General features: G+C 72.2%; 50 protein-coding genes and 1 pseudogene (1 of these 51 only partly in view). 21 read left to right on the top strand and 30 right to left on the bottom strand.

The annotated features are described in order from the left end of the window. Nucleotides 1-49: part of an SspB family protein coding region (locus ACTZWW_RS11400; protein WP_444781077.1), annotated on the bottom strand (this coding region is incomplete at its 3' end). Its footprint begins 429 nt before the window's first position; the window shows 49 of its 478 annotated nt. Nucleotides 50-367: 318 nt separating this feature from the next. On the opposite strand from ACTZWW_RS11400, the gene ACTZWW_RS11395 reads away from it, so the two are divergent. Together ACTZWW_RS11395 and ACTZWW_RS11390 are read left to right on the top strand one after the other, a co-directional pair. Further along, nucleotides 368-2,410 carry a multicopper oxidase family protein gene (locus ACTZWW_RS11395; protein ID WP_444781076.1) on the top strand — a complete coding sequence of 681 codons (2,043 nt, stop codon included), beginning with the start codon at nt 368-370 and terminating at the stop codon, nt 2,408-2,410. Nucleotides 2,411-2,522: 112 nt separating this feature from the next. After that, complete coding sequence (locus ACTZWW_RS11390; protein ID WP_444781075.1) at nt 2,523-3,524, top strand: MaoC/PaaZ C-terminal domain-containing protein; 1,002 nt, start codon at nt 2,523-2,525, stop codon at nt 3,522-3,524. A gap of 133 nt (nt 3,525-3,657) precedes the next feature. Here ACTZWW_RS11390 and cydB read toward each other — a convergent pair whose 3' ends face one another. The 3 genes from cydB to ACTZWW_RS11375 form a co-directional block, all read right to left on the bottom strand. Beyond that, entirely contained in the window at nt 3,658-4,701 is a 1,044-nt protein-coding gene (gene cydB, locus ACTZWW_RS11385) for a cytochrome d ubiquinol oxidase subunit II (RefSeq protein WP_444781074.1), read from the bottom strand. Nucleotides 4,702-4,725: 24 nt separating this feature from the next. Continuing rightward, a complete protein-coding gene (locus ACTZWW_RS11380; RefSeq protein ID WP_444781073.1) occupies nt 4,726-6,171 on the bottom strand; it encodes a cytochrome ubiquinol oxidase subunit I in 1,446 nt (481 codons plus the stop codon). Nucleotides 6,172-6,361: 190 nt separating this feature from the next. After that, nucleotides 6,362-7,957 carry a phospholipase D-like domain-containing protein gene (locus ACTZWW_RS11375; protein WP_444781072.1) on the bottom strand — a complete coding sequence of 532 codons (1,596 nt, stop codon included), beginning with the start codon at nt 7,955-7,957 and terminating at the stop codon, nt 6,362-6,364. Between the two features lie 137 nt (nt 7,958-8,094). Between ACTZWW_RS11375 and ACTZWW_RS11370 the strand changes: the two genes are divergently transcribed. The 3 genes from ACTZWW_RS11370 (at nt 8,095) to purQ (ending at nt 9,674) form a co-directional block, all read left to right on the top strand. Then, nucleotides 8,095-8,664 carry a hypothetical protein gene (locus tag ACTZWW_RS11370; RefSeq protein ID WP_444781071.1) on the top strand — a complete coding sequence of 190 codons (570 nt, stop codon included), beginning with the start codon at nt 8,095-8,097 and terminating at the stop codon, nt 8,662-8,664. 84 nt (nt 8,665-8,748) lie between these two features. Next, nucleotides 8,749-8,988, top strand: a complete 240-nt coding sequence (gene purS, locus ACTZWW_RS11365) for a phosphoribosylformylglycinamidine synthase subunit PurS (protein ID WP_444781079.1) — start codon at nt 8,749-8,751, stop codon at nt 8,986-8,988. Further along, the gene (gene purQ / locus ACTZWW_RS11360) at nt 8,988-9,674 is read left to right on the top strand and encodes a phosphoribosylformylglycinamidine synthase subunit PurQ (RefSeq protein WP_444781070.1); all 687 of its coding nucleotides are present in this window, start codon (nt 8,988-8,990) and stop codon (nt 9,672-9,674) included. The genes purS and purQ overlap by 1 nt, the downstream gene beginning before the upstream one ends. Before the next feature lie 2 nt (nt 9,675-9,676). Here the strand turns inward: purQ and ACTZWW_RS11355 are convergent, their stop codons facing one another. The 4 genes from ACTZWW_RS11355 to ftsE form a co-directional block, all read right to left on the bottom strand. Then, entirely contained in the window at nt 9,677-10,444 is a 768-nt protein-coding gene (locus ACTZWW_RS11355) for a lysophospholipid acyltransferase family protein (RefSeq protein ID WP_444781069.1), read from the bottom strand. A 66-nt stretch (nt 10,445-10,510) separates the two neighbouring features. Then, complete coding sequence (locus ACTZWW_RS11350) at nt 10,511-11,200, bottom strand: YdcF family protein (protein WP_444781068.1); 690 nt, start codon at nt 11,198-11,200, stop codon at nt 10,511-10,513. A gap of 139 nt (nt 11,201-11,339) precedes the next feature. Then, entirely contained in the window at nt 11,340-12,470 is a 1,131-nt protein-coding gene (locus tag ACTZWW_RS11345; RefSeq protein WP_444781067.1) for a cell division protein FtsX, read from the bottom strand. An 8-nt stretch (nt 12,471-12,478) separates the two neighbouring features. After that, on the bottom strand, nt 12,479-13,144 hold the full coding sequence (gene ftsE, locus ACTZWW_RS11340) for a cell division ATP-binding protein FtsE (protein ID WP_444781078.1): 666 nt from the start codon (nt 13,142-13,144) through the stop codon (nt 12,479-12,481). Between the two features lie 153 nt (nt 13,145-13,297). On the opposite strand from ftsE, the gene ACTZWW_RS11335 reads away from it, so the two are divergent. Genes ACTZWW_RS11335 through ACTZWW_RS11325 form a run of 3 tightly spaced genes read left to right on the top strand, consistent with a single transcriptional unit; the run spans nt 13,298 to nt 15,103 of the window. Continuing rightward, nucleotides 13,298-14,131 (top strand): zinc-ribbon domain-containing protein, encoded by an 834-nt coding sequence (locus ACTZWW_RS11335; protein ID WP_444781066.1) that lies wholly within the window; start codon nt 13,298-13,300, stop codon nt 14,129-14,131. Nucleotides 14,132-14,161: 30 nt separating this feature from the next. Beyond that, nucleotides 14,162-14,725 (top strand): hypoxanthine phosphoribosyltransferase, encoded by a 564-nt coding sequence (gene hpt / locus ACTZWW_RS11330; RefSeq protein ID WP_444781065.1) that lies wholly within the window; start codon nt 14,162-14,164, stop codon nt 14,723-14,725. A gap of 12 nt (nt 14,726-14,737) precedes the next feature. After that, nucleotides 14,738-15,103 carry a response regulator gene (locus tag ACTZWW_RS11325; protein ID WP_444781064.1) on the top strand — a complete coding sequence of 122 codons (366 nt, stop codon included), beginning with the start codon at nt 14,738-14,740 and terminating at the stop codon, nt 15,101-15,103. 79 nt (nt 15,104-15,182) lie between these two features. Here ACTZWW_RS11325 and ACTZWW_RS11320 read toward each other — a convergent pair whose 3' ends face one another. Next, nucleotides 15,183-15,395, bottom strand: coding sequence for a DUF3126 family protein (locus tag ACTZWW_RS11320; protein ID WP_444781063.1), 213 nt, complete (start codon nt 15,393-15,395; stop codon nt 15,183-15,185). An 87-nt stretch (nt 15,396-15,482) separates the two neighbouring features. Continuing rightward, nucleotides 15,483-16,322, bottom strand: coding sequence for a serine O-acetyltransferase (cysE, locus tag ACTZWW_RS11315; protein WP_444781062.1), 840 nt, complete (start codon nt 16,320-16,322; stop codon nt 15,483-15,485). A 221-nt stretch (nt 16,323-16,543) separates the two neighbouring features. Here cysE and ACTZWW_RS11310 point away from each other — a divergent pair, with 221 nt between their 5' ends. After that, entirely contained in the window at nt 16,544-19,216 is a 2,673-nt protein-coding gene (locus tag ACTZWW_RS11310; protein ID WP_444781061.1) for a tetratricopeptide repeat protein, read from the top strand. Continuing rightward, the gene (locus ACTZWW_RS11305; RefSeq protein WP_444781060.1) at nt 19,206-19,637 is read left to right on the top strand and encodes a hypothetical protein; all 432 of its coding nucleotides are present in this window, start codon (nt 19,206-19,208) and stop codon (nt 19,635-19,637) included. The genes ACTZWW_RS11310 and ACTZWW_RS11305 overlap by 11 nt, the downstream gene beginning before the upstream one ends. 14 nt (nt 19,638-19,651) lie before the next feature. On the opposite strand, the gene ACTZWW_RS11300 is transcribed toward ACTZWW_RS11305, so the two are convergent. Together ACTZWW_RS11300 and ACTZWW_RS11295 are read right to left on the bottom strand one after the other, a co-directional pair. Then, nucleotides 19,652-20,146 carry a ferritin-like domain-containing protein gene (locus ACTZWW_RS11300; protein ID WP_444781059.1) on the bottom strand — a complete coding sequence of 165 codons (495 nt, stop codon included), beginning with the start codon at nt 20,144-20,146 and terminating at the stop codon, nt 19,652-19,654. A 101-nt stretch (nt 20,147-20,247) separates the two neighbouring features. Further along, the gene (locus tag ACTZWW_RS11295) at nt 20,248-21,015 is read right to left on the bottom strand and encodes an SDR family NAD(P)-dependent oxidoreductase (RefSeq protein ID WP_444781058.1); all 768 of its coding nucleotides are present in this window, start codon (nt 21,013-21,015) and stop codon (nt 20,248-20,250) included. A 106-nt stretch (nt 21,016-21,121) separates the two neighbouring features. On the opposite strand from ACTZWW_RS11295, the gene ACTZWW_RS11290 reads away from it, so the two are divergent. The 3 genes from ACTZWW_RS11290 (at nt 21,122) to ACTZWW_RS11280 (ending at nt 24,254) form a co-directional block, all read left to right on the top strand. Further along, on the top strand, nt 21,122-22,024 hold the full coding sequence (locus ACTZWW_RS11290) for an SMP-30/gluconolactonase/LRE family protein (RefSeq protein WP_444781057.1): 903 nt from the start codon (nt 21,122-21,124) through the stop codon (nt 22,022-22,024). 71 nt (nt 22,025-22,095) lie between these two features. Then, nucleotides 22,096-23,148, top strand: a complete 1,053-nt coding sequence (locus ACTZWW_RS11285) for an ABC transporter ATP-binding protein (RefSeq protein WP_444781056.1) — start codon at nt 22,096-22,098, stop codon at nt 23,146-23,148. Beyond that, a complete protein-coding gene (locus ACTZWW_RS11280; protein ID WP_444781055.1) occupies nt 23,145-24,254 on the top strand; it encodes an MBL fold metallo-hydrolase in 1,110 nt (369 codons plus the stop codon). The genes ACTZWW_RS11285 and ACTZWW_RS11280 overlap by 4 nt, the downstream gene beginning before the upstream one ends. On the opposite strand, the gene ACTZWW_RS11275 is transcribed toward ACTZWW_RS11280, so the two are convergent. From ACTZWW_RS11275 to ACTZWW_RS11230, 10 genes are all read right to left on the bottom strand, one after another. Beyond that, on the bottom strand, nt 24,251-25,447 hold the full coding sequence (locus ACTZWW_RS11275; RefSeq protein WP_444781054.1) for an efflux RND transporter periplasmic adaptor subunit: 1,197 nt from the start codon (nt 25,445-25,447) through the stop codon (nt 24,251-24,253). The genes ACTZWW_RS11280 and ACTZWW_RS11275 overlap by 4 nt on opposite strands. Before the next feature lie 4 nt (nt 25,448-25,451). Continuing rightward, a complete protein-coding gene (locus ACTZWW_RS11270; RefSeq protein ID WP_444781053.1) occupies nt 25,452-27,815 on the bottom strand; it encodes an ABC transporter permease in 2,364 nt (787 codons plus the stop codon). Nucleotides 27,816-27,831: 16 nt separating this feature from the next. Then, a complete protein-coding gene (locus tag ACTZWW_RS11265; protein ID WP_444781052.1) occupies nt 27,832-28,554 on the bottom strand; it encodes an ABC transporter ATP-binding protein in 723 nt (240 codons plus the stop codon). Nucleotides 28,555-28,774: 220 nt separating this feature from the next. Continuing rightward, on the bottom strand, nt 28,775-29,728 hold the full coding sequence (locus ACTZWW_RS11260) for an NAD(P)H-binding protein (protein WP_444781051.1): 954 nt from the start codon (nt 29,726-29,728) through the stop codon (nt 28,775-28,777). 94 nt (nt 29,729-29,822) lie between these two features. Next, the gene (locus ACTZWW_RS11255) at nt 29,823-30,824 is read right to left on the bottom strand and encodes a lysylphosphatidylglycerol synthase domain-containing protein (RefSeq protein ID WP_444781050.1); all 1,002 of its coding nucleotides are present in this window, start codon (nt 30,822-30,824) and stop codon (nt 29,823-29,825) included. Between the two features lie 49 nt (nt 30,825-30,873). After that, nucleotides 30,874-31,770 (bottom strand): alpha/beta hydrolase, encoded by an 897-nt coding sequence (locus ACTZWW_RS11250; RefSeq protein WP_444781049.1) that lies wholly within the window; start codon nt 31,768-31,770, stop codon nt 30,874-30,876. A gap of 100 nt (nt 31,771-31,870) precedes the next feature. Continuing rightward, on the bottom strand, nt 31,871-32,650 hold the full coding sequence (locus ACTZWW_RS11245; protein ID WP_444781048.1) for a CPBP family glutamic-type intramembrane protease: 780 nt from the start codon (nt 32,648-32,650) through the stop codon (nt 31,871-31,873). 19 nt (nt 32,651-32,669) lie between these two features. Further along, on the bottom strand, nt 32,670-33,833 hold the full coding sequence (gene recF, locus ACTZWW_RS11240; RefSeq protein WP_444781047.1) for a DNA replication/repair protein RecF: 1,164 nt from the start codon (nt 33,831-33,833) through the stop codon (nt 32,670-32,672). Between the two features lie 49 nt (nt 33,834-33,882). After that, nucleotides 33,883-35,001 (bottom strand): DNA polymerase III subunit beta, encoded by a 1,119-nt coding sequence (gene dnaN, locus ACTZWW_RS11235; RefSeq protein WP_444781046.1) that lies wholly within the window; start codon nt 34,999-35,001, stop codon nt 33,883-33,885. Nucleotides 35,002-35,229: 228 nt separating this feature from the next. Continuing rightward, nucleotides 35,230-36,012, bottom strand: a complete 783-nt coding sequence (locus ACTZWW_RS11230; protein WP_444781045.1) for an HpcH/HpaI aldolase family protein — start codon at nt 36,010-36,012, stop codon at nt 35,230-35,232. 174 nt (nt 36,013-36,186) lie between these two features. On the opposite strand from ACTZWW_RS11230, the gene msrP reads away from it, so the two are divergent. Both msrP and ACTZWW_RS11220 read left to right on the top strand, forming a co-directional pair. Then, nucleotides 36,187-37,143, top strand: a complete 957-nt coding sequence (gene msrP, locus ACTZWW_RS11225) for a protein-methionine-sulfoxide reductase catalytic subunit MsrP (RefSeq protein ID WP_444781044.1) — start codon at nt 36,187-36,189, stop codon at nt 37,141-37,143. A gap of 77 nt (nt 37,144-37,220) precedes the next feature. Continuing rightward, nucleotides 37,221-37,370, top strand: a complete 150-nt coding sequence (locus ACTZWW_RS11220; protein WP_444781043.1) for a hypothetical protein — start codon at nt 37,221-37,223, stop codon at nt 37,368-37,370. Nucleotides 37,371-37,685: 315 nt separating this feature from the next. Here ACTZWW_RS11220 and ACTZWW_RS11215 read toward each other — a convergent pair whose 3' ends face one another. Then, on the bottom strand, nt 37,686-38,576 hold the full coding sequence (locus tag ACTZWW_RS11215; RefSeq protein WP_372422293.1) for a LysR family transcriptional regulator: 891 nt from the start codon (nt 38,574-38,576) through the stop codon (nt 37,686-37,688). A gap of 391 nt (nt 38,577-38,967) precedes the next feature. On the opposite strand from ACTZWW_RS11215, the gene ACTZWW_RS11210 reads away from it, so the two are divergent. Further along, nucleotides 38,968-40,026 carry an IS110 family RNA-guided transposase gene (locus ACTZWW_RS11210; protein ID WP_444781042.1) on the top strand — a complete coding sequence of 353 codons (1,059 nt, stop codon included), beginning with the start codon at nt 38,968-38,970 and terminating at the stop codon, nt 40,024-40,026. Nucleotides 40,027-40,298: 272 nt separating this feature from the next. Here ACTZWW_RS11210 and ACTZWW_RS11205 read toward each other — a convergent pair whose 3' ends face one another. The 4 genes from ACTZWW_RS11205 to ACTZWW_RS11190 form a co-directional block, all read right to left on the bottom strand. After that, complete coding sequence (locus ACTZWW_RS11205; RefSeq protein WP_444781041.1) at nt 40,299-41,027, bottom strand: TetR/AcrR family transcriptional regulator; 729 nt, start codon at nt 41,025-41,027, stop codon at nt 40,299-40,301. Nucleotides 41,028-41,115: 88 nt separating this feature from the next. Then, nucleotides 41,116-41,394: a DUF167 domain-containing protein gene (locus tag ACTZWW_RS11200; protein ID WP_444781040.1), complete on the bottom strand. Its 279-nt coding sequence runs from the start codon at nt 41,392-41,394 to the stop codon at nt 41,116-41,118. 51 nt (nt 41,395-41,445) lie between these two features. Beyond that, nucleotides 41,446-44,691, bottom strand: coding sequence for an efflux RND transporter permease subunit (locus ACTZWW_RS11195; RefSeq protein ID WP_444781039.1), 3,246 nt, complete (start codon nt 44,689-44,691; stop codon nt 41,446-41,448). Then, entirely contained in the window at nt 44,688-45,701 is a 1,014-nt protein-coding gene (locus ACTZWW_RS11190; RefSeq protein ID WP_444781038.1) for an efflux RND transporter periplasmic adaptor subunit, read from the bottom strand. The genes ACTZWW_RS11195 and ACTZWW_RS11190 overlap by 4 nt, the downstream gene beginning before the upstream one ends. A gap of 584 nt (nt 45,702-46,285) precedes the next feature. On the opposite strand from ACTZWW_RS11190, the gene pncB reads away from it, so the two are divergent. Then, entirely contained in the window at nt 46,286-47,584 is a 1,299-nt protein-coding gene (gene pncB / locus ACTZWW_RS11185; RefSeq protein ID WP_444781037.1) for a nicotinate phosphoribosyltransferase, read from the top strand. Nucleotides 47,585-47,597: 13 nt separating this feature from the next. On the opposite strand, the gene ACTZWW_RS11180 is transcribed toward pncB, so the two are convergent. Beyond that, a complete protein-coding gene (locus ACTZWW_RS11180) occupies nt 47,598-48,074 on the bottom strand; it encodes a hypothetical protein (protein ID WP_444781036.1) in 477 nt (158 codons plus the stop codon). A 196-nt stretch (nt 48,075-48,270) separates the two neighbouring features. Here ACTZWW_RS11180 and ACTZWW_RS11175 point away from each other — a divergent pair. Next, nucleotides 48,271-48,996, top strand: a pseudogene (locus ACTZWW_RS11175) (CDP-alcohol phosphatidyltransferase family protein); the annotation flags it as partial. 61 nt (nt 48,997-49,057) lie between these two features. On the opposite strand, the gene ACTZWW_RS11170 reads toward ACTZWW_RS11175, so the two are convergent. Next, the gene (locus ACTZWW_RS11170) at nt 49,058-50,086 is read right to left on the bottom strand and encodes a lysylphosphatidylglycerol synthase transmembrane domain-containing protein (RefSeq protein WP_444781035.1); all 1,029 of its coding nucleotides are present in this window, start codon (nt 50,084-50,086) and stop codon (nt 49,058-49,060) included. A gap of 135 nt (nt 50,087-50,221) precedes the next feature. On the opposite strand from ACTZWW_RS11170, the gene ACTZWW_RS11165 reads away from it, so the two are divergent. Next, nucleotides 50,222-51,574, top strand: coding sequence for an aspartate aminotransferase family protein (locus tag ACTZWW_RS11165; RefSeq protein ID WP_444781034.1), 1,353 nt, complete (start codon nt 50,222-50,224; stop codon nt 51,572-51,574). A 13-nt stretch (nt 51,575-51,587) separates the two neighbouring features. Here the strand turns inward: ACTZWW_RS11165 and ACTZWW_RS11160 are convergent, their stop codons facing one another. Beyond that, nucleotides 51,588-51,911 carry a hypothetical protein gene (locus ACTZWW_RS11160; RefSeq protein ID WP_444781033.1) on the bottom strand — a complete coding sequence of 108 codons (324 nt, stop codon included), beginning with the start codon at nt 51,909-51,911 and terminating at the stop codon, nt 51,588-51,590. A 198-nt stretch (nt 51,912-52,109) separates the two neighbouring features. On the opposite strand from ACTZWW_RS11160, the gene ACTZWW_RS11155 reads away from it, so the two are divergent. Together ACTZWW_RS11155 and ACTZWW_RS11150 are read left to right on the top strand one after the other, a co-directional pair. Next, nucleotides 52,110-53,540 (top strand): GGDEF domain-containing protein, encoded by a 1,431-nt coding sequence (locus tag ACTZWW_RS11155; RefSeq protein ID WP_444781032.1) that lies wholly within the window; start codon nt 52,110-52,112, stop codon nt 53,538-53,540. A 94-nt stretch (nt 53,541-53,634) separates the two neighbouring features. Beyond that, nucleotides 53,635-54,969, top strand: a 1,335-nt coding sequence (locus ACTZWW_RS11150) for a thiamine pyrophosphate-binding protein (protein ID WP_444781031.1), incomplete at its 3' end; no start/stop codon positions are given.

Raw genomic sequence — 54,969 nt, 5'->3', positions numbered from 1 at the left:
TGAGCGCGTCCTGCACCAGGAGGTCGTAGCGGATCAGGTCTTGTGTCATGGCGCGCTCGACGGGTCCCGCTCGTGCTGTCGTCGTCGGCTTATGCCGCGTCTTCGCCGGAAAGGGAAGGGGAGGGCGAGGTCGCCCGTCCCCGTGCGCGAGGCGCTTCCCCGATCCGGTGCTCTCGGAGAGATAAGGAGGCGGGGCGGGCTGTCGAGGGGGGGCGCCCACCCCGGGCATGGGGAGCTACCGCAGCCCTCTTCCCCGGCGTGCGAGCATCTCCCGATTGCCATCGCTCCCGCCCCGGCGCAAGCTCGGCCGCACGCATCCTCGGGTCGCGAGCGATTCGCACGCGCGGCCGGATACGGGAGGGGGCCCATGAGATACCGACCGACCATCGCCGACACGCGCCGCGGCACGGCGATCCGCACCGCGACCGTCACCACCACGCTCTCTCTGCTCGCCGCCCTCGGCCCCGCCGCGGCCCAGCCCGCCGAGCGCCTCGTCCCCGCGATCCCCGACGCCGTCCTCCAGCGCGCGGCGCCTCCCGCGGACGCGCTCGCGCCCTTCCTCCTCGCGCCGGCCTCGCCGACGCCGCGGGTCGCGCCGGGGGAGGCGGTGCTCGATCTCGCCATCCGCTACGTCGACGGCGCGATCTGGGACCCGGCGGAGGGGCGCGACGACGCCACGCGGCTGCGGGCCTATGTGGACCTCGCCGCGCCGGAGCCGGCGGCGGCGAACGCGCCGCCCTACGTCGGCCCCACCATCCAGGTGACCCCCGGCGAGACCGTGCGCGTGACGCTGCACAACGAGCTGCCGGTCGAGGACCAGTCCTGCCCCGGCGACCCCGACGACATCAACATCCCGCACTGCTTCAACCGGACGAACCTGCACTCGCACGGCCTGTGGATCTCGCCCGCCGGCAACAGCGACAACGTGCTCATCGCCATCGATCCGGGCGTGACCTTCCAGTACGAGTGGAACATCCCCGCCGACCATCCGTCCGGCACGTTCTGGTACCACCCGCACCTGCACGGCGGCGTCGCGCTGCAGGTGTCCTCCGGCATGGCCGGGTTCATTCTCATCCGCGGTGACCGGCTGCCGACGCCGGAGACCAACGGCGACGTCGACACGCTGCTGAAGCGGGCGGACGGCGCGCCGTACACGGAGCGGCTCGTGCTGCTCCAGCAGAACCAATATGCGTGCTACGATGTGCGGGGGAACCTCGAGACCAACCCGGACGGCACCTATCGCTGCGATCCGGGCCAGACCGGCATCATCGAGAGCTACGACAACTTCTCGCCGGGCGACTGGGCGGCGTCGGGCCGCTACACCTCGATCAACGGCGAGATCCTGCCGACCTTCCCGGGAGCGGAGGTCGGGCGCGTCGAGCGCTGGCGCATCGCGCATGCGGGCATCCGCGACACGGTGAAGCTCGAGTTCCGCAAGGCGGCCGACGATGCCGGCCCGCTCGACGCCTCCGCCGGCGACGAGGAGGATTGGATGGCGACGAACTGCCCGGGCGCGCCGCTCACCACCTTCGCCATGGCCGAGGACGGGCTCACCCGCGGCGCCATCGACCCGCGCACGACGAGCGTGCTCCAGCCGGGCTACCGCACCGATCTCCTCGTCGTCTTCCCCGAGCCCGGCCGCTATTGCGTGATCGACACGCAGGCGCCGGCGACCACGACCGTGAGCGGCGACGCGGAGAGCCGCCAGCTGCTCGGCGCCGTCGACGTCGCGCGCGGCGAGACGGGCGCGGACTCCGTGCCGGGCGACGCGGCGGGCCTCACGGCCTATCTCGAGGCCGCCCTGGTCGCGGCGGCCGAGCGCACCATGCCCGACGAGGTGCGCGAGGCGGTCATCGCCGATCTCGAGGACGGGCTGAAGCTGACGAAGTTCGTGCCGCATCCGACGATCGACGCGTCGGAGGTGACGGGCACGCAGGCACTCGCCTTCTCCATCGACACGAGCACGACGCCCACCGGCTTCCTGATCGACGGCGAGCCCTACGACCCGAACCGCATCGACCGGCTCCTGACGCTGGGCGGCGTCGACGAGTGGACGCTGACCTCCGGCACGAACCCCGCCGCCGGCCACCCCTTCCACATCCACGTGAACCCGTTCCAGGTCGTCGAGATACTGAACCCCGAAGGGGTCGACGTCAGCGTCGGCGGGGAGCCGGACGACCCGCAATACGCCGGCATGCAGGGGGTGTGGAAGGACACGCTCTTCGTCAAGCCGGGCTATCGCGTGGTGATGCGCACGCGCTACGAGCGCTATATCGGCGAGTTCGTGCTGCACTGCCACATCCTCGACCACGAGGACCAGGGCATGATGCAGAACGTCGTGATCGCGCTCCCCGGCTCCGACGGGATGGCCATGCGCGGCGGGCACGGGGGAGGGCACGGCGCGCATTGAGCGCGCCCGAGGACCGCGGCGCGGCGGGGAGCTGTTCGGCGCGGGCGCGGCGTGGCAGAAGGGGGCGGCTCAGCCGAGATCGCCCCGAGATCTCGCCACGCCGGATCCACTCATGCCGACGTCTCCGCCCGTCCACCTCGAGGACTTCCATCCCGGCGACACGATGGCGTACGCGCCCGTCGTGCTCGACGAGGCGGCGATCGTCGCCTTCGCCCGCGCGTGGGACCCACAGCCGTTCCATCTCGATGCCGCGGCGGCGCGGGAGACGTTCGCGGGGCGGCTGATCGCGTCGGGCTGGCACGGCTGCGCGCTGCTGATGCGGCTGATCGCCGACGCCTTCCTGCTCGAGGCCGCCTCGCTCGGCGCGCCGGGCATCGAGTCGGTCGCCTGGCGCGCGCCGATCCTGCCCGGGATGCGGCTCTTCGGCGGGCACGAGGTGCTCGAGACCCGCGCCTCGCGCACGAAGCCGGAAATGGGCCTCGTGCGCTTCCGCTTCCACCTCGCCGACGAGGGCGGTGCGCCGCTCGTCGAGCAGACGAACTGGATCCTCTTCGGTCGCCGGGGCGCGGCGGCGCCCACGCCGATGGCGCGTGCCGCCGCGCCGGAGGTCGAGCCGTCGCCGGTCGACCCGGCGGTGCCGCTGCCCGCCTTCGAGGACCTCGTGCCGGGCACGCGGGAGGTCGTCGGCGCGCGGTTCTTCCCGGCCGAGGAGATCGTCGCCTTCGCGCGCGCCTTCGACCCGCAGGCCTTCCACGTGGATGCCGGGGCTGCGGCCGCGAGCCGCTTCGGGGGCCTGTGCGCGTCGGGATGGCACACGACGGCGGCCTTCATGCGCGCGCTGGTCGATCACCGCCTGCGCCAGGAGCAGGCGGTGCGCGGCGCGGGGGCGGTACCGGTCGCGCTCGGCGCCTCGCCGGGCTTCCGCGACCTCTCCTGGACGCGGCCGGTCTATGCGGGGGACACGATCACGTTCACGACGACGATCGTCGAGGCGCGCGCCTCGGCATCGCGCCCCGGCTGGGGAATCGTGCGCCAGCGCAACGAGGGCACGAACCAGCGCGGCGAGCCGGTGCTGTCCTTCGAGGGCAGCGTGTTCTGGCAGGGGCGCGGCTGAGCCGCTCGGCTCAGCCCTTCGGCTCAGCCCCCGGGCACGATCGCCCGCAGCCCGTAGACGACGCCGGCGAAGGCGACGAGCGCGACGACGTAGAGCCCGACGAACCAGGCGATCCGGCGAAGCCGCGTGCTCATCAATGATACCCGCTGTCCTCGAGCGTCTCGGCCACCTTGCCGCGGAACACCCAGTACACGTAGATCGTGTAGGCGAAGATGATCGGGATGACGATCGAGAAGCCGACCAGCGCGAAGAGCTGGCTGTTGACGGTGTTCGCCGCCTGCCAGATCGTGACGCTCGGCGGCACGATGTAGGGGAACAGGCTCACGCCGAGCCCTAGGAAGCCGAGCAGGAACAGGCAGATCGACAGGACGAAGGGCCAGTACGTGCGCTCGTTCGCGAGCGTCCGCCAGATCCCGAAGGCGACGAGCGCCGTGAGCAGCGGGATGGGGGCGAGATACCAGATGTTGGGCGTCGAGAACCAGCGCGCCTCGATCTCGACGCCGAGGAACGGCACCCAGACCGAGACCACCGCCATCGCCACGATCGCCCCGATCAGGTAGCGGTAGGCCTTGCGCCGCGCCCACATCTCGAGATCGCCGGTGGTCTTCATCACGATCCAGGTCGCGCCGAGCAGCCCGTAGCCCGCGACGAGGCCGATGCCGGTCATCATCGCGAAGGGCGTCGCCCAGTCGAAGGTGCCGCCGGCGAACTCGCGGCCGACCACCGTGAAGCCCTGCACGAAGGTGCCGAGGACCACCCCCTGCGCGAAGGTCGCGACCAGCGAGCCGTAGTGGAAGGCATTGTCCCAGAGGAACTTGGACGCGTCCGCCTTGAAGCGGAACTCGAAGGCGACGCCGCGGAAGATCAGCGCCAGCAGCATGACGATGATCGGGATGTAGAGCGCCGGCATCAGAAGCGCGTAGGCGAGGTGGAACACGGCGAAGAGGCCGCCGCCGCCGAGGATGAGCCAGGTCTCGTTGCCGTCCCAGATCGGCGCGACCGAGATCATCATCCGGTCGCGCCAGTTCTCCCGCTGGGCCGGGCGGAACAGGATGCCGACGCCGAGGTCGAACCCGTCCATGATCACGTACATGACCACGGCCACCGAGATCAGGCCCGCCCAGATCAGCGGGAGCCACAAGGCGAGGCCGTCCAGGCCCTCTGCGTATTCGAGCATGGTCCGCTCTCCTGTCGTCTCGCGTCACTCGGCGGGGTTGCGGGCGCCCCCGCGGCCGGGGAGCCGCTCCTCGGCGGCCGAAAAGGGCCGCTTGGGGCGCTCGGCGGGTGTCTGGCCGGGCATGACCTCGTGCTCGTCCGGCCCGCGGCGCAGGAGCTTGAAGAGGTAGTAGGTCCCGGCCGTGAAGATGATCGCGTAGACCACGACGAAGGCCGCGAGCGACGCCGCGACGGCGCCCGTCGTCACCGGCGAGACGGCGTCGACGGTCCGCAGGAGGCCGTAGACCACGTAGGGCTGGCGACCGATCTCGGCGGTGAACCAGCCGGTGAGCACAGCGATGAAGCCCGAGGGCAGCATGGCGACGCAGGTCCACAGGAAGGCGGGGCTGTCGTAGAGACGCCCGCGCAGGCGCAGCCAGACCGACCAGGCGCCCGTCGCCAGCATCAGCATGCCGATCGCGACCATCACGCGGAACGAGTAGAAAACCGGCCAGATCGGCGGGCGCATCTCCGGCGGCACCTCCTTCAGGCCCGGCACGACGCCGTCGAGCTCGTGGGTGAGGATGAGCGAGCCGAGCTTGGGGATGCCGATCTCGAAGCGGTTCTCCTCCGCCTCCTCGTCGGGGATGGCGAAGAGCAGCAGCGGCGCGCCGGCCTGCGTCTCCCAGTTCCCCTCCATCGCGGCGAGCTTGGTGGGCTGGTAGGCGAGAACGTTGAGCCCGTGCAGGTCGCCGAGGAAGATCTGGACGGGGGCGAAGATCGCTGCGAAGGCCGTCGCCATGGAGAGCGAGCGGCGCGCGCCCTCCATCCGCAACGTCTCGCCCACCGCACGCTCGCGGCGGCGCCCGCGCAGCAGCATGTAGGCCGACATGCCCGCCACGGCGAAGGCCGTGGTCAGGTAGCAGGCCATCACCATGTGGGCGAAGCGGTTGGGGAAGGAGGGGTTGAAGACGACCTCGAACCAGTCGACCGGCACGGCGACGCCGTTCTCGATCTCGAAGCCCGCGGGCGTCTGCATCCAGGAATTCGCGGACAGGATCCAGAAGGCCGACATCAGCGTGCCGAGCGCCACCATGCAGGTGGCGAAGAAGTGCAGCCGGTCGCCGACCTTGTTCCAGCCGAACAGCATGATCCCGAGGAAGGCCGCCTCGAGGAAGAAGGCGGTGATCACCTCGTAGGCGATCACGGGGCCGAGCACGTTTCCGGTGAAGTCCGAGAAGCCCGACCAGTTGGTGCCGAACTGGTAGGACATCACGATTCCCGAGACGACGCCCAGCCCGAAGGACACCGCGAAGACCTTCACCCAGAACTTGTAGAGGTTCTTGAAGACCGGGTTGCCGGTGCGCAGCCAGCGGAACTCCAGCGCGGCGAGCCAGCTCGCCAGCCCGATCGTGAAGGCCGGGAAGATGATGTGGAACGCCACCGTGAACGCGAACTGGATCCGCGACAGGATGAAGGCGTCGAGCTCCATGGGGCCACCCTCGTGAATCGACGTCGCGCGCCGCGTCGTCCGGCCCGCTCTCGGGGTAGCGCGCCGCGGCGGTCGGGGGAGGTCCCGCGTGCACGCGAGAGCTGAACGATGGCCGCGAGGGCTCGGTTCCTAAGCGCGCGGCGCGGCGGTGGGACGCGCGGCGGGGCGGCGCAGCGCGTGCGCGACGCCCTCACCCGCGGCGGCGCAGGCGCTCGAGCAGCCGGCGCGTCTGCGCCGCGAGGCGTCGCTCGGCGATGCGCCCGCGCCGGCGCTCGCGCACGAGGCGGATGGCCAGTGCGAGCGCGATCCAGCCGAGCGTCACCGACAGCGTGAAGCCGACGATGCCCGGCCAGAGCGCGATCGCGACGGCGCCCGCCGCCGCCATCGCCGCGAGCGTCGCCGCGGAGGCCGCCTCGAGCCGCGAGAGCGGCGCGCGCTGGGCGATGGCCGAGACGAGCACGCGCCCGACGGAGGCCGCGCTCTCGCGCCAGCGCCCATGCGCCAGGCGGCCACCGAGGCGCGCGGGCGGCGCCAGGGCGACGGGCCTCGGCAGGGCCGGCGCGCCGCGCTTGTCGGCGAGCACGATCTCCGTCGCGCCGGCGATGTCCTCGGCGAACATCGCCTCCATGGCGGCGCCGAAGCGCGCATCGTCCACGACGACGTCGATCTCTAAATTGCCGAACCAGCTCGCGGGGTTGAGGTTGGTCGACCCGACCCGCGAGACGCGCCCGTCGAACACGGCGGTCTTGGCGTGCAGCATCGGCCCGGACCATTCGTAGACCCGCACGCCCGCCTCGATCAGCTCGCGGTAGGCGGTGCGCACGAAGGCGGGGAGGGTGGGCACGTCGTTGGCGCCGGGCACGAGAAGGCGCACGTCGACGCCGGCGCGCGCGGCGTCGAGCAGCGCCTCGCGGTAGGCGCGGGTCGGCAGGAAGTAGCTGTCCGTGACGAAGGCGCGCGAGCGGGTGGTGGCGAGCGCCAGGAGGTCGAGCCGGTAGAGCCGCCGGTCGCCGGGGCGGCCGTGCACGATGCGCACGGGGACGGACCCGCCCGCCGGCGGCGCGACGCTCGACGCGCCCTGTGCGGGCGGGACCGGACTCGCTGGGAGCGGGCGTACGTCCGGTGAGCCGCGGCGGGGCGTCGCCACCTCCCAGGTCTCGACGAAGGCCGCCTCCAGCGCGGCACCGACGGCCGCGCCCGACAGGGCGACGCCGGTGTCGCGCCAAGGCGCGATGCCGTCGCGGCCGGTCCAATGATCCGAGACGCACAGGCCCGAGACGAAGCCCGTCCGCCCGTCGACGACGAGCAGCTTGCGGTGGTCGCGCACGAACCAGTGCGGGCGCGAGGGGCGCAAGGGGCCGTAGACCCGCACGGCGACGCCGGCCGCCGTCAGCGCGCGCCAGTAGTCGCGCGAGGCCCGTGCAGCCGAGCCGAGCCAATCGTAGATCACGCGCACCCGCACGCCCGCCCGCGCCCGCTCGATCAGCGCCTCGGCGAAGATGCGGCCGGTCTCGTCGTCGGCGACGATGAAGTTCTCGAAGTCGATTCGCTCCCGCGCCCCGCGGATCGCCTCGAGCCAGGCGGGATAGTTCTCCCTGCCGTCGCGTAGGAGCCGCAGGTGCTGCGCGCTCACGCCGGGATCGGCGAGGACGCGGGTGAGCGCCCCCGCGAGAACACCGTCGCCGGCGTCGGCGGCGTGCGGCTCGGCGAGACTGGGCTCGGCGAGGCTCGCCTTCGTGAGGCGGGGCTCGGCGCCGTCGAGCATGATCAGGGGTCTGTCGTTCATCGAAAGGCCGGGCTCCTGCGCGCTGTGGCAACGCCCGAGCCGGGGTTTTGGATCGCGCGCGGCATGCGGCCGCGGTGGTGGAAATCGCCGGTCGCGCTCTGGCGAGGCGGCGCCCGCCGTGCTTTCGTCCCGCTGCGATGACGAAGTGCCGATTCCGCCTCACCCGTGCCCGCGTCCCGGTCGCGATCCTCGCCGCCTGCGGGATCGCCACGCTCGCCGGCTGCGTCGGCGGCCCGCGGCTCGTCGCCGGGCTGCCGGACGAGACCGGCTGGCTCGTCCTGCCGCTCGACCGCTGGTCGGCGCTCGATCGCGGCGAGCCCGAGGGCATCGCCGCCTGCCTCGACGCGGACTGCCCGGACCGCCTGATGGTCTCCGTCCTGCGCCTGCGTGGGGAGGCGGCGCAGGAGGCACGCGCCGTGCTCGCGGACCCGCAACGGCTCGCGGCCTTCCTCGCCGCGCGCGACCGTGCCGACGAGAGCGAGGCCCGCCGCGCCGTCACGACGCGGGTCGAGACTCGCCCGTTGGCGATCGAGGGGCTCGACGGTTTCGCCGTCTCCCTCACCGCCCCGGCGACCGGCCGCACCGCCCACGGCGCGACGCTCGCCCGCGAAGAGCAGGGCGGCGAGCTGCGCCTCGCCCTCGTCGTCGGCGACGACGCGGCGGCCGTGGAGGCGGCCCTGCGGCAGGTGGCGGCGGAGGCGTTCTGAACCGCGTGCGCGCTTGCCCCGGACGCGCGCGCCCGTTATGCGGATGGCGACACGCTCCCGCACGACAGCCAGGACCGCGCAATGATCAAGGCCCGCGTCACCGTCACCCTGAAGAACGGCGTGCTCGATCCGCAGGGCAAGGCGATCGAGGGGGCGCTCGGATCGCTCGGGATCGAGGGCGTCGCGTCGGTGCGGCAGGGCAAGGTGTTCGACGTCGAGATCGCCGCCGCCGACGAGGCCGCGGCCCGGGCGGAGCTGGAGCGCGCCTGCGATAAGCTCCTCGCCAACACCGTCATCGAGAACTACCGGGTCGAGCTCGTCTGATGCGCGCCGCGATCGTCGTCTTCCCCGGCTCCAACCGCGACGGCGACGTCGCGCGCGCCCTCGCGCGCGCCGGCGCCACGGTCGAGCGCGTCTGGCACGCCGAGCCGGAATTGCCCGAGGGTGTCGACCTCGCGGTCCTGCCCGGCGGCTTCTCCTACGGCGACTACCTGCGCTGCGGCGCCATCGCCGGACGTGCGCCGGCGATGGACGCGGTGCGCCGCCACGCCGCCCGCGGCGGTCTGGTGCTCGGCATCTGCAACGGTTTCCAGATCCTGTGCGAGTCGGGCCTGCTGCCGGGCGTCCTGATGCGCAACGCCAACCTGCGCTTCCTCTGCCACCGGCAGTTCCTGCGCGTCGAGCGGACCGACACGCCCTTCACCTCCGCCTACCGGCAGGGGCAGGCGATCGACGTCTGCATCGCTCACGGCGAGGGCAACTACTTCGCCGATCCGGACACGCTCGCGCGGCTCGAGGGCGAGGGCCGCATCGCCTTCCGCTATTGCGACGCCTCGGGCGCGCTCGCGGCGGACGCCAACGTCAACGGCTCGCTCAATGCGATCGCCGGCGTGCTGTCGGAGAACGCCCGGGTGCTCGGCATGATGCCCCACCCCGAGAACCTGGTGGACGGCCTCGTCGGCGGCACCGACGGGCTCGGCCTGTTCGAGAGCCTCGCCCGCGCCGCCTGACGTCACCCGCCGGGCCGCTCGTCCGCCGGCTGCGGCGTGCCCTCCCGCACGAGCTCGCCACGACCCTCCGCGAGGAGGCGGTTCGAGGCCGTCTCGATCGTCTCCTGCAGGACGGCGAAGAACTCGTCCTTGGGCTTGCCCGGCGGGATCGGCGGCAGCACCTCGACGACGATGGTGCCTGGACGGCGCAGGAACTTGCGGCGCGGCCAGTAGACGCCGGAATTGAGCGCGATCGGCAGCACCGGCACGTTCAGCCGGTCGTAGAGGTGGACGATCCCCCATTTGTAGGCCGGCTCCGCGCCGGGCGCCCGCCGGGTGCCCTCCGGGAACAGGATCACCTGCCGCCCGGACGCGATCGCCTGCTCGGCCTTGATCGCGAGGTCGGCCAGCGCCGCCGAGCGTCCCTTGCGGTTGACCGGGACGGAGCGCGCCTTCCAGGCGTACCAGCCGAAGAACGGGATCCACATCAACTCGCGCTTGAGCACGTAGGCCGGGTCGTCGAGGATGGTGAGGAGCGCGAAGGTCTCCCAGAGCGACTGGTGCTTCGACGCGACGAGAAGCCCGCCCGGCGGGATGTTCTCGAGCCCGCGCCAGGAGACCCGCGTCCCCGCCACGACGCGCAGGAGCCACAGCGACGAGCGCGCCCACACCTTCGCCACGTCGCGGAACACGGCGCGCGGCATCGCCAGCGTCGGCAGCGCCACGATCATGCAGACGATGAGGTTCGCGTAGTACAGCGTGTTGAAGGCGAGCGAGCGCAGGAGGAGCATGAGGGCTTTCGGCGGCGTGCGGCGAGCGGCGTGTGTCGCGCCCTTCTAGCGACTGGCGCCGCCGAATCAAATCGCCGCGGCGAGCGCCGGCGCGACCGGCCGCTGGAAGCCGCTCATCATGTGCGCCGCAGGTGACCGCTCCGGGTCGCCCTCCACCGCCGTGCGCAGCCACACCGCCAGGAACTTGAGGTACTCGACCGCCAGCAGCCGCGCGGCGTTGGGCTCGTGCCACCACGCCGCGGTGTCGAGGTTGGCGGGTGCGACCGCGTAGGGGATCACCTCGAGGTCCGGCGAGGCGTTCGCGAGCTCGAGCAGCGTACGCGGCATGTGGTAGTTCGAGGTGACGACGATCAGCGACCCCACCCCGCGCTCCGCCGCCCAGCGGCGCGTCTCGATGGCGTTGCCGATCGTGTTGCGTGCACGGTGGTCGAGGTCGACGCAGCAGGAGAGGAGCCGTACGTGCTCGGGGTTTAGCCGCGCGATCTCCTCGAGGGTGGTCGTCTCGTGCACGCCGGAGATGAGGAGCCTGTCGCCCTTGCCGCGGGCGAGCAGGTCGAGGGCGTCCGTGACGCGCTGCGTGCCGCCGGTGAGCGCCACGATGGCGTCGGCGCGGACCGGCTCGGCCATGTGCCGCTCGAGCGTCGCGACGAAGACGAGGAAGCCGAGAGCCGCCGCGACGGCCAGGAGCACGGCCGCGCCGAGGAGCGTCCCGGCGAGCCTGCTTGCGAGCGAGCGGCGGCGCGGCGGAGGCCTCATCGAAGCAGCCTCCCTCCCGTCGTAGCCGTCTGCGGGTGCGACGCCCGCGTCTGCCATGCGCGCCTGCCGAGCCATGTCGAGGGCTCAAGATAGCGCCGATTGCGGCGGCGCGGTGACGATCGCCGTGATTCGTGCGGCCTCATTCCGAATCGCCCGCCAGGATGCGCCGCACCGAGACGCCGGAGACGAGCGCCGTGACGCCGGAGACGCACAAGGCGATGACGACGATCACCGCCGCTCCGCGCCAGCCCACCTCGAAGCCGCCGAACAGGGCCTCGATCTGGTCGCCGGCGGGGGAGGCGCGCCAGCGCTCGGAGATCCATCCGAACAGCGCGAACAGCGCCACCGCGAGACCGCCGCCCACGGCGCCGCCCTTGAGCCCCATGCGCAGGAAGCGGTTCTGGAACTCGCGAGCGATGAACGCGTCGTCCGCGCCCACGTAGTGCAGCACCTCGACGATGTCGCGATTGCCCGCCATCGCCCCGCGGGTGGCGAAGGCGACGGCGAGCCCCGCCGCCGCCAGCACGAGCACGACGAGCGCGACGCCGATCGCCACCACCGTGTTCGCCATGGCGGAGAGCCGTGCGATCCACTGGCCGTGGTCGTCGAGGCTCGCGCCCGGGATGTCGGAGAGCGCCGTGCGCAGGGCCGAGAAGTCCGGGTCGGCGCCGGGCTCGAGCCGCACGACGACGAGGCGCGGCACCGGCAGCTCCCCGAGGTCGAGCCCGGCGCCGAGCCACGGCTCGAGCAGCTGCGCCGAGCGCTCGGCGGAATAGGGCTCGGCGGCGGCGATGCCCGGCGTGTCGCGCGCCAGCGCCGCCGCCTGCGCGACCAGCGCCTCGACGTCGACCTGCGGGCGCGGGCGGATCTGGATCGTCGCCTCGCGTGCGACGCTCGCCCGCCAGGCGGCGGAATTGGCGGCGACGATCTCGGCGGCCCCGGCGCAGAGCGCGGCGAGGAAGGTGAGGATGGCGATCACCGCGATCAGCGCCCGGCTCGCGGCGGAATCGACCGGCACGAGCGGCGCGTCGCGGGTGAGCGACGGCGCTGCGACCGAGGACGGCTCGAGCACCGTCGCCTGCGGCGCGCCGTGGCCGATCTCGAGCGGTGCGGGCTCCTCGAAGCGCGCATCGCCGAAATGCTCGTCCCCGAATCGACCGTCCCCGAAACGATCGTGGTCGAACGGGTCTTTCGCGAACGGGTCGTACCCGCCGGGATCGTCGTCCGGCGGATCGGGCTCGAACGGGTCGGGGCGATGCGGGGGGCGCATACGGCGTCCTACTCGTCGATGTGCAGATGGCCGTCGGCGAGCACCAGGCGGCGCGCGTCGACGAGGTCCATCAGGGAGAGGTCGTGGGTGGCGATGACGACCGACGTGCCGAGCCGGTTGAGCTCGATGAACAGGCGCAGCAGCCGGCGGGCGAGCCCGGGATCGACGTTGCCGGTGGGCTCGTCGGCGAGCAGCAGCTCGGGCCGGGTGATCAGCGCGCGCGCGATCGCCGCGCGCTGCTTTTCGCCGCCCGAGAGGACGGGGGGCATCACGTGCATGCGCCGGCCGAGGCCCACCCAGTCCAGAAGCTCGGTGACCTCCGCGCGATAGCTCGCGTCCTCCCGGCCCTGGACGCGCAGCGGCAGCGCGACGTTCTCGTAGAGGGTCAGGTGGTCCAGCAGCCGGAAGTCCTGGAAGACGACGCCCATGCGTCGGCGCAGCTCGGTGAGGCGATCCTTGTCGATGCGGCTCACCTCCTCGCCGAAGATGGTGACGAGACCCCGGGTGGGCGCCACCGACATCAGCATGAGCCGAAGGAGCGTGGTCTTGCCCGCGCCGGACGGGCCGGTGAGGAACTGGAACGAGCGCGGGCCGATCGAGAAGGTGAGGTCGCGCAGCACCTCGGGCCCGAGCCCGTAGCGCACGCCCACGTTCTCGAAATGCACGACGGGGATGTCCTCCGCGTCGGCGTCGAGCGCCGGCGGCGGGGTCTCGCCGTCCTCGTCCTCGGGGTCGTCGAAATCGCCCTTCACGCGCCCTTAACCGAAACCTTCGCCAATGGGGACCCGCTCCCGCGTCCCGCCGGAGCGGGCTCCACCTGATTCGCCATGCTGATCACCTGTCCGTCCTGCGCAAGCGAATACGTCATCGACCCGGCGCATTTGAGGCCGAGCGGGCGGACCGTGCGCTGCGCGTCGTGCAAGGCGACCTTCTTCGCCGAGGCGGAGCCCGAGACGGACGAGCTGATCTACGACGCGCCGCCCGAGGAGGAGCTCGCGGCCGCGTCGGGCCTGGGAGGCCAGGACGACGTCGACGCGGCCTTCGCCATGGCCGGCGGCTTCGGCGATCCCGACGAGGACGACGCAGCCGACGCGGGGGCCGATCGCGACCTCGTGGTCGACGCGCAGTCGCGACGGGCGCGGCCCTCCGCCGCCGCGGCGCGCCAGGCGATCGGCGCGCGCGGGGCGCAGCTCCTCGGCGGCGTGGGCCGGCGGCTCACGGCCGCGCCGGTGCTCGCCGTCCTCGCCGTCGCCCTTCTCGTCGGGGCGATCCTGGCCCGCGAGAACGTGGTGCGGGCGGTGCCGGACACCGCGGGGCTCTATCGCCTCGTCGGGCTCGATGTGAACCTGCGTGGCCTCGCGATCGGCGAGGTCGTCTCGCGGCGATTCGAGGAGAACGGGGAGCGCGTGCTCGAGGTCGTGGGCGTGCTCACCAACATCGCAGGCGGGCGCCGGGAAGTCCCGCCGCTCGCCATCTCGCTGCGGGACGGGACGCAGACGGCGCTCTACTCCTGGACGATCGAGCCGCCCCGCGGCGACCTGGCGCCGGGGGAGACCGCGCCCTTCCGCGCGAGGCTCGTTGCGCCGCCGGCCGAAGCACGGCAAGTATTGGTCAGATTTGCGCCCGCTTCGGGCGCGACCCTGGCCGGCACGAGCCCCTGACGGGCGCGTTCCTGAAGAGAAGGTCCCGACATGCCCGAATCACGCGTGCGCGTGCTGTTCGACGAGACGACGATCGCCAGGCGCTGCGAGGAGCTCGCGGCCGACATCGTCGCCGCCGCGCCCAAGGACCTGCTCGTCGTGGCGGTCCTGAAGGGTAGCTTCATGTTCGCCGCCGACCTGATCCGGGCCCTGCACCGGGCCGGCCTCGCGCCGCAGGTCGAGTTCATGCACCTGTCGAGCTATCGCACGGGGACCGTGTCGTCGGGCCAGGTGGCGATCCTCCGCGACGTCGAGAGCGCGATCGAAGGTCGGGACGTCCTGCTCGTCGACGACATCCTCGAGTCGGGCCGCACGCTGGTCTTCGCCAAGGACCTGCTCGCGGCACGCGGCGCCAAGCGCGTGCTCAGCGCGGTCCTGCTGGAGAAGCCCGGCAAGCGCGCCGTGCACATCGACGCCGATTTCGTCGGCTTCCGCTGCCCGGACCTGTTCGTGGTGGGCTACGGCATGGACATCGCCCATTCCTATCGCCAATTGCCGTTCGTGGGCGTCATCGACACGACCTCGACTGCGCCCGACCTCTTCGAGCCGACCTGAGGGAGGCCCGCGATGGCGAAGATCCTGCTCGTGGACGACGAGGAGCCCGTGCGCGGCTTCCTCGCCCGCGGCCTCGCGCTCGACGGCCACGCCGTCGACACCGCCGAGAACGGCGCGGACGCACTGGAACTGCTGATGGAGGAGGGGGCGACCTACGATCTCCTCCTCACCGACATCCGCATGCCGCTCATGGACGGCATCGCGCTGGCGCTCGCCGCCAAGCGCGAGAAGCCCGACCTCGTCGTCCTGCTGATGACCGGCTACGCCGAGCAGCGCGAGCGCGCTCGAAACCTCGAGGCCATCGTCACGGACGTGCTGACGAAGCCCTTCTCGCTCCAGGACGTCCGCGACGCGGTAGCGAAGGCGCTGGCGGGGTGAGGGACGGGGCCCGCCCGTCGGGGCGCGGACCGCGAGGGCGCATATCCACCTCACCCGAGGAGCACCGGGTGCGACCCGCTCACCCCTCCAGATCGGTGTCCAGGATCGCCATCTGGAACTGGTAGGAGCGGTCCTCGTCCTCGTCGTCCAGGAAGAGGACGCCTATGAACTCGTCGCCGATGTAGACCTCGGCGGAATCGTCCTTCTTCGGGCGGGCGCGCACCGTGATGGAGTGGTTGGCGAAGGTGCGGCGCAGGTAGCTCTCGACTTTGGCCAGCTCGGATTTCGTCACGCGGGAACCTCGTCTCGTTTCATGGCGGTCGAGGCCCGGCATGCCACGGCGAGCCGCGCCGGGCAACCCGGGCCCTCGCTCTACCCCTCACTCGGGCGAGAGGCTCTGTGCCAGGATCTGGTCCATCGTGCGCGCGGGCTCGGCGCATCCAGCCTCGCCGACGACCTTGGCGGGCACGCCCGCCACCGTGGTGCAGGGCGGCACGTCCTTGAGCACGACGGAGCCCGCCGCCACCCGGGCGCAGCGCCCCACCTCGATGTTGCCGAGGATCTTGGCGCCCGCGCCGATCAGCACGCCCCGGCGGATCTTGGGGTGGCGATCGCCGCCCTCCTTGCCGGTGCCGCCGAGCGTCACCTCCTGGAGCAGCGAGACGTCGTCCTCGATCACCGCCGTCATGCCCACGACGAGGCCGGTGGCGTGGTCGAGGAACACGCCGCGGCCCATCCGGGCGTTGGGGTGGATGTCGGTCTGGAACACTTCCGAGGAGACGCTCTGCAGGTAGAGCGCGAAGTCGATGCGCCCCTGCGTCCACAGCCAGTGCGCGAGGCGGTGCGTCTGGATGGCATGGAAGCCCTTGAAGTAGAGCATCGGCTCGATCAGCCGGGTGCAGGCGGGATCGCGGTCGGCGACGGCCAGTATGTCCGACCGGAAGGACTGCCCGATCTCGGGATCCCGCCGCAGGGCTTCGCGGTAGGTCTGCTCGATCAGCGTCGCCGAGAGCGCGGGATGCGCGAGCCGCGCCGCGACGCGGTGGATCACCGCGCCCTCGAGCGACGAGTGGTTGAGGATGTTGGTGAGCAGGAAGTTCGTCAGCGACGGCTCCTCCCGCACCACGGCCTCCGCCTCCCGCCGCGCCCGCGCCCAGACCGGGTCGACGGTGCCGACGACGGGATCGATCTCGTTGGTCTTGACGCGCGGCTGGCTCATGCTCTCGCCCTCTCACCGGAGACGTTCCCCAGAGGTAGGAACGCCGCCGCCGGGAGGAAGCCCCCGGCGCGGGTGATCTTGCCAGAGCGGGGGCGGGGCGTCGAGGTGGGGGAACGGCGCGGGGGTGCGCGGGTGCGGGGCGCGCGCGGCCGGCGCGCCGCATTGTCGAATGCCGGACCGGCGGCTAAGCTCGCCTCGATCTTGATGACCGCCGGGCCGCCATGACCGATCGTTCCTTTGAAGCCGGCAGCGTCGACCGGAGCGTGATCGTCACCGGCGACCACAACACCGCCACGCTCGTCTTCGGCGACAGCGGCGTGCGCTTGCCGATCGCGCGCCGGCAGATCCCGCGCGCGGACCCGCGCCCGGCGCGCCCGCCGGGGCCGGACGCGCGCGAGCTCGACGTACTGGCGCCGACGGCGGACCTGCCGCTCTTCGGCCGCGAGGCGGAGCTGGCGGGCCTGCGCGCCTGGCTCGACGACGAGGCCGCCGTCTCGGTGCACGCGGTGATCGGCGAAGCCGGCACCGGCAAGACGCGCCTCGCGCTCGAGCTGTGCCGCGCGATCGATCCCGATCTGAAGCCCGGCGCGTGGGTCGCGGGCTTCGTCGATCCGGACATGCTCGCCCCCGTCGTCGCCGCGCTCGCGACCCGGCAGGTCGCGTGGGCGAGCCGGACGCTGCTCGTCGTCGACTACGCGATCGCCTGCCGCGAGGCGCTGGCGGGCCTGCTCGACCGGCTGACGCAGGACGAGGTGCCGGGGCGCGTGCGCATTCTGATTCTGGAGCGCGAGGCCTCGCCCGAGCAGGGCTGGTGGCGCGACCTGTCGCAGCCCGCCCTCGACGGCAAGAAGGATCGCAGCAACCTCTTCCACGGGGCCGCGCCGCAGCGGCTCGCGGGCCTCGCCGCGCGCGAGGAGCGGCGCGGGCTTGTGAAAGCGGCGCAGGCGGCGGCGCGGGCGCTGCGGCCCGATCTCCCCGAGCCCGCCGCCGTGCCGGAGCCCGGCGCGGATGCGGCGTTCGATGCGCGGCTCGACGAGGCGCGCTTCGCCAACCCGCTCTCCCTCGTCATGGCCGGCGTGCTCTCCGTCGACCGACCGCCGGGCGAAGCCTTGGCCCTGCGCCGCCTCGACGCCGCCCGCAAGCTCGCCCGCCGCGAGCTGGCGAGGCTCGAGGGGCAAGCGAAGACGGTCGGCGTTTCCGCGCAGGCGCTGCGCCACGCGATCGCCTTCAACGGGTTGGCGGGCGGGTTGCCGACGGCGGGGCTGCGCAAGACGCTGAAGGACGAGTTCGACGCGGCGGTGATCGCGACGGACGTCGCGGCGCTGGCGACGTTGCTGCGGGCGGAGCTGCCTGCGGCGGACGACGAGGAGCGGCCCGGCGCGGCGGAGGAGGCTGGCGAGCCGCGGCTGGGCACGATCCGCCCCGATCTCGTCGGCGAGGGTGCGATCCTCGAAGCGCTGGAAGGGGAGGACGACGCGGATGCCGCGGCGCTGGTGGCGCGCGCCTATGCGGCGACCGGTGGCGCCGCCGCTGCGGCGCTGATGCGTCTCGCGCAGGATTTCGCTTATGCGCTGGAGGATGCGACGGCGAAGCCGGACGAGGTGGAGGTGGCGCGGCGGGTGATGGGGTGGATCGCTGCGCTGGCGGAGGGGATAGACGATCCGGAGATGCTGGAGCCGCTGGCATATGCATTGCCGCGGCAAACGACGATTTTGCGCGAGGCGGCGGCGGCGATCACGGCCCGGGTGGTCGAGGGGTTCCGTGAGGCCGCCGGCGATGATCTCAACGAACGAGGGCGGGCGGCCGGGTGGATAAACAACCTCTCCGTTCGGCTGAGCGATCTCGGCCGGCGTGAGGACGCCCTCGCCGCCGCAGAGGAGGCCGCCGCCTCCTATCGCGGCCTCGCGGCGGAGCGGCCCGGTGCCTTCATGCCGGTCCTTGCCGGCGTGCTCAAGAACATCGCTACCTTCCGGAGCGATCTAGGCCGGCGCGAGGATGCACTTGCGGCGGCCAAGGAGGCGACGGTCCTCTACCGCGGGCTCGATTCGGCTCAGCCAGGTCGCTTCACGTCAGATGTCGCAGGCGCACTGAGCAACCTCGCCAGTCGTCTGAGCGATCTCGGAGACTTTGAGAATGCTTTCACCGTGGCCGAGGAGGCCGCCAGCCTCTATCGGACACTTGCCGCGGCACGGCCTGGCGCCTTCGAGCTGGATTATGCCATCGCGCTCACCAACCTCGCCCTTCGCCTGATCGACAATGGCCGATGCGAGGATGCCTTGGCTGCCGCTGAGGAAGCCGTCTTACTTCAGCGCACGCTTGCCGCGGCGCAGCCTGACGCGTTCACGCCGAATCTTGCGACCGCGCTCATCAATCTTGCAAAATGCCTGAACGCTCTCGGCCGTTTCGAGAACGCTCTCACCGCGGCCCAAGAGGCATTAACTCTCTACCGCATGCTGGCTACCGGACGGCCCGACGTTTTTAAACCGAACGTCGCAATGGCGCTCAACAACCTCGCCAATAGCCTGAACACTCTTGGACGGTTTGAAGTCGCCCTCGCCGCTGCGGAAGAATCCGTCAGTATTCGACGTATTCTTGTTGCCGACCAACCGGCGTCTTTCGTTATCAATCTAAGCGTGTCTCTGGGTTCGCTTTCTGATTCAAGATTTCTGTTGGGTGACATCTCCGGCGCGCATGCCGCACTCGACGAGGCTATCCGCACCCTCTTGCCAGTTTTCCTCCGCTCGCCGCCGTCTGTGGCGCGCTGGATGCAGATGCACCTCCAGCGCTACCCCTCCCGCTGCGCCGCCGCCGGCGTCCAACCCGACGAAGTCCTCCTCGCCCCCATCCTCGAAACCTTCCAGCGCCTCGAGCAGGAGAACCCCGATGGCGAATGACACCGCGAACCGCTCCGTCACCATCGGCGGCTCCGCCACCAACACCGTGATCATCACGGGCAGCGGCGTCACGGCCGCCCAGCGCATCGATCAGGCCGCGCTTCCCCCGCCCGCGGCGGTCGATCCGCTGGCTGAGATCCGGGCGCTGAAACCCCTCCTGCTCGCGCTCTCGACGCCCCGGCGCGAGATCATCTCGGGGGCGATGGCGGAGGCCGAGCACCTCGCCGACCAGCCCGATGCACAGCGCGACCCGGACGGGATCGCCGGGGCGCTGGACCGGGCGGTGAGATACGCCAGGGGCGCGGACGATCTCAGCGCGCATGCGGCCGCGATCGCTCCGCGCGTCGCCGCGCTCGCCTCGTGGCTGGGCGAGCGCGGGAAGACGCTCCTTGACCTCTGGAACGAGACGGGAGGCGGCTGACGCGCTAGGCGCGATCAGTCGTCCTCCTCCTGCTCCGCCGTCGACGACACCTGCCGCGAAACATACAGCTGCTCGCCCATCAGCTTCATCAGGTCGAACTGGGTCTCCACGAAGTCGATGTGCTCCTCCTCGTCCTTGAGGATCGAGCGGAACAGGTCGAACGTGCCGAGGTCGCCGGCGTCGCGGGCCTCGCGGGCGGCCTTGTCGTAGTAGTCGCGCGCCTCGTTCTCCATCTTGAGCTGGGTCTCGAACATGGCGCGGATCGTGTCGTCCTGGCCGATCGGGTCGAGATCGTGGACGTTCGCCGTGCCCTCGAGGAAGAGCAGCCGGTCGAGGAAGCGGTGGAAGTGGCCGCGCTCCTCCTCGATCTCCTCGCTCATGCGGTCGGCGAGCTGGTCGACGCCCCAGTCACGCAGCTTGGCGGCCTGGAGCTCGTAGGTATTCACGGTGGTCAGCTCCATCGTGATGGCACGCTGGAGATGCTTCAGGGAAACGTCGGGACCTTTCATGGGGGCGCTCCTTCTCGGGTTCGGTCTCGCTGGGGAGAACCCGAGGGGCGCGGGGCCGGTTCCGGAGCGTGGCCGGACGCGATGTCGCGTGCGGGCGCGCCTCAGGTCAGCCCGCCGTCGACCACGAAGTCCTGGCTCGTGCACCCGCGCGAGGCGTCCGAGGCGAGGAAGAGGGCCATCTCGGCGACGTCCTCGCCGTCGAGCGCCCGCGGCAGGCATTGCTGGGCGACGATCCGCGCCTCCTCCTCCGGCGAGATCCACAGCTGCCGCTGCTTCTGCGTGAGGATAGCCCCCGGCACGATGGCGTTGACGCGCACGTGGTCGCCGCCCCATTCGCGGGCGAGCTGGCGGGTGAGGCCGCGCACGGCGGACTTCGCGGTGGCGTAGGCGGTGAGGTTCGGCACGCCGAGCCGATACGAGGTCGAGCCCAGGTTGATGATGGAGCCGCCGCGGGGCGGCTTCATGTGCCGATGCGCGGCCTTGGCCGCGAAGAACTGGTGCTTGAGGTTCACCGCCATCGCCGCATCCCACGCATCGGGATCGACGTCGCCGATCGGCGCGCGGCGGTCGTTGGCGGCGTTGTTGACGAGCACGTCGAGGCGACCGCCGATCGAGGCCGCGTGGTCGATCGCCGCCTCGAGCGCGGGGATGTCGGTGACGTCGACGCGCAGGAACGCCACGTGCGCACCAGTCTCCCCGGCGAGCCGCTCGGCCAGCGCGCGGCCGCGGGTCTCGTCGATGTCGACGAAGACGGTGGTCGCTCGCTGCCCCGCGAAGGCCGCGACGAGGTCCGCGCCGATGCCCGTGGCCCCGCCCGAGACGAACACGGTCTTCTCCGCGAGGTCGGGATAGCGGGCGAGGATGGTCATGGCGACGGGGCTCCGGGGCGGGGGCGTGTGGCGAGGACCGCGACGCTAGACGCGGGCGCTGCAATCGTCAAAGGTCCGGGCGAACGCGCCCGTCCCGGAGGTCCCCATGCGCACGCTCGAGGCCCGTCTCCTCGTTGGAACCAGTGCCTTCCTCGCCGAAGGCATCCAGTGGAACGCCGAGCAGGGCCGGCTGTGGTGGACGGACATCCACGGCAGGCTGCTGCTCTCCTGCGACGCCGAGGGCGGCGACCTGCGCAGCCTCGCTCTGCCCGAGCGGCTGACCGCCTTCGCCTTCGGCGAGGGCGGGCTCGTCCTCGCCGCCTTCGCGAGCGGGCTCTTCGTGCTCGACCCCGAGAGCGGCGCGCGCCGACGGCTCACCACGTTCGAGCCCGGCCTGCCGCAGACGCGCCTCAACGACGGGCGCTGCGACCCCTCGGGGGCCTTCGTCGTCGGCGGCATGGACGAGGTGGAGCTCCAGCCCGTCTCCAGCGTGCTGCGCTTCGACGGCACGCACGAGACGACGCTCGTGACCGGCATCGCCATCACCAACGCCATCGCCTTTCCCGAGGGCGGCGCCGCGATGTATCTCGCCGACAGCCCGACGCGCACGATCTGGCGCTATGCGCGCGACCCGGGCACCGGCGCGCTCGGCGAGCGGCAGGTCTTCGTGCAGGTGCCCGAGGGCGAGGGCGTGCCCGACGGCGCCTGCATCGATGCCGAGGGGGCCTTGTGGAACGCGCGCTTCGACGGCGGGCGCGTCGAGCGCATCCTGCCGGACGGCACGCCCGACATCCGGGTGAGGGTGCCCGTATCCCAGGTCACCTGCTGCTGTTTCGGCGGCGAGAACCTCGACCGGCTCTACATCTCCACCGCCCGCGAGGGCATGACGCCCGACGCCTATTCCCGCGAGCCGCTGGCCGGTGGCGTCTTCGTGTGCGATCTCGCGGGGGAGGGCATTCGCGGGCTGCCGGAGCGGCGGTTCGGGGGGGCGTTGTCGCTGGAGGGGTGAACGCCTGTCATCCGGGTGTCATCGCACCGCGGGACACGGCGCGATCGTTCGGCGGCGACACGGGAGAGACGATGGGCGGGCTCGATCTGGACGGTGTGACGAAGGCGTTCGGTGCGAGCCGGGCGGTGGACGACGTGAGCCTCGTCGTCGATCCGGGGGCGTTCGTCGCCCTGCTCGGCCCGTCGGGCTGCGGCAAGACCACGCTCCTGCGCCTCGTCGCCGGCCTGGAGCGGCCGAGCGCCGGGCGCATCGCGATCGCCGGTCGGGTGGTCGCCGACGGCGGGCGCTTCGTCGAGGCCGAGGAGCGCGGGCTCGGGATGGTGTTCCAGTCCTACGCGCTGTGGCCGCACATGTCGGTCGCCGACAACGTGTCCTTCGGGCTGAAGGTGCGCCGCCTGCCCGCGGAGAAGCGCCGTCGGCGCGTCGCCGACGCGCTCGCCATGGTGGGCCTGTCGGACCTCGCCGATCGCAAGCCGGCCCAGCTCTCCGGCGGCCAGCGGCAGCGCGTCGCGCTCGCGCGCTGCCTCGCGCTCGAGCCGCCGCTCGTGCTGCTCGACGAGCCGCTCGCCAACCTCGACGCGCACCTGCGCGAGATCATGCAGCGCGAGTTCCGGCGCCTGCACAGGGAGACCGGCGCCACCTTCGTCATCGTCACCCACGACCAGGCCGAGGCGATGGCGCTCGCCGATACGATCGCCGTCATGCACGAGGGGCGCCTGCAGCAGGTCGCGACGCCGCACGACCTCTACGCCGCGCCGGCGACGGAGATGGTGGCGCGCTTCATCGGGCGCGGCGCGCTCGTGCCGGTCGCGATCCTGGAGCCCGCCCGCGAGGGCCGGCTCACGGTCTCGCTGGCCGGCCGCACGCTCCCCGCGCGGGGCACGGCGACGGCGCCCGGGCCGGGCCGTCTCGTGCTGCGGGCGGAGACGCTGGCCTTGAGCGACGCCGCCGACGCCGTGCCCGCCCGCGTCGTCGATACGGTCTATCGCGGCGGCTTCCACACGCTCGAGATCGCCATCGACGGCGTCGAGGACGGGATCGTGCAGGTCCAGTCCCGCGAGCCGCGGGTGCCGGGCACGCGCGTCGGGCTCGCGATCGCGGACGCGTGGGCGCTGCCCGCATGAGCATCCGCGTCACGGCGATCTCCGGCTTCGGGACGAAGGGGCCGGCGTGCTTTCTCGTGGAGATCGCGGGCGCGCGGCTCCTCCTGGATTGCGGCGAGGGGCCGGATCGCGGCCTGCGGCCCGACCTCTCGGACGTGGGGCGTCTCGACGCCGTGCTCCTGAGCCACGGCCATGGCGACCACGTCGGCGCCCTCGAGCTCGTCGCGCCGGACGTCCCGCTCCACGCGACCGCTACCGTGATCGCGCTCGCCGGGCACCCGGCGCTCGCGCGGGCGCGGGTCCTGCCGCTCGCGGGGGAGACGGCGATCGCGGGCGTGCGGGTCGAGACCGGGCGGGCGAGCCATGCGCCGGGCGGTGTCTGGATGCGGCTCGGGGGAGCCGACGGGGTGCTCTACACCGGCGACGTCACCGCCGAGAGCCGGGCCTGGCCGCTCGACCGGATGCCGCCGGCCCGCATCGTGATCGCGGACGCGGCCTACGGCACCTGGGACGTGTCCCTCGACGAGGCGGCGGCGCCGCTCCGCGCGCGCGCCCGGGCCGGCGCGCCGCTGCTGCTGCCGTGCCCAGCCGACGGCAGGGGGCTGGACATCGCTCTCGCGATCGGGGAGAGCGTGCGGGTGCGGCTGTGCCCGGCGCATCGGCGCGTGGCCACGCTCGCGCTCACCCGGGGGCTCCTCGCGGATGCGGCCGTCGCCGACGCCGTCGCCCGCCTGCTCGATGCGCAGGCGCCGCTCGTCGAGGGGAGCGCGCTCGACGGGGTGATGATCGCCGCCGGCCCGAATGCCGAGAGCGGCGTGGCGGCCGCGCTCTTCGCGCGGGCGGTTCGCGCCGGTGCGGGCGCCATGGAGACGATCTTCACCGGCCACGTGGCGCAGGGCACGCCCGTCGCCGACGCGGTGGCGCAGGGCCGCGCGCGCTTCGTTCGCTGGAACGTGCATCCACGGCTCTCCGACCTTCGCGCTCTGTGCGCCGCGGCGCGCCCCGAGATGCTGATGCCCGCCTTCCTTCCGGCCGAGGCGCTGCCCGCGCTCGCGCGGGCGCTCGAGGGTGCGTCCCCCGGACTGCGGATCGTCGAAGGGCCGCGCCTCGCCCTCGACCGAGGCTAGCCTTCCTCCCGCGCCGCCACGGCCGTACCCGGCACGATCCGGTCGCTCGCGTGCAGGATCACTGTCTCGCCGGGCGCGAGGCCCGAGAGCACCTGGGCCGTGCGCATCGTGCGCTCGCCGAGCGTCACCGGGCGCACCCGCGCGACGCCGTCCTCGACGACGAAGACCGCCCACTCCCCGCCCTCGCGGAAGAGCGCGCCGAGCGGGACCTGGAGGACGTTCTCGTCCCGCCAGACGACGATGCGCGCCACGACGCGGTAGCGGTGCCCGAGCTTGCCCTGCGCCGCGGCGGGATCGAGGAGCGCGAGCACGACGCGCACCCGCTGCTCCTCGATACCGAGCGCCGAGACCTCGGTGAAGGCCGTGGGCTCGATGCGCACGACCCGCGCCTCGAGCGGCCGCTCTCCGCCCCAGTCGTCGACGATCGCGGATGCGCCGGGCGCGACCCGAACCGCGTCGCGGGAAAGGAGGTCGACGACGACCTCGAGCCGGTCCGGATCGCCGACCTCGACGAGGGGCGTTCCGGGCTGGACCACCTGCTCGCTCTCGACGAGGACGGAGAGCACGCGCCCGCTCACCGGCGCGCGGACCTGGATGCAGCAGGTGGCGGAGTCGTCGCTCTCGCCGCCCGGCTGGATCAGGTTCGCACGCGCGCTCTCCAGCTCGCGCACGCGGACCTCCCGAGTCGCCTCCGCCGAGGCGAGCGCGCTCTGCGCCGAGCGAACGGCGAGGCGGACCCGGTCGAGCTCGCGCGCCGAGATCGCCTCGCGGCGCGACAGCTCCTCGGCGCGGGCGAGATCGCTCTGCGCGAACTCCAGCTCGGCCGCCGCCTGGCTCACCTGCGCCTGCGCCAGCGACACGGCGGAGGCCGCGGCCTCCACGGCGGCCTCGGCGACCCGCTGGGAGCGCACGTCGAGGAAGGCCGGCGCCATCGGCTCGATCACCGCGAGGATGGTCTCGTCCGCGACGACGACGTCGCCCACGCGGCGCGGGGAGCGCTGGAGCGTGCCGCCGATCGGCGCGGAGACGGTGTAGACGTCCTCGATGCGCGCGACGCCCTCGTCCTCGACGCTCACCGCCATCGGCCCGGCGGCGATCACGGCGAGGTCGGCGGGGATCGGCCGGGGCCACAGGGCCCAGGCGCCGGCGGCGGCGAGCGCGAGGAGCACGATCGCGACGATGAGGCGTTTCATCCTGTCATTCTCGGGTCTTGAGGACGGCGATGAGGTCGAGCCGGTCGATGCGCCGGCGCACGATCAGCCCGGAGACGAGGGCGGCGCCCACGACGACGAGGCTCGCATAGGCGAACACCTCGCGGTTGACGACGAGGGGCACGCGGTAGAGCTCGCTCTCGAAGCCCGCGGCCATGGCGACCGCGAACCCGTAGCCGATCAGCCAGCCGAGCGGCTGGGCGAGCAGCACCAGGATGGCGAGCTCGGAGAGCAGGATCCAGGAGATCTCGGCCCTGGTGAAGCCGAGCACGCGCAGCGAGGCGAGCTCGCGGCCCTGCTCGGAGAGCGAGATGCGCGCGAAGTTGTAGACGACGCCGAAGGCGATGATCGCGGCGAGCCCAGCGTAGATCGAGACCATCATGAGGAGGTTCTGCGCCAGCGTCTCGCGGAACTTGGCGAGCGACACGCGCTGGAGCGCGACGAAGCTCGCCGCCGGGATGGCCTTGAGCGCGCCGAACAAATCCTCCCGCCGCGTCTCGTCGAGGGAGAGGTGGACGCCGGAGACGAGCGCTCCCTCGCGCATCAGCCGGTTGACGGTGGCGATGTCGGCGTAGGCCATCAGGCCGAGATAGCCCTCGACCACCATGGCCACGGGCATCGTCACCGTGCGCCGGTCGCCGGCCATCAGCTCGACCTCGACGATGTCGCCGGTCTCCACCCGAAGGATGGCGGCGAGCTGGTCGGAGAGGGCGAGCCCGGTCTCGGGCATGCGCACGGGGGAGAGGTCGCTGCCCAGCACGCGGCTGAGGTCCGCATCGTCCGGCTTGCCGGTGATGGCGACGCGCCGCTCGATGGTCGCCGCGCGGATCTTCACCGGCACGGCGCGGTAGGGCTCGGCCGCCATGACCCCGGGCAGCCGGGCGATCTCCTGGACGGCGGAGGCCTCGCGCTCGCCGACGAAGGTGATCGTCGCGTCCTGCCGGTCGGAGCGGTGGAACTGCACGTCGATCATGAACTCGATCGAGCCGAAGGACCAGAACGAGCCGACCAGGATCGCGGTGGCGAGCGCGATGCCGACGAGCCCGCCGAGCGAGCGGCCGGGATAGCGCACGAGGTGGCGCACGGTCATGACGCCCGACTGCGGCATGCGCAGCGCCGCGTGCAGGCGATCGAGCAGCGTGCGCTGGTAGCGCGCCGGCGCCGGCGGCGTCATCGCCACCGCCGGCGCGAGCCGCACCACGCCGGTCACCGCCTTGAGCGCGCCGACGATCGCGGCCGCGAGCGTGACGCCGATCGCCACGAGGTAGACGGACGGGCTCATCTGGAAGATGAGGAACGGAAAGTGGAAGAAGTCGCCGTACATCCGCGTCAGCGACGTCCCGAGCCACGTCCCCGCCGCCGAGCCGAGCGCCGCGCCGATCAGCGCGATCGCGGCGACGAACTTCAGATAGTGCATGCCGACGGCGAGGTTGGAGTAGCCCAGCGCCTTGAGGAGCCCGATCTGCTCGCGCTCCAGCGTGATCAACCGCGCCAGCGTCATGTTGACGAGGAAGGCGGCCACGACGAGGAAGATCGGCGGCAGGATGCGGCTCATGGCCTGGAGCTGGGTCAGCTCCGCGTCGAGGAAGGCGTGGGAGAGCTGGTCCTTGCGCCCGTGCGCGCCCTCGCCGCCGTAGGGTGCGAGGATGCGGTCGATCTCCTCGATCACGGCGCTCTCGGAGGCGCCGCGCAGAAGGCGCACGCGCAGGTCGGAGAAGGCGCCCTCGAGGTCCCAGGCGGCGGCGAGCGCCGCGCGCGACATCCACACGACGCCGAAACGTCGGTCGTCCGGCATCAGGTCCCAGGGCCCGAGCGCGTAGACGAACTCGGGCGAGAGCGCGGTGCCGACGACGGTGAGCTCGCGCTTCACGCCGTTGAGGATCGCCGAGAAGGTCGAGCCGATCTCGTAGCCGTGCGCCTGCGCGAAGGGCTCCGAGACGACCACCTCCCGCGTCGCGCCCGGCAGCGGCGTGCGGCCGGAGCGCAGGGTGATCAGGTCGAGCGCCTGCTCGCCGAGATCGGGCAGCGAGACGAAGATCGCCGACGCCGGCTCGGGAATGTCCGGCAGGTCGAGGAGCGCGATCTTGCCCACCCGCGTCTCCACCGCGCCGACGCCGTCGATCTCGGCGATGCGCGCCGCGACGCGCTCGGGGGCGCGTGTGACGCTGGCGAAGACGTCGGAGAAGCGGTTGCGCTCGTAGTAGGCCGCGCGCGTCTCCGACAGGGAGGCGTGGGCGCCCACGCCGAGGATCAGCGTCGCGACGCCCGCCGCCATGACAAGCGCGATCGCCAGCGCCTGCGGCCACAGCCGCACGAGGTCCCGCAGGAGCTTGCGGTCGAGGGCGCTCATCGAGGTTCGCTCCCGCTCACCAGCTGATCTCCTCGGGCCGCAGCCGCGCGGCGTTCGTCTCCACCGCCTGGATGCGTCCGTCGGCGAAGCGCACGACACGGTGGGCGATCGCGGCGATGCCGGCATTGTGGGTGATCACGAGGGTCGTCGCCCCGAAGGACTCGTTCACCCGCGTGAGCGCCTCGAGCACCTTCACGCCGGTCTTCGAGTCGAGCGCGCCCGTCGGCTCGTCGCAGAGCAGCACCTCGGGGCGCTTGGCGATGGCGCGGGCGATGGCGACGCGCTGCTGCTCGCCGCCGGAGAGCTGTGCGGGGAAGTGGTCCATCCGGTCGCCGAGCCCGACGATGTCGAGCGCCTCCTCGGCGCGCATGGGCGCGCGGGCGATCTCGGTGACGAGCCGCACGTTCTCGCGCGCCGAGAGGCTCGGCACGAGGTTGTAGAATTGGAAGACGAAGCCGACGTGGTCCCGCCGGTAGGCGGTGAGCGCCGCGTCGCTGGAGCGGGCGAGGTCCCGGTCCTGGAACCAGGCTTCCCCGGAGGTCGGGCGGTCGAGGCCGCCGATGATGTTGAGGAAGGTCGACTTGCCGGAGCCCGAGGGGCCGAGCAGCACCACGAGCTCGCCGGCCCGCGCCTCGAAATCCACCCCGCGCAGGGCATGCACCTCGACCTCGCCCGTGCGGTAGACCTTGGCGAGCGCGCGGGTGCGAAAGACGAGCGGGGGAGCGGTCTCGACGTTCATGAATGGCGAGAAATACCGCTTTACGGGGTTTCGCAATGATCCTGATCAATGCGAGGGGCGCTTCTCGCGCGTTTCTCGCGCTTTTCTCCTGAAATCACAGTTTCGCCGTTTTCGCGCCCCGAGCGCGCCCCGATGGGCTGCGATCAATCATCATGCCTCGCTGGTTCGTGGTCTCGGTCTACCGGACACGTCAGCCCCCCAGCCCCCCGGTTCATCGGGGTCACGAACGCAAACAGTCAGAGGCGGGCCGTCCTTCGGGACGGCCCAATTTTTTTGTGCACCGAGCCGATGGCATTCCAAGCTCCGGCAGGGCGCGTGGCCCGGCGCCGGCGCCGAGGACGTCGTCCAGGGGGATCGGCGGTCGTCCAAGCAGGCGCGAGACGCCGTCGTGGACATCCGCGTACGCGCCCTCGGCGATCGACGACGCCAGGCTCGAGAACGCATGAGGCCAGGGTGCCGGGTGCTCCCTTAGGAGCTGCACGAGGTAGTCGGGCCGGGGGAGCGGGGCGTAGGTGGTCGGCCGGCTCCAGCACCGCGTCGCCATCGCCGCGAGGCCGTGACCGCTCAACGCCGCTGGGCCGGTCAGGACCAGGCGTCTTCCCGCGAAGTCGGGCCGCCGGACGAGCGCCGCCGCGCAGGCCGCGACGTCGGCGCGAGACACCGGCGCCATCTCGGCCTCGCCGAACGGTGCGTCCAGGCGACCACTGGCCAGCGCGGGACGGAGATACCGATCCCGGACGAACTCCGAGTAGAGGTTGCATCGCAGCAGCCCCGCCGGCACCGCGCTCTCGCGCAGGCGATCCTCCGCATCGCGATAGACCGGGGCGAAGTAGAACGGCGAGGTGTCCGCCGTGTCGACGATGGTGACGAAGACGACGAAGCCGACGCGCGAACGGCGCAGGGCCTCCACGACGGCCGCGTGCTGCGCGACGACGCGCAACGCGTCCCCGTCGCTCGGGACGAAGACGACGCGTTCGACATCCGCGAGTGCCGCGTCGAGACTGGACGGCGTCTCGTAGTCCGCGATCCGGACGGACACGCCCACAGGCAGGCACGCGGACGCCTTGGCGGGGTCGCGGGCCAGGGCGACGACGCGTTCTCCCGCATCGCGAAGGGCCGCGACCACGGCGCGGCCGACGTTGCCGGTGGCACCGGTCACGAGGATCACCCGCATTCTCCCCTCGTCGCCGGCCCACGGCCCCGACCGTGTCGAGCATGAGTGACCGGGCCGAGCGTGTCCAGGCGCAGAGGCGGCGCCCGTGCCGTGTTCAATCGCCCTTCTGCCGGCCGTCCCGCTTCTCGAGCCGCAGCGCCTTGCGCCGGAGCGTCTCCATCAGCCGACGCCGCTCGAACACCGCGACCACGACGAGCGAGACGGCGAAGGGGATCAGCAGGTAGAGCACCCGGAACAGCACCAGGGCTGCGATCAGCTCGGCGTCCGGCACGTCCGGCATGGCGGCGACGAAGACGAGCTCGAACACGCCGAGCCCGCCCGGCGCGTGGGAGATCAGCGCCGCCGAGAACGAGGCCAGGAACACCGCCAGGACGACGAAGAAGCCGGGGTTCGCCTCCCACGGCAGCAGGAAGTAGACGATCGCCCCCGTGAAGAGCAGGTCGAGCGTCGAGGCGGCGAGCTGGCGCAGCGTCACCGCCGGGCGCGGGTATTCGAGGCGGAAGGCGCGCACCCGCAGCGGCGGCAGGCCCATCAGCGAGCCGATCAGGTAGAGCGCCACGAGCGCCACGAGCACGGCACCGATCGCCTGCGCCAGCGGCTCGATCTCCATGAAGCGCGGCAGCACGCCCGTGAGGCGCGCGAGCACGTGGGGCTCGAAGATCAGGACGAGGCCCGTCAGCAGCACGACGCCGAGCAGGAAGGTGAAGGTGCACAGCCCCACCAGGACCGCGATCTGGCTCGCGGTGAGCCCCCGGGAGGAATAGGCGCGGTAGCGCACCATCGCCCCCGAGAGCACGGAGGCGCCGATGTTGTGCGAGAGAGCGTAGGTGGTGAAGGAGGCCAGCGTGATGAACGTCCATGAGATGTGCGTCACGCCCAGATGCAGCAGCGCGATCCGGTCGTACCAGGCGAGCGCGGCGTAGCCGGCGATGGTGGCCGCCGCCGCGGCGGCGAGCTGCCAGGTCGCGATCGCGGCCATCGCGGCCAGGACGTCCTGCGCCGAGATCGACCGCAGCTCCTGGGCCAGCAGCCAGAACGAGAACGCCACCGCGACGAGGCCGACGACCGGCCAGACGTAGTCGAGAACGCGCTTCATCGGGAGCGCGCTCCCGGGCGGGGCTCCGCGTCGCGCGTCGAGGCCCCCCTCACAGCCCCTCGGCCTCGAGCCAGTCGACGAGGCGCCGGCCGAGCGTGTCCGCACAGACGTCGAGCATGGGGAAGTGGCCCGACGGATCGATCGTCTCGTGGCGGGCGGCATGGTAGAAGGCCGTGCGCAGCGTGCAGGCGCGCCAGACGAGCCGGTCCTGCGCCGCGCCGACGACGAGGGTCGGCAGGCGGGTGAGGAAGGCCGAGAGGATCGGGCCCGGCACGTTGGCGGCGCCGAGCGCGCGGGGCGCCTCGGGCGTCATCATCGCCGCGTAGCGCCGGGCACGGGCGGGCGGGAGGCCCTCCGAGAAGAGCAGCGTGCGCGCCTCCCCGGCGATCGCGCCCGCCGCCGCGGGCGCACCCGCCTGCGGCGTGGCCGCACCGAGGAAGGCGTCGAGCCACACGACCGGCTCGGTCAGCGCCGTGCGCAGGTTGACCGTGGCGAGCCCCTCGGGCGGGAGCGAGCAGACGAGAGCGAGGCCTCGCATCTGCGCGCGGCCGATCAGCCGCTGCGCGAGCAGCCCGCCGAGCGAGTGCGCGACGACGACGGGCGCCTGCGGCAAGCGCTCGAGCGCGAAGCGCACGTCGGCGAGATAGTCCTCGAGCGTGGTCTCGCGCAACCGCTCGCGCCCCTCCGAGCCGCCGTGGCCGCGTAGCGAGAGCGCCAGCGAGGTGCGCCCGCGCCGGGCGAGGAAGGGGCCGAGATGCTCCGCCCACATCCAGGCGCCGCCGAAGGCGCCGTGAATCAAGAGGAGCGGCGCGCCGACCCGCGGGCGCTCCGGCGCCGTCTCCACGAGCTCCAGCGCCGGCCCGTCGGGGCGCGCCACGACGCGCGTCTGCACGGTGTAGCCGCCCTGCGGGCCGCCGCGATCGGTGGGTGATGTCCGGCTCGACATGGCGCGTCGGCCCTCCGCGGGCCCAAGGCGGTGCTGCGCTGCACGGGAGATAGCGTGTCATCGGGGCGAAGTCACCAGGATGCTGTGCCCGATCGCGCGATCAGGCGAGGCCCGCGAGGCCCGCCATCAGCGGCCCCGCGAGCCAGAACACGCCGTGCGTGAAGGCGTGGGCGAGGATCGCGTGCTCCAGCGCGTAGCGCCAGTAGAGCCACCCGTAGAGCGTGCCGAGCAGCGCGTTGATCGCGACCGTGCGCACGACGAGGACGAGGTTCGGCTCGACGGACGCCGAGAGCGCCGGCAGGTGCCCCGCGCCGAAGACGAGGGCGACGACGACGATGACGCCCCACATCACCCCAGCCTGCAGTATCGCGGCGCGTCCGCGCGCCACCTTCAGCACGGCCCAGGCGAAGCCCGTCATCAGGCCGTAGCGCAGCATCAGCTCCTCCGTGATGCCACCGTAGAGCAGCGCCGAGAGCCGCGGTGCGAGCGCGAGATCCGACCCCGGCAGCCCGACGAAGGCCTCGGGCGCCGCGAGGCGGAAGACGACGTCGAGGACGAGCGCGGCGAGCGCGAGCGCGGCCGTCAGCGCGAGCGTGCCGACCACCGTGGGAAAGGAGACGAGCGGCGGCGCTTCGCCCCGCAGCCGCGCGGTGAGCCAGGAGCGCAGGCCGGCCTTCTCGGACAACGCGACGCCGATCGCCACCGCGATCGCGAGCAGCACCGCGGGCTGCGCCACCAGCAGGACGAGCAGCACGCCGTCGGACACCTCCGGCGCGCCCTCGACCGCACGCAGCCCGTCGAGGCCGATCCGCGCGGCCATGGCGAGGATGCCGAGGAAGCCCAGCGCGGACCAGGCGAGGAAGGGCAGTGCGAAGCGCATCGCGATGGACCGGGAGTGTCTAGGGAAGATGGGTCGCTCGGGCGCCGAGCGGCGTCGCCCGGCCCTCACCAACGGCGACGATGTCCGCTCGGTTCGCGAGCTCGTCGAAGAGGCTCCTGTCGGCGCCGGTGAGCCACACCTGCCCGCCGAGCCGCAGGAGCGCGTCGTAGAGAGCCGCGCGCCGGCGCGGGTCGAGATGGGCGGCGACCTCGTCGAGGAGGACGAGGGGCGCGATGCCCGTCATCGTCGCGACGAGACGCGCGTGCGCGAGCACGAGCCCGACGAGGAGCGCCTTCTGCTCACCGGTGGAGGCGAGGTGCGCGGGGATGTCCTTGGGGCCGTGGCGCACCGCGAGGTCGCTCGCCTGCGGGCCGACGAGCGTGCGCCCCGCCGCACGATCGCGCCCGCGCCCCTCGCGCAGCATCGCGCGATAGCGGTCCTCCGCGTCGACCGCGGGGAGCGCGGCGACGAGATCGTCGATCTCGCCCTCGAGGCCGAGCCGGGCGAAGGGGAAGGGCGAGGTGGGGTCCTGCGTCTCGGCGACGAGGCCGTCGAGCCGCCCCACGGTCTCGCGCCTCGCCGCTGCCACCGCGACGCCGAGCTCCGCCGCCTCGCGCTCGACGGCGTCGAGCCAGCGCGGCTCGCCGTGCTCCTCGAGCAGCCGGTTGCGGGTGCGCAGCGCCCGCTCCAGTGCCGAGACCCGCGCGCCGTGCTCGGCGTCGACCGCGAGCACCAGCCGGTCGAGGAATCGCCGCCGGTCGCCCGCCGGGCCGCGGAAGAGCGCGTCGAGATCGGGCGTGAGCCAGACGAGCCGCACGTGCTCGCCGAAGGCGGCGGGGGAAGAGGCCGGCGCGCCGTCGATCCGGCAGACGCGGGTGCGGCCCTCGCCGGCGCTGGTCGTCCCGGTTCCGAGCCGATGCGTGCCGAACGCGCTCTCCAGCGTGACGGATACGGTGAAGCCGGCGGTGCCGTGGCGGGCCATGGCGGCGAAGTCCGCGCGCCGCAGGCCGCGGCCCGGCGCGAACAGCGAGATCGCCTCGATCAGGTTGGTCTTGCCTGCGCCGTTCTCGCCGACGAGCGCCACGACGGCGGATCGCGGCGCCAGGTCGAGCGTCGCCCAGGAACGGAAATCCTGCAGGAGGAGCCGCGCCACGCGCGGGCCGGCTCCCGGCTCGTCGGTCATGCTCGTCTCGCTCCGGCGCCGCCCGCGCCGCGGAGCGGGGGGCGTGCCCTCACACGCGCATCGGCATCAGCACGTAGAGCGCCGGCGCGCCCTCCTTGTCCTGGATCAGCGTCGGCGAGCCGGGATCGGCGAGCTTGAAGAGCGCCGTGTCGCCGTCGAGCTGGCTCGTGATGTCGAGGAGGTAGCGGGCGTTGAAGCCGATGTCGAGCGGGCTCGCCTCGTACTCGACCTCGACCTCCTCCGTGGCCGACCCGGAATCCGGGTTGTTGACCGACAGCGTCACCCGCCCGTCGGCGATGGCGAGCTTCACCGCCCGGCCGCGCTCGGACGAAATGGTGGAGACACGGTCCACCGCCTTCGCGAACTGCTCGCGGTCGACGATGAGGGACTTGTCGTTGCCCGACGGGATCACGCGCTGGTAGTCCGGGAAGGTGCCGTCGATGAGCTTCGAGGTCAGCACCACCGAATCGAACGTCACCCGGATCTTCGCCGGCGACAGCTCGACGCGGATGAGCTCGCCGCCCTCCTCGACGAGCTTGAGGATCTCCGCGACCGCCTTGCGCGGCACGATCACGCCGGGCATGCCCGCGGCACCCTCGGGTGCGGGCATCTGGGCACGGGCGAGGCGGTGCCCGTCGGTGGCGACCGCGCGCAGCACGGTCTCGCCCTCGCTCTCGATGGCGTGGAAGTAGATGCCGTTGAGGTAGTAGCGCGTCTCCTCGGTGGAGATCGCGAACTGCGTCTTCTCGACGAGCTTGCGCAGGTCCCCCGGCTTCACCGCGAAGGAGACGCTCATCTCGCCGGCGGCCAGATCGGGGAAGTCGGTCTCCGGCAGCGTCTGGAGCGTGAACTTCGAGCGGCCCGAGCGCAGCACCATCTGCCCGGCCTCGCCGGTCGCCTCGAGAGAGACCTGCGCGCCGTCGGGCAGCTTGCGGACGATGTCGTAGATGACATGCGCCGGCACCGTGGTTGCGCCCGGTTGGGTGACGTCGGCGCGGATCGTCTCGGTCACCTCGATGTCCAGGTCCGTCGCCTTGAGGCCGAGACCCTCGCCGTCCGCACGCACGAGCACGTTCGAGAGGATCGGGATCGTCGAGCGCCGCTCGACGACGCGATGGACGTGACCCAGCGCCTTCAGCAGGGAGGCGCGCTCGACGGTGACCTTCATGGCGAAACCCGATTGTCGGCAATGGCCCGCACGCCGCCGACGGCGGTGCTGGCGCGGAAAGCAGGGAGCGCAGATTGGCGAAGCCGCCGCGTTAACGCAAGCGCCGCGATGGCGCGATGCACAGGCGCGACTGGACGAGCCGCGCCGTCTGGGACGGGCGATCGGGAACTCCCCTCGCCACGAGGGAGAGGGGGGGAGACCGGCGGCGGCCTTCATGCACGTCGACTGTCAACCTTCCAGCATCGCCAGCAGCGCCCGCGCTCCCGCCGCCAGGAAGGCGGCGTCCGACGCCGTCGCCACGAGGTCGAAGCCCTTGTGCTTGAACGCGACGGCGCGGGCGGCGTCGTAGGCGTAGATGCCGATGCGCTTGCCGGCGGCTCGGGTGCGCGCCAGCGCGTGGTCGAGCGCCGTGTCGACCGCCGCCGACGCGGGGGCGACGCCGGCACCGTCCGAGAGCGCGACCGAGAGGTCGGCGGGGCCGATGAAGACGCCGTCGAGCCCCTCGACCGCGAGGATCTCGTCGATCGCCTCGAGCGCGGCGCGTGTCTCGATCATGGCGAAGACGAGCGTCTCCGCATTGGCGCGGGCGAAGTAGCCCGGCGTGTCGAGCCCGGTCAGCGCGAGCGCCGTCGAGGGACCCCAGGACCGGCTGCCGACGGGTGGATACTTCGTGTGCGCGACGAGGGCGCGCGCGTCCGCGACCGAGCCGATCATCGGCGCGATGATTCCCGCCGCGCCGGCGTCGAGCAGGCGCGAGGCGGTGGCGAAGGCGCCGACGGGTACGCGCACGAGCGTGGGCTTGCCGCGCGCGGCGACGAGCGGGATCGTGCGCGCGGCGTCGGCGAATTCCACGAGCCCGTGCTGCATGTCGAGCGTGATCGCCTCGAACGCCTCCTGCGCCAGCAGCTGCGCGATCACCGGCTCCGGCAGGGCGCACCAGGCCGAGAGGACGGTGGATCCAGCACGCAGCCGCTCGGCGAGGCGGAACGGGGCGGGTGGGCTGTGGGGCACGGGTGCGTTCCTGCGGCGAGAGGTCGCGAAACCTAGCGCGTCCCGCGTGCGAAGTGAAAGGCGTGCCGATGTGTCGGCCGTATGCGCGTGCCTGCGCGGTCCCTCGCGAAGCTTTGACTTGCCCGCGCGGGGGTTAGAGCCGACCGTGCCGCCGAGCGAGAGAGGAGACGCCTCATGTTGATCAAGCGACCCCGCGGATGGGAGCTGCCCGAGAGCGCGGCGACGCCGGAGCGGGTCTGGCTCAGCCGGCGCAGCCTGATGCTCGGCGGCGCCGGGCTGATCGGCGCGGCGGCCCTGCCGCGCCTCGCCCGCGCGCAGGCCGGCGACCCGACCGTCGATCTCTACCCCGCCGCCCGCAACGACGGCTTCGTGCTCGATCGGCCGGTGACCGAGGAATCGATCGCCGCGAACTACAACAACTTCTACGAGTTCGGGTCCTCCAAGCGCGTCGCCGCTGCCGCGCAGGCGCTGCCGACGCGGCCCTGGACCGTCGTCGTCGACGGCATGGTGGAGCAGGAGCGGACGCTCGCGATCGACGACCTGATCCGCGCGATGACGCTCGAGGAGCGGCTCTACCGGCTGCGCTGCGTCGAGACCTGGGCGATGGCGGTGCCTTGGACGGGCTTTCCGCTGGCCGACCTCGTCGCGATGGCACGCCCGCTGTCCTCGGCACGCTACGTGCGGTTCGAGACCTTCACGAATCCCGACGTCGCCTCCGGCCAGCGGCAGAGCTGGTATCCGTGGCCTTATGTCGAGGGCGTGACGATCGAGGAGGCCACGAACGAGCTCGCCTTCCTCGTCACGGGCATCTACGGCAAGCCGCTGGCGAACCAGTTCGGCGCGCCGCTGCGCCTCGCTCTGCCCTGGAAGTACGGGTTCAAGTCGATCAAGTCGATCGTGCGCGTGACCTTCACGGACGAGCGTCCGGTGTCGTTCTGGGAGGAGCTCGCGCCTCAGGAATACGGCTTCTGGGCCAACGTGAACCCGGACGTGCCGCACCGCCGCTGGAGCCAGGCGCGGGAGAAGATGCTCGGCACGGACGAGGAATTTCCCACGCAGCTCTTCAACGGCTACGGCGAGTGGGTGGCGGGGCTCTATGCCGGCCTGGAGGACGAGCCGCTCTACATGTGAGTTGGAGAGGTTCGCCGTTTCGTTGGTGGCTCGCCACGGTGGCGTTCATGATGGGGATCCACGGAGGGATCCTCGTCATGACCGTCGTTTCGCTCGAAGCCGAGCCCGGGCGCCCTGCGGGCTTCTACATCGTCGCCGGGGATGCGATCGTCGGGGGGCCGTACGCGACCTACGCCGAGGCGGACGCCGCGTTGAAGGAGATGGTCGGCCCCACGCCGGGGCGGTGACACGCCCGAAAGAAAAAAGGCCGCTTCCGACATGCGGAAGCGGCCGTGAAGTTTGTCGAGCTTCGACTGGGAGTGTCGAAACCCTCCAGAGGGGAACGGCCGAAATGGAACACCGCCGGGAGGACTAGCGGCTCCATCACCTTCAGCCACTGCCGATATGGAGGGCACGGTGCCTTTTTGCAATGCACACCGATGAGACACACCCTTGCATCCGTTGCATGTCTCCCGCGGCAGATGGGCGCAACCCGCCCGCAAGGTGCAACGCTCCTGTTCCAAGGGTTGTCCTTCGGTAGGTTCCGCACGTCTCGCGGGGCATCAGTAGGCCCAGCGCTGCGCCTTCGAGACGAGGAAGTCGCGGAACACCTGCACGCGCGCGACCTGGCGCATCTCCTCCGCATAGACGAGGTACGAATCGAGCGAGGGCATCTCTACGTCGCGCAGGATCTGCTCCAGCCCGTTGTTCTGGTCGGCCACGTAGTCCGGCAGCACGGCGATGCCGGCGCCGCTCTCCACGGCGGTCTTCAGGCCGGAGATGTTGTTGATCACGCAGTGATAGGGCCGCGGGTTGCGCACGTCGCGCCCGGCGGTGGAGAGCCAGTGCACCGCGAGCAGGTAGGAAGGCTGGTCGCCGCCGAAGGCGAGGAGCCGATGCGAATCGAGATCCGCCAGCGTCTTGGGCTCGCCGAACTGCTTGATGTAGCTCGTCGAGGCGTAGATGTGGAAATGCACGGTGAAGAGCCGGCGCTGGATCAGGTCCGGCTGGGTGGGCTGGCGCAGGCGGATGGCGACGTCCGCCTCGCGCATGGCGAGATCGAGCTCCTCGTTGGAGAGGATGAGCTCCACGCGGATGTCCGGGTAGAGGTCGAAGAATTCCGGCAGGCGCTGGGTGAGCCACAGCGAGCCGAGGCCGACCGTCGTCGTCACCTTGAGATCGCCCGAGGGGCGCTCGGCGGTGTCGGTGAGGCGCGCGCGGGTGGTCTCGAGGCGCATCTTCATGTCGCGCGCGGCGCGGAAGAGCAGGTCGCCCTGCTCCGTGAGCAGGAGCCCGCGCGCATGGCGGTGGAACAGGGGCGCGCGCAGGTCGCGCTCGAGCGCGCTGATCTGGCGGCTCACCGCGGACTGGCTCAGCCCGAGATCCTCCCCGGCCCGCGTGAACGACCCCGCCTCCGCGACGGTGAAGAAGATCCTGATCTTGTCCCAATCCAACGCCACGCCCTCCGGCGGCCGCCGCCGGCCGTCGGCGCGGGGAAAACGGCTGCCCATTCGCGCGGCATTGTCACGATTCGGAAGCGCCGCCGCAAGAGGAGGCTTGCGTGTGGTGCATGGGATCGGGACAGGGGGTCGTCATCCCGGATGCCGAAGGCAGTCCGGGACCCAGAAACTCCGAAGCTCGGATGAGCGGCGTGCACACGCCGTGACGGGAAGGCCTTCATCGGCGTCGCGGGACGAGCGCCTTCCCGCGCACGCCGAGCGGAACACCTGCGGATCTCGGCCCCGGGCCCGCTTCACGCCCCGGGGTGTTGGGGTGGACGGTCCCCGACGGCATCGTTCGTGCCAAGCTGGAGCGTCGAAAGCATCAGCTGAGGAGACCGTCCAGATGAACGCTACCACGATCGGCCTCGACCTGGCCAAGTCGATCTTCCAGGCGCACGGCGTCGACGCGAGCGGCGCCGTGGTCGTGCAGCGCAGGCTCAAGCGCCAGCAGGTCGAGGGCTTCTTCCGACGCCTGCCGTCCACGACCGTCGGCTTGGAGGCGTGCGGCTCGGCGCACCACTGGGCTCGGGTGCTGACCGGGCTCGGGCACGAGGTGCGGATGATGCCGCTGCAATACGTGAAGCCCTACGTCATGCGCAACAAGACCGACGCGCGCGACGCCGCGGCGATCTGCGAGGCGGCGACGCGCCCGACCATGCGCTTCGTGCCGATCAAGACCGAGGCCCAGCAGGCCGGGCGCGGTCTCCACCGGGTGCGCGACCTCATGGTGCGTCAGCGCAGCCAGGCGATGCACGCGATCCGCGGCCTCGTCGCCGAGTTCGGCGTCGTGGATGCGAAGGGCGCGTCCGGCGGGGCGCGCCTGCGCGCGGCTATCCTCGCCGGCGAGATCGCCGTTCCCGAGCTCCTGCGCGAGGGGCTGGCGGTGCTCGCCAGGCAATGGGCCGCGCTCGACGAGGAGATCGAGCGGCTCGATCGACGCATCGCCGCCGAGGCGAAGGCCGACGCCACCGCGCGGCGGCTGATGGTCGTGCCCGGCATCGGGCCGATCACGGCGCATGCGATCGTCACCGGCGTCACCGACCCGCAGCGCTTCCGCTCGGCCCGAGGCTTCGCCGCCTGGCTCGGCCTCACGCCCAAGCAGACCTCGTCCGCCGACACGATCCGATCCGGATCGATCACGAAAGCCGGTGATCGCGGGCTCAGGCGCCTCTTCGTCCTCGGCGGCGCGAGCCTCGTCGCCTCCCGCAGGCGCGCGGCCCGCAGCGGCCCGGGCTCGGCCGCGGCGATGCGGTCCTCGCCCCTGACCTCGTGGCTCGACGCCCTGCTCGTGCGACGCAAGCCGAAGGTCGCGATCGTCGCCGCCGCCGCCAAGCTCGCCCGCATCGTCTGGGCGATGCTGACCAAGAACACCGACTTCCGCGCCGCTCCGATGCCCGCCTGAGGCGAGCACGGACACAGCGCTCCAGAGCTGCAAGGAGCCGAAGCGTAGAGATGGCGAAACAGGTCAGGACCCCAAGCCGAGACAATACCGTGCTGTCATCGCGGCTCGAACGCGTCGGGGTGTTCGGAACTCGGCTCGCGGATCCCATCTCGGCCGGCGGTCAGCGACGACCGCACAACGGAAATCGTACACATGACCGCTCCAGATCTCGCCAAATCCCGCTTCAGCACCCCTTGCGGAAAGGGGACCGTCCACACATGACAGCAACGCACTCAGATCGCCGCCGCCGGATCGCGCGTCTCGCCGTCTTCCCCGGGGACCTCCGCTCCGCGGCGGCGGCCGCGCAGGCCGTCGCGGCGCAGGCGTCGGCCGCCGTCGAGGAGGGCGTCGGCCAGCGCGCGGACGGGGGCGAGCATGCGCTCGGCGTCGCCCATGCGCTCCATCGTCCGCTCGCCGCGCTTCAGCTCGCGATCGAGCCGCGCCATGGTGCGGGCGAGGTCGACGCTGTCGTCGTCGTACCAGGTCTCCATCACGTTGGCGAAGACGAGCACCGCGCCCTGGATGCGCACGGGCCCGAGCGAATCCTCCGTCGGGATCCCGGCCGCCACCAGCATGAAGCGCTGGGAGTTGAGCGCCACGCGGTTGAGCGCGGCGAGCGTCAGCGGGTCGCGGCGCACCGCGACGTTGATGCGCCGGAGCGCCGTCTTGTAGGGGGTCAGCGCATCGATGCGGCGCATGTAGACGTCGAAGAGCCGCTCGCGCGCGGGCTCGTCGGCGAGCTCGTCGGTCGTGCCCTCGAGCACCTCGACGTCGATGCGGCGGGCGAATGCGGCGAGGACCGCGCCCTTGGAGGGGAAGGCCTCGCGGAAGCGCGCGAGCGAGATGTCCGCCGTCTCGACGATGTCGCCGATCTCGATGTCGTCCCAGGGGCGCTCTGCGGCGAGCGCCATCAGGGCGTCGATGATCGCCTCGCGGTCGGGCTTGTTCGCGGCGTCGGGCATCTCGTCCTCCTCGGGCTCGTTGCGCAAGATAACGCACGAGCCGCCGCATGGAAGCGTCGGGACGCCGCAGAATGCGCCTGCTGGCCCGTCACGGCCCCCGATCGATGCGAATCGTCTTCATCCGCGCGGTCTGACCGCGCACGATGGCGAGCGCCGAGCGTGGCAGGCCGAGCACCTCGGCGAGGAGCGCCACGACCGCGGCGTTGGCCTTGCCGTCCTCCGGCGCCGCGGTGACGGCGACGCGCAGAGCGAGGCTGCCGTCGGCGCTTCGCTCGGCCGTGATCCGCGCCGCGGACGCCCTGGGCGTGACGCGCACGACGAGCGTGTCCCCGACCTCGTCCGCCCAGGGCGCGCGGCGCTTGGCCATGTCGGGCCTCCCACGTGCGCGGGCGGTGGAGACTATGCGGTGCGGCATGCCTCACCCCCGCGCGGTCGTCGTCGGCCCCGTCCTGCCGCGCACCGCGACGTAGATCGCCGGGATGACGAGCACCGTCAACAGCGTGGACGAGATCAGCCCGAAGAGCAGCGAGATCGCGAGCCCCTGGAAGATCGGGTCGAACAGGATCACGCCCGCGCCGATCATCGCCGCCACCGCGGTGAGGAGGATCGGCTTGAAGCGCACCGCGCCCGCCTCGATCAGCACGTCGACGAGCGTCCGCTCGCCGGGGTCGGCGTGGCGGATGAAGTCGATCAGCAGGATCGAGTTGCGGACGATGATGCCGGCGAGCGCGATGAAGCCGATCATCGAGGTGGCCGAGAAGGGCGCGCCGAACAGCCAGTGCCCGAAGACGATGCCGATGAGCGTCAGCGGCACGGGGGTCAGCACCACGAGCGGGGCCTTGAACGAGCCGAACTGCGCGACGACGAGGATGTAGATCGCGAGCAGGGCCACGCCGAAGGCCGCGCCCATGTCGCGGAACGTGACGTAGGTCACCTCCCATTCCCCGTCCCAGAGCAGCACGGGGGCGCCGTCGTCCAGCGGCTGGCCGGCGTAGCGGATCGTGGGCTTCGGCAGATCGCTCCAGTCCATGGCGTCGAGGCGTGCCTCTACCGCCAGCATGCCGTAGAGCGGGGCCTCGAAGTCGCCGGCGAGCTCGGCCATCACCATCTCGGCCGGGCGCCCGTTGCGCCGGAAGACGGGGAAGGAGGCGCGCTCGGTGACGACCTCGACCACGTCGCCGAGCTCGACCACGCCGCGGTCGCCCGGGAGCAGGTTCGTCGGGATCGGCGTCGTCAGCGAGGCCTCCCCCACCTGCCGCTCGGCCTCGGGCCGCGCCAGCACGATCGGAATGGGCGCGCGCCCCTCGCCGCGATGCGAGTAGCCGACGACCTGCCGGCCGAAGAGCGCGCCGATCGTGTCGAAGACGTCGCGCTGCTCCACGCCGTGGAACTCGAGCGCGTCGTCGACGAGGGCGAGGCGCACGCGCTCCGGCGGCACGCCGAACGAATCGTCGACGTCGACGACGAAGGGCACCGCCTCGAAGGCCGCGCGCACCCGCGCCGCCACCGCGCGCCGGGTCTCGGCGTCCGGCCCGTAGATCTCCGCCAGCAGGGTCGCGAGGACCGGCGGGCCGGGGGGCGGCTCGACGACCTTCACGCTCGTGCCGGCGGGCACCGCGACGGCGGCGAGCCGCTCGCGGATCTCGAGCGCGATTGGATGGCTCGCGCGGTCGCGATGCTCCTTCGACGTGAGGTTGACCTGGATGTCGCCCATCTGCGGCTCGGCGCGGACGTAGGTGTGGCGCACGAGACCATTGAAGTCGAAGGGCGCGGCGGTCCCGGCATGGGTCTGCATGCCGACGATCTCGTCCATGCCGGCGAGCGCGTGCGCCAGCGCCGAGAGGACGCGGTTCGTCTCCTCCACGCTCGCGCCCTCGGGCAGGTCGACCACGACGGAGAGCGTCGACTTGTTGTCGAACGGGAGCAGCTTCACCGTGACGTCGCGGGTGTAGAACGGCGCGAGCGATACGACGGTGACGATGCCGACGAGCGCCAGGAAGACGATCGCCCGGGCGCGGCTCGCCAGCAGCGGCCGGGCGACCGCGGCGTATCCGCGCCCCAAGGCACCGCCATGGTGGGAGGCGCCGTGTTCCGCCGCGTCGTGGCCGCCGTCAAGCGCGCGGCCGAGCTTCACCATCAGCCAGGGCGTGACCATCACTGCGACGAAGAACGAGAAGATCATCGCCGCCGAGGCCACGGCGGGGATGGGACTCATGTAGGGACCCATCAGCCCCGACACGAACAGCATCGGGAGCAGAGCCGCCACCACGGTCAGCGTCGCCACGATGGTGGGGTTGCCCACCTCCGCCACCGCGTCGATCGCGGCTGTCGCCTTGGCGCGCCCGTCGCGCATGCCCCAGTGGCGGGCGATGTTCTCGATGACGACGATGGCGTCGTCGACGAGGATGCCGATGGCGAAGATCAGCGCGAACAGGCTCACGCGGTTGAGCGTGTACCCCATCAGGTTCGCGGCGAAGAGCGTGAGCAGGATCGTCACCGGGATGACGATCGCCACGACCAGCGCCTCGCGGACGCCGATCGCGAGCCCCACGAGCAGGATGATCGAGACGGTGGCGAGGCCCAGATGGAAGAGCAGCTCGTTCGCCTTCTCGTTCGCCGTCTCGCCGTAGTCGCGGGTGACGCGGACGGTGACGCCCTCCGGGATCAGGGTGCCCTCGAGGGCCTGGACCCGGTCGATGACGGCGTGGGCGATCTCGACGGCGTTGGCGCCCGGCCGCTTGGCGACCGCGAGCGAGACCGCCGGCGCGGCGGCGAGGGCGCCCGTCTCGTCGCGGGCGAGATCGAAGACGTACGTCTCCGCGGCATCGAAGGCGAATGCGACGTCGGCCACGTCGCGGACGTAGACGGGGCGGCCGTCTCGGGTCGTGACGAGGAGGTTGCCGATCTCGGCGGGGCTCGACAGCGTCTCGCCGGCGGCGAGGGCGAGCTGGTCCCCGTCGACGCGCACCCGGCCGACGGGGAAGGCGCGGTTCGCGCCCTCGAGCTTGGCGGTGAGCTGCTGGAGCGTGACGCCCATCGCGGCCAGCCGCGCGGGATCGGGCGCGACACGGATCTCGACCGGCCGCTCGCCGACGAGATAGGTGAGGCCGACGTCCTCGATCTTCGACACCTCGACGCGCACCTCGCGCGCGATCCGGGTGAGGTCGCCCGCCGTGAAGCGATCGGCGGCCTCCGGCTCGGGCGTCAGCGTGAGCACCACGATCGCGACGTCGTCGATGCCCCGCCCCACGATGAGCGGCTCGGGGATGCCGATGGGAATGCGGTCCATGTTGGCGCGCACCTTCTCGTGCACGCGCAGGATCGCGTCATCGGCATCGGTGCCGACCTCGAAGCGGGCCGTGACCATGGCGCCGTCGTCCATGGTCTGGGAATAGACGTGCTCGACGCCGTCGATCGACTTGACGATCGTCTCGAGCGGCTCGGTGACGAGCTTCACCGCGTCCTCCGCGCGCAGGCCCGCCGCCTGGAGGTGGATGTCCACCATCGGCACGGAGATCTGCGGCTCCTCCTCGCGCGGCAGCGTGACCAGCGCGACGAGGCCGAGCGCCAGCGAGGCGAGGAGAAGGAGCGGTGTCAGCGGCGAGCCGATGAACGCGCGGGTGAGGCCGCCCGCGATGCCGAGCGTCTGGGGCTTGATACTCATTGCACGACCTCGTCACCGGCACGCAGGCCGGACACGATCTCGACGGCGCCGTCGGGGAGGCGCTCGCCGAGGAGGACGACGACCTCGCGCGGCCCGTCCGGGCCCGCGAGGGTGACGAAATCGACGCCGCCGCGGGTCTCGACGGCGTCGAAGGGGAGGGCCAGCGTCTCGCGGGTGCCCACCGGCACCTGAACGAGCGTGCGCGCGCCGACGAAGAAGCCGCCGATGTCGGCGACCTCGAGATCGACCTGCACGTCCGCCTGCACGCGGCCGTTCTCGATCTGCGGGTAGACCTTGGCGATGACGCCCTCGCGCGCGCCCGCATCCGCGGCCCCTTCGCCGGCGATCGAGACGGTGGCGCCCTCCTCGAGCAGGTCCGCATGGCGCTCCGGCAGCGAGAGGCGCAAGAAGAGCCCGCCGCCGGCGATGGTGACGACGGTCTCGCCGGGCATGACGACGGAGCCCGGCGTCGCCGGCGCCGCGACGATGCGGCCGGCGATCGGCGCCACGACCGCGCCCTCCGCCGCCTGCTGGTCGAGCACCGCCCGCTCGGCCTCGGCCGCCGCGATCTGGTTCTCGACGACGCGGACCTGCGTGCTGAGCTGGTCGACCCGCTGCTGCGTGGAGACGCCGCGCGTGACGAGCTCCTCCGCCCGGCCGAGCTCGGTGCGGGCGTTGTCGAGCTCCGCCTGGAGCGCGCGCAGTCGCGCCTCCAGCGCGTCGCGCTGAAGCGCGATCTTCTCGTCGACGACGAGACCGATCCGTTGGCCGGCCGCGACGACGTCGCCCTCCTCGACGCCGCGCTCGACGAGGGTGCCGCCGATCCGTGCCCGCGCCGGCGCGCGCTGGCGCGCCTCTACGGTGCCGTAGACGGCCTTGGTCTCGACGACGGTGACCGGCTCGAGCGGCGCGGCGAGGGCGGGGACTCCGCCCGTCGCGGCGGCGAGAGCCAAGGCGAGCGCTACGGCGAGCGCCGCCACGGGCGGCGACGGGAGGAAGGGACGGTGCATGACGGGCCTCGACTCTCAGTAAGTTAGAAGGTCCTAATATAAGACGTCGGCTCGCCGTTCAAGTGCCGCAGGGTCCGTGTGAATGCGCAGCCGCTTGCCCGGCCCAGGGCGGTCCGCTATGCAGAGTGAGATAGCCGACTGAGTTTCAATCCGGGGGATTATCGGCGCCTCGGCGCCGTGCGGCACGACCGAGCGAAAGCCCAGGGCGGTCCATCGCCCCGCGTGCGGAGACGGGCTCCCACGCCTTTGGGGCGAGAGCCTCGCTCGGACGTACGGAGGATGAGCGAATGTCGCGGCTTCTGCCGCGCGTGCGCGTGTCCGTTACTCTGCAGGTGGTGCGGAAGGCGAGATGGACCCTCGCCTTCCGCCTGGCCATAGGCCTGGCCATAGGCAGGTAACGAAAGGAGGGGGGAGGGGAGACCCTCCCTCCTCACTCCGTCCTCAAGATAGCATATCCGTCGGCTGCCGCAACATGGCCCGCACGCGCGGCACCCTGCGCGGCGTGCGCGAGCGCGACCTTTCGCCCGCCGCGCGGCTCCGCTAGTCTCGACGGCTAGCGCACGTGCCCGGGAGCCTCTTCGCGCATGGTCGACATCGCCACCCGCGTCTACAATCACACCTGGAAGATCGATCCGATCGTCCGGTCCGTGCTCGACACCGACTTCTACAAGCTCCTGATGGCGCAGACGATCTTCCGTCGGCATCGGGACGTGCGGGTCACCTTCGGCATCCAGAACCGCACCACGTCGGTGCGCATCGCCGACCTCGTCGACGAGGGGGAGCTGCGCGAGCAGCTCGATCACGTGCGCTCGCTCTCGCTCACGCGCGGGGAATCCACGTGGCTGCGCGGCAACACGTTCTATGGCGTGCGGCAGATGTTCTCGCCGGACTTCATCGCCTGGCTCGAGGGCTTCCGCTTCCCGGACTACCATCTCGAGAAGCACGACGGGCAGTACGTCCTCACCTTCGAGGGGCCGTGGATCGAGACCACGATGTGGGAGATCCCGGCGCTGGCCATCCTCAACGAGCTGCGCTCGAAGGGGGTGACGCGCTCGATGGGCAAGTTCGAGCTCCAGGTGCTCTACGCCCGGGCGATGACGCGGGTGTGGGAGAAGATCCAGGCGTTGAAGCAGCTGCCGAACCTCTCGGTCGCCGATTTCGGCACGCGCCGGCGCCACGGCTTCCTGTGGCAGGACTGGTGCGTGCAGGCGATGACCGAAGGGCTCGGCGCCTCCTTCTCGGGCACCTCGAACTGCCTCATCGCCCTGCGGCGCGAGGTCGAGGCGGTGGGAACGAACGCCCACGAGCTGCCGATGGTCTACACCGCGCTGGCCGCAGAGGACGGCGAGGAGGCGATGGCGCTCGCGCCCTACGACGTCCTCGCCGACTGGATGCAGGATTACGGCGGCAACCTGCGCATCATCCTGCCCGACACCTACGGCACGACGCAGTTCCTGGCGAACGCCCCCGACTGGGTCGCGTCCTGGACGGGCATCCGCATCGACTCGAAGGAGCCGATCGAGGGCGGGGAGGAGGCGATCCGCTGGTGGGAGGCGCGCGGCCAGAATCCGCGCGAGAAGCTCGCCATCTTCTCCGACGGGCTCGACATCGAGCCGATCATCCGCATCCACAGGCGCTTCAACGGCCGCATGCGGCTCGGCTTCGGCTGGGGGACGCTCTTGACGAACGACTTCCGCGGCCTCGTCGCGGACGATCGGCTCGACCCGATCTCGATCGTCTGCAAGGTCGTGTCCGTGAACGGGCGCCCGGCGGTGAAGCTCTCCGACAACCCGACGAAGGCGATCGGCCCGCACGGGGAGGTAGAGCGCTACAGGCGCGTGTTCCACACCGAGCGGCAGGTGGCGCAGCCGGTGCTCGTCTAGGCACGGCTGCCGCTCAGCGCAGGCTCGCGAGTCGCGCGAGCAGGCCCTGGAGCGTCGAGAGCAGCGCCGCGAGCTCCGCCTGCAGGCCGGCGAGCTCGCCCGCGGCGGCCGCGCCTGCATTCGCGGCGCTGGGCATGCGCGCGACCGCCGACCCGATCCAGCCGAGCTTCTGCATCGCGTCCGTGAGCCGCGCGAGCATCATCGCCAGCCGCGCCGACGACCCCTGCGCGTCGGCCTCGCGGGCGATCACCGCGAGTTCCCCGGAGATCTGCGCGAGAACGCTCGCCAGATGACGGGCGGTGGCGAGCTCGATGCCCGAGATCATCGCGAGCAGTGCCGTGATCCGCGCGATCGTCGTGCGCGCGTCGGCGACGGCGCGCGCCGTGTGCGTGATCTCGGCGCCCGCGAACGCCGCCGAGAACCCGTGGGACGCCGCTGCCGGCCCACCCGCTCCGCGTTCCGAAACGCGTGCCCTCTCGAGATCATGCATGGCTTGCTCCCGTCCGTCTCCAGGAAACAATGTCGAAGCATGATGCATGCGCACCGATAATGCAAATCCGGTATACGAATTTCACTGCGTCTCGGGCGGGCGCCGCCGATGCGCTCGCGGCGCCGCGCCGCACCATTGCCTTGAACCAAGCGTCATCTCGTTGCGTAGACGCCTATCGAGTACACGCGGGGAGCCAATGGGAATGGACGTCCTGGTCGGGCGAATGGGACAAGGTGAAGCGACGTCGGCCACGCGAGGGCCGGCGGGCGATCCGCTGCCGCGGACGCTCGGGGCGCTCGCCGGCGGGCTCGCGGTGCTCATCGGTCTCGGCGCCGCGGTCTCGACGATCGCCGAACCGTCCGCGCCCGCGGTGACGACCGCGCTGGGGCTCTACGCGGTGGTCGCCACCGTCGTCGCGGCGCAGGTGCGTCCCTATCACCCGCACGCGCGCTTCGGCGCGGCGAACGGCGTCACGCTGGTGCGTGCGGCGATCAACTGCCTGCTCGCGGGCATGCTCGTCGACGTCGAGCGCCTGTCCGTCCCGGGCACGCCGCTCGGCCTCGTCGTCCTGGCGCTCGCGCTCGCCTCGCTCGCGCTCGACGGCTTCGACGGATTCTTCGCCCGGCGCCTGCGGCTCGAATCGCGCTTCGGCGCGCGCTTCGACGTCGAGGTCGACGGGCTGCTGCTGACGCTGCTCTCGGTCGCCGCCTGGCGGCTCGACAAGGCGGGCGCCTGGGTCCTCCTGATCGGGGCGACCTACTACCTCTTCCTCGTCGCCCGCCGCGTCCTGCCCTGGCTCGAGGGGCCGCTCGCGCCGTCGCTGCGGCGCAAGGCGGTGTGCGTGCTCCAGGGCGCGAGCCTGATCGTGCTGATGCTGCCGGTCGTCCAGCCGCCCGCGAGCCAGGCGATCGCGGCGGTGGCGCTGGCGGCGCTCGCCTGGTCCTTCGGCATCGACATCCGCGACCTCCATCGCGCGCACCGGCTCAGCGGCGCCGGCGCAGGCCCAAGAGGGCGAGGCCCGGGAGGCTCCCCGCGAGGCTCGTCAGGCCATACAGGATCGCGACCGCGAGGGCGTGGGACGCGTCGATCCCCGCCAGCGGGAGCAGAGCCGCCGCGGCGCCCTCGCGAACGCCCCAGCCGCCGATCGAGACGGGGATGAGCATCGCGGCGAGCACGAGCGGCGCGAGCGCGATCCAGGCCAGCGCCGGCAGCACGATTCCCAGCGCCGCGCCGGCCAGCGCGAAGACGCCGACGTAGCTCGCCACGATGGACAGCGAAAGCACCACCTGCGGCAGCCAAATCCCACGCTTCCAGAACACGCGGGCGATATCCGGCCCGAGGTCGGCGAGCGCCTCCCTCAGCGCGCGGGGCCCGATCCGGCTCGCGGCGACGACCGCGAGCGCGATCGCTGCCGCGACCGCGAAGGGGATCGCGATCAGGAGGCCGATCCCGTCGGGCGTGGCGCGCGAGAGCGCGAAGGGCGCGAGCGCGAGGCCCGTCGCGGCGACAGCGAAGAACACGACCTGCCCCGCCGCGCGCTCGAGCACGACCGAGCGCACCACCGGGCGCCAGCGCGGCGAGCCGTCGGCGTCGTGGTCGCGGTTGCGCACCGCGCGGATGGCGTCGCCGGCGACGCCGCCGGGCAGGACCTGGTTGAGGAAGCTCGCCACGTAGTATTCGCGCACGGCGGTCCCGAGCGTCAGCGGCACGCCGAGCCGCTTGGCGGTGATGCGCCAGCGCACGCCCGACAGCGCGATCTGCGCCTGGACGAGGACGAGGCCGAGCACGAGCGGCCCCGGCAGGGCACGCCCGAGCGCCGCGAGCGTCTCGCGCCCGTCGACGAGCCGGAACAGCAGCGCCATCAGCGCGACGAGCGCGAGCGCCCGCAGGCCCACCCGCACGCGCTTGTCCCGCAGGAGGCCCGCGAGACGCCCGCTGACGGACGCCTCGGAGGGGGCGCGGCGGGCGGTCGGCGGCTCGCTCGGCAGGTGCGTCGGGGAGGGATCGGCCATGGGGGAACGTGTCTCGTCAGGGCGGGAACGGGGACCTGGACGATGATACGGCCGATCCTCGTTGAATGATCTGTTTCGTCATGCTAGCGAGATGAAACACGTTGATCAGGAGCCGGCCGAGCCGGATCGTTGCGCATGATCTCTCCCCTCGACACCGCTCCCTCCACACGCGTCCTGCACCGGACGCTCTCGCATACCTATCCCGTCGCCGTCGCCGGGGAAGGGATCACCATCCGCGACCGCGACGGGCGCAGCTACATCGACGCGAGCGGCGGCGCGGCGGTTTCCTGCCTCGGCCACGGCCATCCCGAGGTGGGCGCGGCGATGAAGCGCCAGATCGACGCGCTCTCCTACGCCCACACGAGCTTCTTCACCACCGAGGTCGCCGAGGAACTCGCCGCCCTGCTGGTTGCCGGCGCGCCCGAAGGCCTCTCCCATACGTACTTCGTTTCGGGCGGATCGGAGGCGATGGAGGCTGCGCTGAAGATGGCGCGGCAGTATTTCGTCGAGACCGGCGAGCCGCAGCGGCGCGTCTTCGTCGCCCGGCGCCAGTCCTACCACGGCAACACGCTCGGTGCGCTCGCGGTGGGCGGCAACGAATGGCGTCGCGCCCAGTTCGCGCCGCTGCTGGTGGAGGCCCACCACGTCTCCCCCACCTACGCCTATCGCGACCGGCGCGCCGACGAGACCCTCGAGGCCTACGGCGCGCGCCTCGCCGACGAGCTCGAGGAGACGCTCGTGCGGATCGGCCCGCAGAGCGTCATCGGCTTCGTCGCCGAGACGGTGGGCGGTGCGACCGCGGGCGCGCTCGAGCCGCCGCCCGGCTACTTCGCCCGCGTGCGGGAGATCTGCGATCGTCACGGCGTGCTGCTGATCCTCGACGAGGTGATGTGCGGCATGGGCCGCACGGGGACGCTGCACGCCTGCGAGCAGGAGGGCGTCGCCCCGGACCTGATGGCGATCGCGAAGGGCATGGGCGGCGGCTACGCGCCGATCGGCGCGACGCTCGTCTCCGAGCGGATCGTGGGCGCCTTCGAGGCGGGCTCGGGCCTGTTCCAGCACGGCCACACCTATCTCGGCCACGCGGTCGCCTGTGCCGCCGCGCTCGCCGTGCAGACCATCATCGAGCGCGACGGGCTCCTCGCGAACGTGCGCGCCATGGGCGCGGCCCTGCGCGAGGACCTCGTGGCGCGGTTCGGGGTTCACCCGAACGTCGGGGACATCCGCGGGCGCGGCCTGTTCCAGGCGATCGAGCTCGTGGCCGACGGCGCGACGAAGGAGCCCTTCGATCCGGCGCGCCGGCTCCACGCCCGCATCAAGCGCGAGGCGATGGCGCGCGGGCTCATGGTCTATCCGATGGGCGGGACGATCGACGGCAGGCGGGGCGACCACGTGCTGCTGGCGCCGCCCTACATCGTTTCCCGCGCCGACGTGACGGAGATCGTCGACCGGCTCGGTGCGGCGGTCGACGCGGCGCTCGCGGGGTGACGCCCGCCCGGCCTCAGAAGCGCGGGCGACGCAGCGGAGGGACCGGCCGAGGGTCGGGCTCGGCGCGGTCCGAGAAGGGGTCGATGACGATGCCGATCGGGCCGAGCGGGTAGGGGTCCTCGCGCGCCACCTCGGCGCAGAAGGTCTGCGGCCCGACCGCATAGCGGCCGTCCGGTGCCGAGCGCGGCAGGACGATGGCGTAGCTCCAGGCCTCGCCGCCGCAGGCGCGCGGCGTCGTGACCGGCGCGTCGGCGCGGGCTGCCGGCGCGAGCGTCACGCCTGACAGCCCGAGCGCCGCCATGGCCGCGATGCGGCGGATGTTAACGAGCATCGGCATCGTTTCGTCCCGTTTCGGCACAGAGACGGTGGGATCGCTGCGGCTGCCGCAAGGTCCGTGCCCGCGGAGTCGCCGCAGGTCCGCGGCGATCGCTCCGAAAAACCCGCCGAAACGGAACAATTCGACGGATCGCCTTCACGGGGCCGCATGGGGGGCGGGGCTAGGGTCGTGCCCGTCAACGAGGGCTGATTCGGTTCGATGATTCCCACCGTCCATACGAGCGACATACGCGATCACGCCACCGCCCCCGAGGCCGGCGCGATCCTCGATGCCTTCGCGGAGCTCGCCGGCGAAGACGGGCGCGCGCCCGTCGACGCGCTGTTCGCGCGCCTCGACGAGGCGGTGGCGAGCGGTATCGAGCTGCTCGAGCCATGGGGCGAGGACGATTGGTTCTACCTGCGCTACGGCCCCGCGGTGACCGCGACCTACGGCCTCGACATGGCCGGGCGGCTCGTCTCGGAGATGCCCGAGCCCTCCGCCCAGGCCTATCGCGAGCTGCTCCACCGGGTGCGGCGGGAGCGCAAGCCGATGCTCGCCGTGCTGCAGTCCCTCGCGGTCCAGCGCGTGCGCTCCTGGGAGAAGCTGATCCTGCCGTGCAAGGCGCCGTGCGGTGCCGACCGCATCGCCACCTTCGTCACCGCGCGGCTCTCGCGCGAGGACCTGCTCACCGCCGTGCTCGAGGCCTCTCAGGACGGCATCATGAGCGTGCGCGCCGTGCGCGACCCGCAGGGGCGGGTCGTCGACGCGGTGATCGTCACGGCGAACCAGCAGGCGTCCGAGTATTCCGGGCATCCGGTGTGGCGGCTCGTGCACGGTTCCTTCAAGGCGCTCTTCCCGGGCCTGGTCGCGCGGCGCGTCTGGGACCGCTGCGTGCGGGTGATCGAGGAGCGCGCCACCGAGCGCTTCGAGATCAACATCTCGCACCGGCGTCTCGACACCTGGCTGCGGGTGACGATCGTGCCGCTCGACGACGGCTTCGTGATCTCGTTCTGCGACGTCACCGACCTGAAATACGCGCTGATCGAGGCGGAGTGCTCGCGCGAGGAGCTCGCCGCCGAGATCGAGCAGCGCCTCGCGCTCGAGCAGGAGCTGCGCCGGCTGTCGCACACCGACGAGCTGACGCAGGCGCTCAACCGCCGTGGCTTCGACGCGGCGCTGCGCCGCGAGATCGCGCTCGCGGGGCGCTACCAGCGCCCGTTCTCGATCGTCGCCGTCGACATCGACCATTTCAAGCGCATCAACGACGTGCACGGTCACGCCGCCGGCGACCGCGTGCTCGGCGCCGTCGCCGAGCTGCTGCGCTCCGCGGTGCGCGCGGACGCGGACGTCATCGGCCGCATCGGCGGCGAGGAGTTCGTGCTGCTCCTGCCCTCCACCCGCAAGGAGGGCGCCATGGCGCTCGCCGAGCGAATCCGCGAGCGGCTCGCGGCGCAGAGCTTCGAGGTCGCCGGCGAGCGGATCTCCGTCTCGGCGAGCTTCGGCGTCGCGGAAGGCGCGCCGGAGGCGGGCGAGGATGCGGTCATGCGCGCCGCCGACGCCGCGCTCTACGCGGCGAAGCGCTCGGGCCGCAACCGCGTCTGCCTCGCGCGCCCGCCGGCGGAGATTGTGCGCCCGCAGCTGGCGAGCTGAGCCGTCGGCCGCTCGCCTCTTGAACCCCGGCCCCTCCCGGTCCAAACCTGTCGGCCAGGACACGGCAGACGACAACGACCGGGGACCGGAGACCATGGACGTGGACGGCGCGCAGGGGACGAGCGGTGCCGAGGCGCTCGCGCGCATGCTGCAGGCCCACGGGGCCGGGCCCATCTTCATTCCAGGCGGGCTCTCCCGCGATCCGCTCGACCGCGCGATCGCCGCGCTCGGCCTCGCCTACGCGCCCATCGTCGACGCCCGGGCCGCCGCCTTCGCGGCGGACGCCTATGCCGAGGCCTCGGGGCGCGTCGGGCTCCTGATGCTGCCGCGCGGCGCGGACGCGGGCGAGCTCGCCTGCGGCCTGCGCGCCGCGCGGGACGCCGGCTCCCCCGTGATCGCGCTCCTGCCCGAGCCGGACGCCGTCTGCGCCGGCATGCTCGCCGCGACCGCCAAGGAGGTTCTGCGCCTCGCCGCCGCTGCCGAGATACCCACCCTGGTGCGCCGCGCCTTCATCGCGGCGACGACCGGGCGGCCGGGCCCCGTCGCCCTCGTCCTCCCCGCCGCCGCGCTGTCCGAGGTCGCCACCTTCGAGCCGGCCGATCTCGTCGAGCACGGCCGCTTCGAGTCCGCGTCCGCCCTGCGCGCACGCCCCGACCTCGAGGCGCTGAACGAGGCGGCCGAGCGGCTCGCCGCCGCCGAGCGCCCGCTCGTGCTGGCGGGCCCGGACGTGCACGTCTCGCGCGCCGCCAAGGCGCTGCAGGACCTCGCCGAGACCCACGCGCTGCCCGTCGCCCACACGGCGGGCGGCAACGGCGCCGTCGCCTGCGCGACGGACGTCGCCGCCGGCCTCGTCGCGCCGGGCTCGGCGGCGGCGCGCGCGCTCGCGGAGGCCGACGTCGTGCTCGCCATCGGCGGTGCGCTCGACGAGCTCGCGGCGGACGCACCGGACCTGCTCGGGTTTCCCGCCGAGGTCGTCGCGCTCGAGGCGCGGGCGGAGGCGATCGGGCGGACGCGGGCGGTTTCCGTCCCGCTCTGGAGCGATCCGCGTTCGGGGATCGAGTCGCTGGCCCACTTGCTCGAGAAGCGCGGCGCCGAGCCCTCGCCGGCCCGGGCGGAACGGGCCCGCGCGATCGCGAACGCCGCGCAGTCGGAGCGCCGCGCGGCGGCGGAGCGCGTGCGGGGCGAGCCGGCCGAGACGATCTCGCGGGCGCGGATCGTGGCGATGCTCGACGCCTACATGCCCGCCGACGGTCTCCTGCTCGTCGATCCCGGCGCGGAGGGGCCGGCGGCGCACGCGGGCTTCGCGGTGAAGCGTTGCGGGCGTGGGATCATCGCGGCGCGCGACCCCGCGGCCGAGGGCTCCGCCTTCGCCGCCGCGATCGGCGCCGCCCTCGCCGCGCCGGGCCGCGTCGTCGTGGCGCTCGCGAGC

It is taken from the genome of Salinarimonas sp. NSM, from assembly GCF_052380005.1.
In the GTDB taxonomy this organism is placed as follows: domain Bacteria; phylum Pseudomonadota; class Alphaproteobacteria; order Rhizobiales; family Beijerinckiaceae; genus Salinarimonas.
Note: the sequence above shows the minus strand (reverse complement) of the source record. Positions and strands in the feature narration are given on the sequence as shown.

What these genes read in the sequence shown, in the direction of transcription:
- ACTZWW_RS11260 (WP_444781051.1), bottom strand. Translation starts at nt 29,728, where the DNA reads ATGCGGGTGATCCTCGTGACCGGTGCCACCGGCAACGTCGGCCGCGCC.
- ACTZWW_RS11205 (WP_444781041.1), bottom strand. Translation starts at nt 41,027, where the DNA reads ATGCCCGACGCCGCGAACAAGCCCGACCGCGAGGCGATCATCGACGCC.
- ACTZWW_RS11390 (WP_444781075.1), top strand. Translation starts at nt 2,523, where the DNA reads ATGCCGACGTCTCCGCCCGTCCACCTCGAGGACTTCCATCCCGGCGAC.
- ACTZWW_RS11285 (WP_444781056.1), top strand. Translation starts at nt 22,096, where the DNA reads ATGGGCGGGCTCGATCTGGACGGTGTGACGAAGGCGTTCGGTGCGAGC.
- ACTZWW_RS11245 (WP_444781048.1), bottom strand. Translation starts at nt 32,650, where the DNA reads ATGCGCTTCGCACTGCCCTTCCTCGCCTGGTCCGCGCTGGGCTTCCTC.
- purQ (WP_444781070.1), top strand. Translation starts at nt 8,988, where the DNA reads ATGCGCGCCGCGATCGTCGTCTTCCCCGGCTCCAACCGCGACGGCGAC.
- ACTZWW_RS11380 (WP_444781073.1), bottom strand. Translation starts at nt 6,171, where the DNA reads ATGGAGCTCGACGCCTTCATCCTGTCGCGGATCCAGTTCGCGTTCACG.
- cydB (WP_444781074.1), bottom strand. Translation starts at nt 4,701, where the DNA reads ATGCTCGAATACGCAGAGGGCCTGGACGGCCTCGCCTTGTGGCTCCCG.
- ACTZWW_RS11325 (WP_444781064.1), top strand. Translation starts at nt 14,738, where the DNA reads ATGGCGAAGATCCTGCTCGTGGACGACGAGGAGCCCGTGCGCGGCTTC.
- ACTZWW_RS11200 (WP_444781040.1), bottom strand. Translation starts at nt 41,394, where the DNA reads ATGGCCAAGCGCCGCGCGCCCTGGGCGGACGAGGTCGGGGACACGCTC.
- ACTZWW_RS11295 (WP_444781058.1), bottom strand. Translation starts at nt 21,015, where the DNA reads ATGACCATCCTCGCCCGCTATCCCGACCTCGCGGAGAAGACCGTGTTC.
- dnaN (WP_444781046.1), bottom strand. Translation starts at nt 35,001, where the DNA reads ATGAAGGTCACCGTCGAGCGCGCCTCCCTGCTGAAGGCGCTGGGTCAC.
- ACTZWW_RS11305 (WP_444781060.1), top strand. Translation starts at nt 19,206, where the DNA reads ATGGCGAATGACACCGCGAACCGCTCCGTCACCATCGGCGGCTCCGCC.
- ACTZWW_RS11255 (WP_444781050.1), bottom strand. Translation starts at nt 30,824, where the DNA reads ATGAAGCGCGTTCTCGACTACGTCTGGCCGGTCGTCGGCCTCGTCGCG.
- ACTZWW_RS11280 (WP_444781055.1), top strand. Translation starts at nt 23,145, where the DNA reads ATGAGCATCCGCGTCACGGCGATCTCCGGCTTCGGGACGAAGGGGCCG.
- ACTZWW_RS11190 (WP_444781038.1), bottom strand. Translation starts at nt 45,701, where the DNA reads ATGCACCGTCCCTTCCTCCCGTCGCCGCCCGTGGCGGCGCTCGCCGTA.
- ACTZWW_RS11375 (WP_444781072.1), bottom strand. Translation starts at nt 7,957, where the DNA reads ATGAACGACAGACCCCTGATCATGCTCGACGGCGCCGAGCCCCGCCTC.
- ACTZWW_RS11250 (WP_444781049.1), bottom strand. Translation starts at nt 31,770, where the DNA reads ATGTCGAGCCGGACATCACCCACCGATCGCGGCGGCCCGCAGGGCGGC.
- ACTZWW_RS11160 (WP_444781033.1), bottom strand. Translation starts at nt 51,911, where the DNA reads ATGCCGATGCTCGTTAACATCCGCCGCATCGCGGCCATGGCGGCGCTC.
- ACTZWW_RS11170 (WP_444781035.1), bottom strand. Translation starts at nt 50,086, where the DNA reads ATGGCCGATCCCTCCCCGACGCACCTGCCGAGCGAGCCGCCGACCGCC.
- ACTZWW_RS11350 (WP_444781068.1), bottom strand. Translation starts at nt 11,200, where the DNA reads ATGAGGCCTCCGCCGCGCCGCCGCTCGCTCGCAAGCAGGCTCGCCGGG.
- ACTZWW_RS11270 (WP_444781053.1), bottom strand. Translation starts at nt 27,815, where the DNA reads ATGAGCGCCCTCGACCGCAAGCTCCTGCGGGACCTCGTGCGGCTGTGG.
- ACTZWW_RS11355 (WP_444781069.1), bottom strand. Translation starts at nt 10,444, where the DNA reads ATGCTCCTCCTGCGCTCGCTCGCCTTCAACACGCTGTACTACGCGAAC.
- ACTZWW_RS11265 (WP_444781052.1), bottom strand. Translation starts at nt 28,554, where the DNA reads ATGAACGTCGAGACCGCTCCCCCGCTCGTCTTTCGCACCCGCGCGCTC.
- ACTZWW_RS11290 (WP_444781057.1), top strand. Translation starts at nt 21,122, where the DNA reads ATGCGCACGCTCGAGGCCCGTCTCCTCGTTGGAACCAGTGCCTTCCTC.
- hpt (WP_444781065.1), top strand. Translation starts at nt 14,162, where the DNA reads ATGCCCGAATCACGCGTGCGCGTGCTGTTCGACGAGACGACGATCGCC.
- ACTZWW_RS11220 (WP_444781043.1), top strand. Translation starts at nt 37,221, where the DNA reads ATGACCGTCGTTTCGCTCGAAGCCGAGCCCGGGCGCCCTGCGGGCTTC.
- ACTZWW_RS11275 (WP_444781054.1), bottom strand. Translation starts at nt 25,447, where the DNA reads ATGAAACGCCTCATCGTCGCGATCGTGCTCCTCGCGCTCGCCGCCGCC.
- ACTZWW_RS11395 (WP_444781076.1), top strand. Translation starts at nt 368, where the DNA reads ATGAGATACCGACCGACCATCGCCGACACGCGCCGCGGCACGGCGATC.
- ACTZWW_RS11335 (WP_444781066.1), top strand. Translation starts at nt 13,298, where the DNA reads ATGCTGATCACCTGTCCGTCCTGCGCAAGCGAATACGTCATCGACCCG.
- pncB (WP_444781037.1), top strand. Translation starts at nt 46,286, where the DNA reads ATGGTCGACATCGCCACCCGCGTCTACAATCACACCTGGAAGATCGAT.
- ACTZWW_RS11210 (WP_444781042.1), top strand. Translation starts at nt 38,968, where the DNA reads ATGAACGCTACCACGATCGGCCTCGACCTGGCCAAGTCGATCTTCCAG.
- ACTZWW_RS11345 (WP_444781067.1), bottom strand. Translation starts at nt 12,470, where the DNA reads ATGCGCCCCCCGCATCGCCCCGACCCGTTCGAGCCCGATCCGCCGGAC.
- msrP (WP_444781044.1), top strand. Translation starts at nt 36,187, where the DNA reads ATGTTGATCAAGCGACCCCGCGGATGGGAGCTGCCCGAGAGCGCGGCG.
- ACTZWW_RS11195 (WP_444781039.1), bottom strand. Translation starts at nt 44,691, where the DNA reads ATGAGTATCAAGCCCCAGACGCTCGGCATCGCGGGCGGCCTCACCCGC.
- cysE (WP_444781062.1), bottom strand. Translation starts at nt 16,322, where the DNA reads ATGAGCCAGCCGCGCGTCAAGACCAACGAGATCGATCCCGTCGTCGGC.
- ACTZWW_RS11165 (WP_444781034.1), top strand. Translation starts at nt 50,222, where the DNA reads ATGATCTCTCCCCTCGACACCGCTCCCTCCACACGCGTCCTGCACCGG.
- ACTZWW_RS11370 (WP_444781071.1), top strand. Translation starts at nt 8,095, where the DNA reads ATGACGAAGTGCCGATTCCGCCTCACCCGTGCCCGCGTCCCGGTCGCG.
- recF (WP_444781047.1), bottom strand. Translation starts at nt 33,833, where the DNA reads ATGACCGACGAGCCGGGAGCCGGCCCGCGCGTGGCGCGGCTCCTCCTG.
- ACTZWW_RS11155 (WP_444781032.1), top strand. Translation starts at nt 52,110, where the DNA reads ATGATTCCCACCGTCCATACGAGCGACATACGCGATCACGCCACCGCC.
- ACTZWW_RS11300 (WP_444781059.1), bottom strand. Translation starts at nt 20,146, where the DNA reads ATGAAAGGTCCCGACGTTTCCCTGAAGCATCTCCAGCGTGCCATCACG.
- ACTZWW_RS11180 (WP_444781036.1), bottom strand. Translation starts at nt 48,074, where the DNA reads ATGCATGATCTCGAGAGGGCACGCGTTTCGGAACGCGGAGCGGGTGGG.
- ACTZWW_RS11310 (WP_444781061.1), top strand. Translation starts at nt 16,544, where the DNA reads ATGACCGATCGTTCCTTTGAAGCCGGCAGCGTCGACCGGAGCGTGATC.